This window comes from Marinobacter sp., assembly GCF_035268745.1.
In the GTDB taxonomy this organism is placed as follows: Bacteria; Pseudomonadota; Gammaproteobacteria; order Pseudomonadales; family Oleiphilaceae; genus Marinobacter.
The window spans coordinates 114,538-172,208 of sequence record NZ_DATFKH010000120.1 but is presented as its reverse complement, the minus strand read 5'-3'; the positions used below and the strand labels follow the sequence as shown (position 1 = coordinate 172,208).

At 57.1% G+C, this 57,671-nt stretch carries 51 protein-coding genes and 1 tRNA gene (2 of these 52 only partly in view); 31 read left to right on the top strand and 21 right to left on the bottom strand.

The window, feature by feature from the left end; all coding sequences use genetic code 11:
• Positions 1–709 carry the 5' portion of an SURF1 family protein gene (locus VJ956_RS09985; protein ID WP_324084318.1) on the bottom strand. It extends 26 nt beyond the left edge of the window, so 709 of the gene's 735 nt are visible here — the first part of the coding sequence; the start codon lies at positions 707–709; the stop codon falls past the left edge of the window.
• Positions 710–759: 50 nt separating this feature from the next.
• On the opposite strand from VJ956_RS09985, the gene VJ956_RS09980 reads away from it, so the two are divergent.
• Positions 760–963 carry a twin transmembrane helix small protein gene (locus VJ956_RS09980; RefSeq protein WP_324084316.1) on the top strand — a complete coding sequence of 68 codons (204 nt, stop codon included), beginning with the start codon at positions 760–762 and terminating at the stop codon, positions 961–963.
• Between the two features lie 6 nt (positions 964–969).
• Here the strand turns inward: VJ956_RS09980 and VJ956_RS09975 are convergent, their stop codons facing one another.
• The 3 genes from VJ956_RS09975 to coxB form a co-directional block, all read right to left on the bottom strand.
• Positions 970–1,842 carry a cytochrome c oxidase subunit 3 gene (locus tag VJ956_RS09975; RefSeq protein WP_324084314.1) on the bottom strand — a complete coding sequence of 291 codons (873 nt, stop codon included), beginning with the start codon at positions 1,840–1,842 and terminating at the stop codon, positions 970–972.
• Between the two features lie 65 nt (positions 1,843–1,907).
• Positions 1,908–3,494, bottom strand: a complete 1,587-nt coding sequence (ctaD, locus tag VJ956_RS09970) for a cytochrome c oxidase subunit I (RefSeq protein WP_324084311.1) — start codon at positions 3,492–3,494, stop codon at positions 1,908–1,910.
• 106 nt (positions 3,495–3,600) lie between these two features.
• Positions 3,601–4,722 (bottom strand): cytochrome c oxidase subunit II, encoded by a 1,122-nt coding sequence (coxB, locus tag VJ956_RS09965; protein WP_324084309.1) that lies wholly within the window; start codon positions 4,720–4,722, stop codon positions 3,601–3,603.
• Between the two features lie 271 nt (positions 4,723–4,993).
• On the opposite strand from coxB, the gene VJ956_RS09960 reads away from it, so the two are divergent.
• The 3 genes from VJ956_RS09960 (at position 4,994) to VJ956_RS09950 (ending at position 7,476) form a co-directional block, all read left to right on the top strand.
• Complete coding sequence (locus VJ956_RS09960; RefSeq protein ID WP_324084372.1) at positions 4,994–6,271, top strand: MATE family efflux transporter; 1,278 nt, start codon at positions 4,994–4,996, stop codon at positions 6,269–6,271.
• Between the two features lie 206 nt (positions 6,272–6,477).
• A complete protein-coding gene (locus tag VJ956_RS09955) occupies positions 6,478–7,125 on the top strand; it encodes a hypothetical protein (RefSeq protein WP_324084307.1) in 648 nt (215 codons plus the stop codon).
• A 120-nt stretch (positions 7,126–7,245) separates the two neighbouring features.
• Positions 7,246–7,476: a DUF1653 domain-containing protein gene (locus VJ956_RS09950; RefSeq protein WP_324084305.1), complete on the top strand. Its 231-nt coding sequence runs from the start codon at positions 7,246–7,248 to the stop codon at positions 7,474–7,476.
• Between the two features lie 19 nt (positions 7,477–7,495).
• On the opposite strand, the gene VJ956_RS09945 is transcribed toward VJ956_RS09950, so the two are convergent.
• Positions 7,496–7,735: a YheV family putative zinc ribbon protein gene (locus VJ956_RS09945; protein ID WP_324084301.1), complete on the bottom strand. Its 240-nt coding sequence runs from the start codon at positions 7,733–7,735 to the stop codon at positions 7,496–7,498.
• Positions 7,736–7,793: 58 nt separating this feature from the next.
• Positions 7,794–9,839, bottom strand: coding sequence for an oligopeptidase A (gene prlC / locus VJ956_RS09940; protein WP_324084299.1), 2,046 nt, complete (start codon positions 9,837–9,839; stop codon positions 7,794–7,796).
• A gap of 210 nt (positions 9,840–10,049) precedes the next feature.
• Here prlC and VJ956_RS09935 point away from each other — a divergent pair, with 210 nt between their 5' ends.
• The 6 genes from VJ956_RS09935 to VJ956_RS09910 all read left to right on the top strand — a co-directional run bounded on the left by VJ956_RS09935 (position 10,050) and on the right by VJ956_RS09910 (position 16,291).
• Positions 10,050–10,586, top strand: a complete 537-nt coding sequence (locus tag VJ956_RS09935) for a gamma carbonic anhydrase family protein (RefSeq protein ID WP_324084297.1) — start codon at positions 10,050–10,052, stop codon at positions 10,584–10,586.
• A 67-nt stretch (positions 10,587–10,653) separates the two neighbouring features.
• On the top strand, positions 10,654–10,899 hold the full coding sequence (locus tag VJ956_RS09930) for a hypothetical protein (protein WP_324084296.1): 246 nt from the start codon (positions 10,654–10,656) through the stop codon (positions 10,897–10,899).
• Complete coding sequence (gene mdoH / locus VJ956_RS09925; protein WP_324084294.1) at positions 10,886–13,012, top strand: glucans biosynthesis glucosyltransferase MdoH; 2,127 nt, start codon at positions 10,886–10,888, stop codon at positions 13,010–13,012. Before VJ956_RS09930 ends, mdoH begins: the two co-directional genes overlap by 14 nt.
• Entirely contained in the window at positions 12,991–14,577 is a 1,587-nt protein-coding gene (locus VJ956_RS09920; RefSeq protein ID WP_324084292.1) for a glucan biosynthesis protein, read from the top strand. Before mdoH ends, VJ956_RS09920 begins: the two co-directional genes overlap by 22 nt.
• The gene (locus tag VJ956_RS09915) at positions 14,574–16,121 is read left to right on the top strand and encodes a sulfatase (RefSeq protein ID WP_324084291.1); all 1,548 of its coding nucleotides are present in this window, start codon (positions 14,574–14,576) and stop codon (positions 16,119–16,121) included. The genes VJ956_RS09920 and VJ956_RS09915 overlap by 4 nt, the downstream gene beginning before the upstream one ends.
• A gap of 35 nt (positions 16,122–16,156) precedes the next feature.
• A complete protein-coding gene (locus tag VJ956_RS09910) occupies positions 16,157–16,291 on the top strand; it encodes an Hsp20/alpha crystallin family protein (RefSeq protein ID WP_324084370.1) in 135 nt (44 codons plus the stop codon).
• A 34-nt stretch (positions 16,292–16,325) separates the two neighbouring features.
• On the opposite strand, the gene VJ956_RS09905 is transcribed toward VJ956_RS09910, so the two are convergent.
• The 8 genes from VJ956_RS09905 to VJ956_RS09870 form a co-directional block, all read right to left on the bottom strand.
• Positions 16,326–16,640, bottom strand: coding sequence for a PA4642 family protein (locus VJ956_RS09905; RefSeq protein WP_324084289.1), 315 nt, complete (start codon positions 16,638–16,640; stop codon positions 16,326–16,328).
• A gap of 71 nt (positions 16,641–16,711) precedes the next feature.
• The gene (locus tag VJ956_RS09900) at positions 16,712–17,542 is read right to left on the bottom strand and encodes a flagellar motor protein MotB (RefSeq protein ID WP_324084287.1); all 831 of its coding nucleotides are present in this window, start codon (positions 17,540–17,542) and stop codon (positions 16,712–16,714) included.
• A 6-nt stretch (positions 17,543–17,548) separates the two neighbouring features.
• On the bottom strand, positions 17,549–18,322 hold the full coding sequence (locus VJ956_RS09895) for a MotA/TolQ/ExbB proton channel family protein (RefSeq protein ID WP_324084285.1): 774 nt from the start codon (positions 18,320–18,322) through the stop codon (positions 17,549–17,551).
• Positions 18,323–18,464: 142 nt separating this feature from the next.
• Positions 18,465–19,292, bottom strand: a complete 828-nt coding sequence (aroE, locus tag VJ956_RS09890) for a shikimate dehydrogenase (RefSeq protein WP_324084284.1) — start codon at positions 19,290–19,292, stop codon at positions 18,465–18,467.
• Complete coding sequence (hemF, locus tag VJ956_RS09885; protein WP_324084282.1) at positions 19,285–20,211, bottom strand: oxygen-dependent coproporphyrinogen oxidase; 927 nt, start codon at positions 20,209–20,211, stop codon at positions 19,285–19,287. Before hemF ends, aroE begins: the two co-directional genes overlap by 8 nt.
• Positions 20,212–20,219: 8 nt before the next feature.
• Positions 20,220–20,795, bottom strand: a complete 576-nt coding sequence (locus VJ956_RS09880; protein WP_324084280.1) for an L-threonylcarbamoyladenylate synthase — start codon at positions 20,793–20,795, stop codon at positions 20,220–20,222.
• A 40-nt stretch (positions 20,796–20,835) separates the two neighbouring features.
• Entirely contained in the window at positions 20,836–21,987 is a 1,152-nt protein-coding gene (dprA, locus tag VJ956_RS09875) for a DNA-processing protein DprA (RefSeq protein ID WP_324084278.1), read from the bottom strand.
• Positions 21,988–22,130: 143 nt separating this feature from the next.
• Entirely contained in the window at positions 22,131–23,147 is a 1,017-nt protein-coding gene (locus VJ956_RS09870; RefSeq protein WP_324084276.1) for a LysM peptidoglycan-binding domain-containing protein, read from the bottom strand.
• A 406-nt stretch (positions 23,148–23,553) separates the two neighbouring features.
• Between VJ956_RS09870 and def the strand changes: the two genes are divergently transcribed.
• The 7 genes from def (at position 23,554) to VJ956_RS09835 (ending at position 31,133) form a co-directional block, all read left to right on the top strand.
• Positions 23,554–24,057: a peptide deformylase gene (gene def, locus VJ956_RS09865; RefSeq protein WP_324084274.1), complete on the top strand. Its 504-nt coding sequence runs from the start codon at positions 23,554–23,556 to the stop codon at positions 24,055–24,057.
• A gap of 8 nt (positions 24,058–24,065) precedes the next feature.
• Positions 24,066–25,010, top strand: coding sequence for a methionyl-tRNA formyltransferase (fmt, locus tag VJ956_RS09860; protein ID WP_324084273.1), 945 nt, complete (start codon positions 24,066–24,068; stop codon positions 25,008–25,010).
• The gene (gene rsmB / locus VJ956_RS09855) at positions 25,011–26,318 is read left to right on the top strand and encodes a 16S rRNA (cytosine(967)-C(5))-methyltransferase RsmB (RefSeq protein WP_324084271.1); all 1,308 of its coding nucleotides are present in this window, start codon (positions 25,011–25,013) and stop codon (positions 26,316–26,318) included.
• A 23-nt stretch (positions 26,319–26,341) separates the two neighbouring features.
• On the top strand, positions 26,342–27,715 hold the full coding sequence (gene trkA, locus VJ956_RS09850) for a Trk system potassium transporter TrkA (RefSeq protein WP_324084269.1): 1,374 nt from the start codon (positions 26,342–26,344) through the stop codon (positions 27,713–27,715).
• A gap of 135 nt (positions 27,716–27,850) precedes the next feature.
• Positions 27,851–28,891 (top strand): glycine--tRNA ligase subunit alpha, encoded by a 1,041-nt coding sequence (gene glyQ / locus VJ956_RS09845; RefSeq protein ID WP_414674422.1) that lies wholly within the window; start codon positions 27,851–27,853, stop codon positions 28,889–28,891.
• Between the two features lie 2 nt (positions 28,892–28,893).
• Positions 28,894–30,975 carry a glycine--tRNA ligase subunit beta gene (gene glyS, locus VJ956_RS09840; RefSeq protein WP_324084268.1) on the top strand — a complete coding sequence of 694 codons (2,082 nt, stop codon included), beginning with the start codon at positions 28,894–28,896 and terminating at the stop codon, positions 30,973–30,975.
• Between the two features lie 81 nt (positions 30,976–31,056).
• Positions 31,057–31,133 (top strand) — tRNA-Pro (locus VJ956_RS09835).
• A 67-nt stretch (positions 31,134–31,200) separates the two neighbouring features.
• Here VJ956_RS09835 and VJ956_RS09830 read toward each other — a convergent pair.
• The gene (locus VJ956_RS09830; protein ID WP_324084267.1) at positions 31,201–31,626 is read right to left on the bottom strand and encodes a hypothetical protein; all 426 of its coding nucleotides are present in this window, start codon (positions 31,624–31,626) and stop codon (positions 31,201–31,203) included.
• A 78-nt stretch (positions 31,627–31,704) separates the two neighbouring features.
• On the opposite strand from VJ956_RS09830, the gene VJ956_RS09825 reads away from it, so the two are divergent.
• Complete coding sequence (locus VJ956_RS09825; protein WP_324084265.1) at positions 31,705–31,995, top strand: DUF6482 family protein; 291 nt, start codon at positions 31,705–31,707, stop codon at positions 31,993–31,995.
• A 46-nt stretch (positions 31,996–32,041) separates the two neighbouring features.
• Here VJ956_RS09825 and VJ956_RS09820 read toward each other — a convergent pair whose 3' ends face one another.
• Complete coding sequence (locus tag VJ956_RS09820; RefSeq protein WP_324084263.1) at positions 32,042–33,847, bottom strand: ABC transporter ATP-binding protein/permease; 1,806 nt, start codon at positions 33,845–33,847, stop codon at positions 32,042–32,044.
• A 156-nt stretch (positions 33,848–34,003) separates the two neighbouring features.
• Here VJ956_RS09820 and VJ956_RS09815 point away from each other — a divergent pair, with 156 nt between their 5' ends.
• From VJ956_RS09815 to VJ956_RS09805, 3 genes are all read left to right on the top strand, one after another.
• Positions 34,004–35,734 (top strand): ABC transporter transmembrane domain-containing protein, encoded by a 1,731-nt coding sequence (locus VJ956_RS09815; RefSeq protein ID WP_324084365.1) that lies wholly within the window; start codon positions 34,004–34,006, stop codon positions 35,732–35,734.
• Positions 35,735–35,878: 144 nt separating this feature from the next.
• Positions 35,879–37,153, top strand: a complete 1,275-nt coding sequence (gabT, locus tag VJ956_RS09810; RefSeq protein WP_324084261.1) for a 4-aminobutyrate--2-oxoglutarate transaminase — start codon at positions 35,879–35,881, stop codon at positions 37,151–37,153.
• 173 nt (positions 37,154–37,326) lie between these two features.
• Complete coding sequence (locus tag VJ956_RS09805; RefSeq protein ID WP_324084259.1) at positions 37,327–38,073, top strand: VC0807 family protein; 747 nt, start codon at positions 37,327–37,329, stop codon at positions 38,071–38,073.
• Between the two features lie 196 nt (positions 38,074–38,269).
• On the opposite strand, the gene gyrB is transcribed toward VJ956_RS09805, so the two are convergent.
• The 5 genes from gyrB to dnaA all read right to left on the bottom strand — a co-directional run bounded on the left by gyrB (position 38,270) and on the right by dnaA (position 45,929).
• Complete coding sequence (gene gyrB, locus VJ956_RS09800; protein WP_324084257.1) at positions 38,270–40,684, bottom strand: DNA topoisomerase (ATP-hydrolyzing) subunit B; 2,415 nt, start codon at positions 40,682–40,684, stop codon at positions 38,270–38,272.
• A gap of 53 nt (positions 40,685–40,737) precedes the next feature.
• Positions 40,738–41,865: a DNA replication/repair protein RecF gene (recF, locus tag VJ956_RS09795; RefSeq protein ID WP_324084255.1), complete on the bottom strand. Its 1,128-nt coding sequence runs from the start codon at positions 41,863–41,865 to the stop codon at positions 40,738–40,740.
• A 96-nt stretch (positions 41,866–41,961) separates the two neighbouring features.
• The gene (locus VJ956_RS09790) at positions 41,962–43,233 is read right to left on the bottom strand and encodes an AarF/ABC1/UbiB kinase family protein (RefSeq protein WP_324084252.1); all 1,272 of its coding nucleotides are present in this window, start codon (positions 43,231–43,233) and stop codon (positions 41,962–41,964) included.
• 71 nt (positions 43,234–43,304) lie between these two features.
• Positions 43,305–44,408 carry a DNA polymerase III subunit beta gene (gene dnaN, locus VJ956_RS09785; RefSeq protein ID WP_324084250.1) on the bottom strand — a complete coding sequence of 368 codons (1,104 nt, stop codon included), beginning with the start codon at positions 44,406–44,408 and terminating at the stop codon, positions 43,305–43,307.
• A 66-nt stretch (positions 44,409–44,474) separates the two neighbouring features.
• The gene (gene dnaA / locus VJ956_RS09780) at positions 44,475–45,929 is read right to left on the bottom strand and encodes a chromosomal replication initiator protein DnaA (protein ID WP_324084249.1); all 1,455 of its coding nucleotides are present in this window, start codon (positions 45,927–45,929) and stop codon (positions 44,475–44,477) included.
• 589 nt (positions 45,930–46,518) lie between these two features.
• On the opposite strand from dnaA, the gene rpmH reads away from it, so the two are divergent.
• The 10 genes from rpmH to VJ956_RS09730 all read left to right on the top strand — a co-directional run.
• A complete protein-coding gene (rpmH, locus tag VJ956_RS09775; protein ID WP_324084363.1) occupies positions 46,519–46,653 on the top strand; it encodes a 50S ribosomal protein L34 in 135 nt (44 codons plus the stop codon).
• A gap of 15 nt (positions 46,654–46,668) precedes the next feature.
• Positions 46,669–47,076, top strand: coding sequence for a ribonuclease P protein component (rnpA, locus tag VJ956_RS09770; RefSeq protein WP_324084248.1), 408 nt, complete (start codon positions 46,669–46,671; stop codon positions 47,074–47,076).
• The gene (gene yidD / locus VJ956_RS09765) at positions 47,076–47,375 is read left to right on the top strand and encodes a membrane protein insertion efficiency factor YidD (RefSeq protein ID WP_324084247.1); all 300 of its coding nucleotides are present in this window, start codon (positions 47,076–47,078) and stop codon (positions 47,373–47,375) included. Before rnpA ends, yidD begins: the two co-directional genes overlap by 1 nt.
• Before the next feature lie 4 nt (positions 47,376–47,379).
• The gene (gene yidC / locus VJ956_RS09760) at positions 47,380–49,101 is read left to right on the top strand and encodes a membrane protein insertase YidC (protein WP_324084246.1); all 1,722 of its coding nucleotides are present in this window, start codon (positions 47,380–47,382) and stop codon (positions 49,099–49,101) included.
• Between the two features lie 75 nt (positions 49,102–49,176).
• Positions 49,177–50,544, top strand: coding sequence for a tRNA uridine-5-carboxymethylaminomethyl(34) synthesis GTPase MnmE (gene mnmE / locus VJ956_RS09755; RefSeq protein WP_324084245.1), 1,368 nt, complete (start codon positions 49,177–49,179; stop codon positions 50,542–50,544).
• A gap of 85 nt (positions 50,545–50,629) precedes the next feature.
• The gene (locus VJ956_RS09750; RefSeq protein WP_324084244.1) at positions 50,630–51,439 is read left to right on the top strand and encodes a tetratricopeptide repeat protein; all 810 of its coding nucleotides are present in this window, start codon (positions 50,630–50,632) and stop codon (positions 51,437–51,439) included.
• A 48-nt stretch (positions 51,440–51,487) separates the two neighbouring features.
• On the top strand, positions 51,488–53,836 hold the full coding sequence (locus VJ956_RS09745) for a bifunctional diguanylate cyclase/phosphodiesterase (RefSeq protein WP_324084242.1): 2,349 nt from the start codon (positions 51,488–51,490) through the stop codon (positions 53,834–53,836).
• 234 nt (positions 53,837–54,070) lie between these two features.
• Positions 54,071–54,568 carry a DUF3833 domain-containing protein gene (locus tag VJ956_RS09740; RefSeq protein WP_324084361.1) on the top strand — a complete coding sequence of 166 codons (498 nt, stop codon included), beginning with the start codon at positions 54,071–54,073 and terminating at the stop codon, positions 54,566–54,568.
• A gap of 20 nt (positions 54,569–54,588) precedes the next feature.
• Entirely contained in the window at positions 54,589–55,683 is a 1,095-nt protein-coding gene (locus tag VJ956_RS09735) for an efflux RND transporter periplasmic adaptor subunit (RefSeq protein ID WP_324084241.1), read from the top strand.
• Positions 55,684–55,686: 3 nt separating this feature from the next.
• Positions 55,687–57,671, top strand: partial view of an efflux RND transporter permease subunit gene (locus VJ956_RS09730; protein WP_324084240.1) — the 5' portion only. 1,165 nt of this gene lie beyond the right edge of the window; only the first 1,985 of its 3,150 coding nucleotides appear in the window; it begins with the start codon at positions 55,687–55,689; its stop codon lies off the right edge, out of view.

Genomic DNA, 57,671 nt, shown 5'->3' with positions numbered 1-57,671 from the left:
TTTTTCTGTAGCTTGCCACGGCGGTCAATATAACCAGCGCAAGAGCCAGTGAAAACCATTGCGTTGCATAGCCATAGTGAGTCTGTGGCCCCATATAGTCCGGCGCCCAATCGGCGCGGTAGGCGCCCGGCTGATCGCGCCCGTCCAGACGCAGAACAAAAGCCGGAACCGACAGCCCGAGCGCTTCCACCTGCTCTGCTTTCAGGGCCTGAACCCGTCGCGGCCAGCCGGTCTCTGCTGTCGGTTTTGCCATAAGGACCGGAGGTTCCGGATATTCACTCAGACGCCCCGAAACAACCACAACTTCCCGGGGTGTGGTTATTGCGGGCAGCTCATCCCGGCGTCTCGGCGCCAATACCCAACCCCGGTTTACCACCAGCGGCCTGCCCTGGACCGGCCGGAACAGCGTTAACACTTCATAGCCGGCGGCACCGTCCCGGGTCCGGTTATCCAGCAACCAGGTCCTTTCCCCATACTGACCACTTACGGTCACTGGCTGACCGGCTTCGAGTCCGGTCTTGGTTTGAACTGACCAGTCCAGGCTGTCGCTGTGCTTCTGCCATTGCTCGAGCATGGCCTGCTTTTCTTCCGCCCGGTCCAGTTGCCAGAACCCCAGGACAAGCAGCAGCGGCAGGAAAAGACCGGTGAAAAGCAGCAGCCGCCAGTCACATCGCCACTGCCTTCGTGAGCCAGAGACCGGATCAGCCATGGTCTGGTATGATGGTGAATATATTCATGCGTTGCACTACAGGATCCAATATGCTGAAAATTCTCATCGTGGTACTCATGCTGGCAGTAATGGTGAGTCTTTTCAGCGGATTGTTCTTCCTGATACGGGATGGCGGGAAAACCAACAGGGTTCTTAATTCCCTTGCACTGCGGGTCGCACTGAGCGTGGTGCTGCTGGCGGTCATTCTGTTATCTCTGTGGCAAGGGGGCCTGACGCTTAATCCGACCCCCTGAACATCATCAGATTACATACACAAATACGAACAGACCCAGCCAGACGACGTCTACAAAGTGCCAGTACCAGGCCGAGGCTTCAAAACCGAAGTGATTGTCGGCGGTAAAATGCCCTTTGTTTATCCGGATCAGCATGATGATCAGCATCACCGTGCCCAGTATCACGTGAGCACCATGAAAACCGGTCAGCATAAAGAAGGTGCTGCCATAAATCCCGGATCCCAGGGTCAGGTTCAGGTCCCGATAGGCATGGACGTATTCGTATCCCTGAACGCACACGAATACCAGAGCCAGGGCGATCGTGGCGGTGAGCCAGGTCTTGACCTTCTTGCGGTGGTTTTCCTTCAGGGCGTGATGAGCAACCGTTACCGTGAACGAAGAAGTCACCAGCAGGATGGTGTTGATCAATGGCAGACCCCAGGGACCAATGGTACCCTCCGGTGCCGGGTAGGTCTGGGGATCGGGCGTGTTGATAAGCGGCCACGTGGCCTGAAAGCCTTCCCAGAGCATGTTCGAGCTGCCACGATCACCCTCACCACCGAGCCAGGGCAGGGCAAAGACCCGGGTATAGAACAACGCGCCGAAAAAGGCGGCGAAAAACATCACTTCCGAGAAAATGAACCAGCTCATCCCCCAGCGGAATGAGCGATCCATCTGTGGGCTGTAAAGCCCTTCACGGCTTTCCCTGATGACGCTGCCAAACCATCCGAACAGCATATACACCATAATGGCAGAGCCAATCCAGAAGGTGATCCAGGAACCGGTAGTGTCGAACACCATAATGGAAGCAAGGCCATACATCATCAAACCCAGCCCGACAGTGGCCACGATTGGCCACTTGCTCTGTTCCGGGACGTAGTAAGTCTGGTTTTCCGCCATGACAGTCTCCGATGGCTTATCCGTTAACGGTTGTTGTTATCCCAAAGGGGCTCACGGCCCCCCGATCATTTGACTTCCGGCGGCGTCGAGAAGGTGTGGTAGGGCGCCGGTGACGGCACTGTCCACTCCAGACCTTCGGCGCCATCCCAGGGCTTCGCCGGTGCTTTCTCTCCGCCCCTGACACACTTGACAACAATCACCAGGAACAGGATCTGGGTCGCGCCAAACATGAATGCGCCGATGCTGGACACCATGTTGAAGTCAGCAAACTGCAGGGCATAATCCGGAATACGGCGCGGCATACCGGCCAACCCCAGGAAGTGCATGGGGAAAAAGGCCAGATTCATACCCACGAACGAGAGCCAGAAGTGGGTCTTCGCCAGAGTTTCGTCATACATGTGTCCGGTCCACTTCGGCAGCCAGAAGTAGGCCGAGGCAAAGATACCGAAAATGGCACCCGGAACCAGTACATAGTGGAAGTGGGCAACCACAAAATAGGTATCGTGGTACTGGAAGTCGGCCGGAGCAATCGCCAGCATCAGACCGGAGAAGCCACCGATGGTGAACAGAATCACGAAGGCTACCGCAAACAGCATCGGAGCCTCGAATGTCAGCGAGCCCCGGAACATGGTCGCAACCCAGTTGAACACCTTCACCCCGGTAGGCACGGCAATCAGCATGGTGGCGTACATGAAGAACAGCTGGCCGGCGATGGGAATACCCACGGTGAACATGTGGTGGGCCCAGACCACGAATGACAGCAGGGCGATTGCCCCGACGGCATAAACCATGGAGGCGTAACCGAACAGTGGCTTGCGGGAGAACGCCGGGATGATATGGGACACCGCACCAAAGGCCGGCAGGATCATGATATAGACCTCGGGATGCCCGAAGAACCAGAACACATGCTGGAACAGCAAGGGATCACCGCCGCCGGAGGCGTCGAAGAAACTGGTTCCGAAGTTGATATCCATCAGCATCATGGTCACTACCCCCGCCAGTACCGGCATGACCGCGATCAGCAGGAAAGCCGTGATCAGCCAGGTCCAGACAAACAGGGGCATTTTCATCAGGGTCATGCCCGGCGCCCGCATGTTCAGGATGGTAGCGATTACGTTGATGGCACCCATGATCGACGACACGCCCATGATATGAACGGCGAAGATGAAGAAAGTGGTGCTCGGTGGGCCGTAGGTGGTTGATAGCGGAGCATAGAAGGTCCAGCCGAAGTTGGGCGCGCCACCTTCCATGAACAGGGTGGATACCAGAATCAGGAATGCGCAGGGCAGCAGCCAGAAGCTCCAGTTGTTCATCCTTGGCAGCGCCATATCCGGTGCGCCTACCATCAACGGTATCATCCAGTTGGCGAGGCCGACGAAGGCCGGCATCACCGCGCCAAACACCATGATCAGACCATGCATGGTGGTCATCTGGTTGAAGAATTCCGGCTCAACAATCTGCAGGCCCGGCTGGAACAGCTCGGCCCTGATCACCATTGCCATAGCCCCGCCCAACAGGAACATGGCGAAACTGAATATCAGGTACATGGACCCGATATCCTTGTGGTTGGTCGTCAGCAGCCACCGTGTAATCCCCTTCGCAGGGCCGTGGTGATGATCGTCCTGGGCGTGGGTATCTGTAACCGCACTCATGAAAACCCCCGTTACCGCCGTACCTTTCCGGCTGGTGATGTCGTTAATCTGGCAGTGGTTAAAAACGGGCTGCGGAAGCCGTCCCCCGGCAGCCTGTGTTCAATCATTACTGGTTTTTGTATTCCAAGATCTGTTTTGGCGTCACCATTTCACCGGTGTTGTTACCCCAGGCGTTCCGCTCATAGGTAATCACTGCGGCTAGGTCGACTTCGCTCAACTGATTACCGAAAGCCTGCATGGCGCTTCCGGGTACGCCGTTGACGACCACATCCAGGTGAGCATCCATATCCTCAAGGGCAATCTGGCTATCTTTCAGCGCCGGGAATGCCGGAGGCGCTCCACTACCATCCGGCTGGTGACAGGCGGCGCAGGCCGTGGCGTAGGCTTTTTCGCCCCGCTCCATAAGCTCGGCCATGGTCCAGTCCTTCTGGGTCAGTTCGCGTTCAGCCTGCGCAGCAGCGGTCTGTTCAGTAACCCAGGCATCGTATTCTTCCCGCGGAACGGCCCTGACCACGACCGGCATAAAGCCGTGTTTCACGCCACAAAGCTCGGTGCACTGGCCACGATAGATACCCGGCTCGTCGACCTGGGTCCATACTTCGTTTATAAAGCCCGGTATGGCGTCTTTCTTTACCCCGAACGCCGGTACCCACCAGCTGTGAATGACATCGTTGGCGGTAAGTAGCAGGCGAACCCGGGTATTGGTCGGAATGACCATGGGGTTGTCGACATCCAGCAGGTAATTTTCGCTTTTCGCCGTCCGGTTATAGATTTCATCGTCACTGGTAGAAATATTGGAAAAATATCCGAAGTCTTCCTCTATATAGTCATACTTCCAGCGCCATTGATAACCGGTCACCTTGATATCGATCTCGGACTCGCTGGTGTCATACATGTCGACGAGCGTGGCGGTCGCAGGAATGGCCATGACCACAAGGATAACCAGCGGTATGACCGTCCAGAGGATTTCCACAAGCGTGTTTTCATGGAAATTCGCCGGTTTCCGGCCGGAAGATTTACGATGAGCGAAAATGGACCAGAACATGACTCCGAAAACGATGATACCGATGACGACGCAGATCCAGAGGATGGTCATGTGAAGGTCAAAAATCTGGTTACTGGAGCTGGTGACCCCGGGGCTCATGTTCAGCGTCCAGTCCGCCATGGACACCGCCGGAAACATGAAACCACCCAAAAGAGCCCCTGCCCGTCTTGCTTGCACGCGCATACTGTGTCTCCACAGAGTGTTATTTTTTTCGGATTTTGCGACCCATTGCTCTGCTACTTGAAGTGATGTAACACACCTTTCGTGTCAGATTAAAAGCCTGCCATGATTAAATCAGCGCTAAGTATAGCCACATTCCGATACCATTCGAAAGTCCCGGCCACCATAAATGCACGAGAAAAGGAACTTTTTCCTCCCCGTGAATCCTGTCAGACCAGCCCCCCGCGTAACTTCACGGACCGACCGGCAACTCTGGGCGCTGGCCTGGCCGCTGATGCTGACAAACCTCACTGTGCCGCTGCTCGGCCTGGTGGATACCGCCGTGCTCGGACACCTGCAAAGCCCCGTGTATCTGGGTGCAGTCGCCGTGGGCGCCAATCTCTTCAGCATCCTGTACTGGACCTTCGGTTTCATGCGCATGGGTACCACCGGCCTCGCCGCCCAGGCCTGGGGCAGGCAGGACCGGTTTGCCCAGATTGCCCTGCTGCTGCGGTCAATATTGCTGGCAACCGGTATCGGGCTGTTGTTGATCCTCTTTCACCAGCCACTGATCAGTATCGGGCTGGTATTGATGGACCCCAGCGAAAGTGTCACCGAACTGGCGGCAGGTTACGCCTCTATCCGGATCTGGAGCGCACCCGCCGTGCTCTGCCAGTACACGCTGGTAGGCTGGCTGATTGGCACCCAGAATCCCCGCGGCCCGATGATCATGCTGATTACGGCAAACGGCCTGAACATAATACTCGACGTGCTGTTTGTAACCGTGATGGGCTGGAACAGTGCCGGTGTGGCAGCAGCAACAGTGATGGCGGAATATTCAGCGGCCGGCGTCGGTTTCGCTCTGGTCCTGAAAAAAATGCCTGCAGGTCAGAGGCTCTCCAGGGCGCTGTTTGGTCATGCCAGCGATTACCTGGCCATTCTCCGGGTCAATCGATACATAATGGTACGCACCATCGCGCTGCTGCTGGTGCTGGCGTTTTTCACTGCGCAAGGAGCCCGCCAGGGCGATATGGTGCTGGCTGCGAACGCGGTACTGATCACTTTCCTGCTGGTGATCTCCAATGGCCTGGATGGCTTTGCCAATGCCGCAGAAGCTCTGATCGGGGAGGCTGTCGGGCGGGGCGACCGGGAACAGTTCCGGCGTGTATTCGCGGTCGCCCTGCGCTGGTCGCTGTGGGGTGCGGTGCTGTTCACAGTGGCCTTCGTGCTCGGGGGCAGAATGCTGATCAGCCTGCTCACCGGCATTGAGGAAGTCCGTCGCACAGCCTGGCAGTATCTTCCCTGGCTCTGGGCGCTGCCGCTGACGGCAGTGTGGGGCTTTCTGCTTGACGGCGTGTTCATTGGGGCTACCCGCACCCGGGATATGCAGAACACCATGCTGCTTTCGGCAGCAGGGGTTTTCCTGCCGTTCTGGTGGCTGACGACCAGTTGGGGCAATCATGGCCTCTGGTTCGCACTGATCAGCCTGATGGTGGCACGGGCCCTGTCCATGGGATGGCTCTGTTTTCAGCACACCCGGAATGACCGCTGGTTTTCACGCTTCCCGGATTAAGGCAACCGGCCGGAAAGAACCCGCACCGTCAAAGGACTTCGCTGATCAGGCAGACTGCGGAATCTCGTCTACACTGGAGGAAAAAGCGGGCGTGTGGTTGAGCCAGTCACATATTCCGGTCATCAGCGATTTCGCTCCTGACTTTGTTCCTGACAAAGAGAGGCGCCTTGCGACCCTACTCCGTTAAGACATTGGCATCTCCTCAAATGACACCGAAGGCCGTGCTAGACATTATCAATCAGTCCAGACGCCAGGAAGCCCGCTCTGGAGCTTTTCTCAGGCAGATGCAGGAGAGCTCGGCCGCGTTACCCCCAACCATCATGATCGAGGGGTATCAGCCGGCCGGGTGCCTGTTCCAGTTTGCCCTTGAGTATATTGAAATGGCGCCCCGGCTGATCGAATGCGTTGAAGCCTGCGCCGCCGAAGCCGGCAACTCGAGACTGTTCGCTCCCTTTATAAAGGCCGCCACTGGTTACTTTACCCAGCCGTCGCCACTGCTGGCTCGCTACGATGGCCTCGGAGGATTGCTGATCCGCTCCTACCTGTGCCACCGCCTGATGGAGGAAATGTGTGAAAACAACCGGTCTACCCGCACCAATGATCTGGTGGACGTTGAGGCAACAAGGGCTAATCTGTTGGCACATCAGCTGATTGGCGAACCCTTTGCCAACGAACTGGATCAATCCATTGTCGTTACCGTGCTGCAGATTGCCGGCACCCCGGATTACTACGAACTGAATCTGGATCCGTTCGTAGAACAGACAAGAAACGCGGCGTGGGACTGGATGAAACAATACTGGGACAATCTTCTGGAGCGCAATCACATTCGTCTTGCCTTAGGCGGCGTTAAGTAACACCCCCCGAATGCTATGGCCAATGTGGCGAAACCGGCAGCTGCCGGACCAGCTGTCGCCAGGGTATCCGGATAGCCGGAAGCTTGGGTCGACGACGCCAACTATGTAGAGAGTTTACTTATGCCCGACAACAAAACGGCGATCCGCCCGGGTCGGTATCGCCACTATAAAGGCCGGGACTATCAGTTAATCGATATTGCCCGGCACAGCGAGACCGAGGAAGAGATGGTCATTTACCGCTGCCTCTATGGTGACCGGAGCCTGTGGGTCAGGCCGCTGGCCATGTTTCGTGAAACCGTCGAGGTCGCCGGGGAACAGGTGCCACGATTCGCCTTTGTCTCAGCTGAGTAGACGCTTCCCCGCGCTCTGATCAGGACTTGAAAAACACCACCTGTTTCACGGTGTGGTCGTCCTCATTCCTGCGCTTGTTCACCCGGGTCGGCAACTCTGCATTCTCCGGTTTCGGTGTGTCCGAGACCGCATCCGTAAAACCGCACGCCACGCACTCCCGGACCTGGTCGTCATCGTCGGTGGTGAACATCATGATCTTGTCCATTTCCGCACAGCGCGGACAGACCGCACCGGCGATAAAACGTTTTGGACTGGCCATAGTCTCGATCTCCAGAAATACCGGCACCGCAGACCAAGACCCGCGGTGCCGGTATGGTTCATGCGGCGTCTTCGGTAATACCGGTCTGTTTCAGCAGGGCATCCACCTTCGGCTCACGACCCCGGAAAGCCTTGAACAGCTCCATGGGCTCCCGCGAGCCGCCTTTTTCCAGAATATTATGGAGGAAGGCCCTGCCGGTTTCCTGATCGAAAATGCCATTCTCTTCAAACAGGGAGAATGCATCGGCCGCCAGCACCTCGGCCCACTTGTAACTGTAATAACCGGCGGCATAACCACCGGCGAAAATGTGGGAAAAGCTGTTGGGGAACCGGTTGAACTCTGGCGCTTCAACCACTGCGATTTCACTGCGCACCTTGCGATGCATATCTAGCGGGTTGGTAGGCGCGTCCGGGGTAAACTCCGCATGCAACCGGAAATCAAACAGCGAGAACTCGAGCTGACGGACCATCGCCATGCCGGACTGGAAGTTTTTCGCCGCCAGCAGTTTCTGCAGCAGGTCATCCGGCAGAGGTTCTCCGGTCTCGTGATGAGAGGCAATCAGCGCCAGCGATTCCGGATTCCAGCACCAGTTCTCCAGGAACTGTGAGGGCAGTTCTACCGCGTCCCAGGCGACACCGTTAATTCCGGACACATCCATCACATCAACCTGGGTCAGCATGTGGTGCAGCCCGTGGCCGAATTCGTGGAACATGGTGGTCACTTCATCGTGGGTCAGCAGCGACGGCTTGCCAGCCACCGGGGGCGTGAAGTTGCAGGTCAGGAACGCCACCGGCAGTTGCACCTGTCCGCGCAGGTTGCGCCAGCGCACCCGGCAATCCGCCATCCAGGCGCCGCCGCGCTTGCCCTGGCGGGCGTAGGGATCCAGGTAGAACCAGGCCACCGGCTCGCCACTACGGCTGATGCAGTAGGCGGTGACATCCGGATGCCAGGTTTCCACGTCCGGCTTCGCTTCGATCTGTACGTCGAACAGCTTTTCCGCCACCCGGAACAGACCGGACACGGCTTTATCCGCCGGGAAATAGGGCCGCAGGGTTTCCTGCGAAATGTCGTAACGCTGCTGCCGCAGCTTCTCACTGTAATAGCCGATATCCCAGGCCTGCAGGTCCTCCAGGCCGTGGGTATCCCGGGCAAAGGCCTTCAGCTCGGCATATTCACGTTCGGCAATGGGTTTGGACTTGGTGGCAAGCTGGTTCAGGAAATCCAGAACTTCATCCACACTGCGGGCCATTTTCTTGGTCAGCGACCGCTCGGCATAATTGTTGAATCCCAGCAGGCCTGCCATGGCATGACGGCGTTTCAGAATTTCCGCCATCACCGGGGTATTGTCCCAGGTGCCGCCATCCGGCCCGACATCAGAGGCACGGGTGACAAAGGCTTGGTAAACCTCATGGCGCAGGTCCCGGTTATCGCAATAGGTCAGCACCGGATAGAAGCTGGGGAAGTCCAGGGTTATCACATAGCCGTCCAGCTCTTTCTGCCTTGCAGCCTCCCGCGCACCGTCGAGGGCGCTTTGAGGAAGGCCGGACAGATCAGCCTCATCGGTAATGTGCTTGTACCAGTGCTGGGTCGCGTCCAGTACGTTGTCGCTGAAACGGTTGGACAGCTCTGACAATTCCATCGACAGATTCGCGTACTGCTCTTTCTGGGCCTGCGGCAGATCAACGCCACCCAGGTGGAAATCCCGCAGGGTATTCTCCACGGACTTGCGCTGGGCGTCGCTCAGATCCCTGAAGTCCTCGCGGGCTTTCAGCTTTTTATAAGCCTCACAAAGTTCCGAGTTCTGACTGAGCTCGGTGGTGTACTCCGTCAGCTTTTCGAGGCAGCTTTTATACACCGTGCGCAACTCATCACTGTTCATCACCCCGTTCAGGTGAGAGATCACCGACCAGGCATTTTCCAGTTTATTTTCCAGGCTTTGCATTGGCTGGGCCAGCGTGTCCCAGGTGGGATCGTCCTGCTGCGCGATCTGACCGATCTTCATCCGGTTTTCACTGAGAATCTGGTCGATTGCGACTTCCATGTGTTCAACACGAATATGGTCGAAGCGCGGTAACAGATCATCAGTCAGTAACGGGTTATTCATAAATCCCCTTCTCAAAATTTTAAATCTGGGTTAGCGTCGTCGCATCAGGCTGCGGGAAAAGTACCGGTGGGACAGGCCTTTCCAAAACACGCTCCTTGCGGCACTTCCCTGTGACGCTTGGGCTCCGCCATCCATGGCTCCGCACAGTTTTGAAAAGGCCTGTCCCACCGGTACCCCGGGCCTATGGGTAACATCAGTGAGGTATATGTAATGGCTAATGTACGAACACACAAGGGTTATACGCCACAATTTGGTGAACGGGCATGGATTGATCCAAGTGCAGTGGTGATTGGGGATGTACAGGCGGGTGACGATGTTTCGGTCTGGCCCATGACCGTTATCCGGGGAGACATGCACAGGATCCGTATCGGCGACCGCTGCAGTGTCCAGGATGGCACCGTCCTGCATATCACTCACGCCAGTGACTTTAACCCCGGCGGCTGGCCGCTGATCATCGGTGATGATGTGACAATCGGCCATAAAGCATTGCTGCACGGCTGCACCGTGGGCAACCGGGTGCTGGTGGGCATGGGTTGCATCATCATGGATGGGGCTGTGGTTGAAGATGAAGTCATTATCGCTGCCGGTTGTCTGGTACCCCCGGGGAAAACCCTGGAATCGGGTCACCTCTATGTTGGCTCGCCCTGCAAAAAAGCCCGGGAGTTGACGGAGAATGAAAGGAGTTTCTTCAAATACACCGCCGCCAACTATGCCCGGCTCAAGGATGAGTACCTTAATGAACGGTAATCCGCTGGTCTGACCGGCTGCCCCTGGCCGTACTATTGGTTTTGCAGAAAGACTTCCGGAGACTGCCTTGACAAGTCCAGACCAACCCTTCTACCGGGCATTGATTTACCTGCGCGCTGCCGGCCATGACACCGGGGCCGACACCCGTGAGCGCCTGCAAAGGTTGCTGCGTGCGCAGCTGGATGAAAACCCGGCACTGAGCACCGGTCATTTACTGGAGCAAATACCCCGTTGGTTTGCGCTGCCGTACCCGGACCGGAAGCGCCGGCTGCCACCGGTCACGCGTTCCAGCATCGGCTATGTCAATGAATGATATCGCCCGCTGGCGCCGGGTCGCCTTCCGGCGGCGCCTGCTGCTTGTGGCCCTGGTGGCCATGCAGAGTACTGTCGGGCTTGTTCTGTTCTTGCAGAATCTGCCTGATCAGGCCGGAACCTGGGCAACAACCATGCTGCTGATGGTGTTCGGGGTGCTTTTCGCATGGATCGGTATTGGTTTCTGGACAGCTGTCTTCGGATTTCTCGCGCTTCGCGCCGGCGGCGATCCCTGGAGTCTCGCGGCAGGCAACAGCCGCCATACCGGACCACCGGGTCCCGGCAACATCACCCTCGCCCCCACAGCCGTGGTGATGCCCATCTACCATGAACCGGTGCAGAGAGCGCTGGGGGGTATGCGGGCGGTTTTTCAGGAGCTGGCCCAGCAGAAACAGGCAGAGGCCGTGGATTTTTACGTGCTTTCCGACAGTCGCGACCCGGAAATCTGGCTTGAAGAGCAGGCCACGTGTGACCGAATGCGTGCCGAGCTCGGCGCCCATCAGCGCCTGTTTTACCGGCGTCGTCGTATCAACCAGAATTACAAGAGTGGAAACATCGCCGATTTTCTGCGGCGCTGGGGACAAAGATACCGCTATATGATCGTGCTGGATGCCGACAGCCTGCTCAGCGCACGCTGTATTATCCACTTGATAGAACTGATGGAAAACAGGCCCCAGGCTGGCATCATTCAGACCGCACCCCGCCTGGCCAGGGCAGAAACCCGTTTTGCCCGGCTGCAGCAGTTTGCCAACCGCTGCTATGGCCGGCTTTACGGTGCCGGCCTGGCAGCAATCCAGCTTGGCGACGCGGCCTACTGGGGCCATAACGCCATCATCCGGGTAGCACCGTTCATGCGCCATTGTGGCCTGCGCAAACTTCAGGGCCCGGGACTGTTCAGTGGTCCGGTGCTCAGCCATGATTTTATCGAGGCCGCACTGATCGGCCGGGCAGGCTATGAAGTCTGGCTGGAACCCGCGATTGGCGGGAGTTACGAGGAATCTCCTCCGACCTTCGAGGATGACCTGACCCGGGACCGGCGCTGGTGCCGCGGCAACCTTCAGCATCTCTGGCTGCTGGCGACCCTCGGCAAACTCCGGTTTGCCCACCGGATGGCACTGCTGACCGGGGTCCTGTCCTATCTGGCTTCGCCGTTATGGCTGGTTTTCCTGGGCCTGTCAGGCTATGTCGCCCTGGCCACGCCGGCGTCAGCGCCGGCACTGCCGGGCATCCTGGTCAACGGCAGCCCGGGCTCGGGCGCCGGTATTGTGCTGATCGCCATAACCGCCCTGATGCTGTTCGGCCCGCGCATTCTGGCGTTGACCGACCTGGTTCTGACCGGGCGCGCAGGGCAGTTTGGCGGCGCACGCAGAGTCTTTGCCTCCACCATTACCGAGACATTGGTAACACTGGCGCTGGCGCCCGTACGGATGCTCGCACACAGCCTCTATGTGGTTCGCGCCGTGTTTAATCTGAATCTCAGCTGGCAGGGGCAGAACCGCACCGGCAAGGCCGATCTGCACACCAGCTTTCTGCGCTTCGGGCTGCCGCTGGCACTGGCAGCAGTCACTCTGGGCCTGGCGCAGTGGCAGGCGCCCGAACTGACGCCCTGGTCTCTGCCGGTGGTCCTGCCGGTTTTGCTCGCCCCTTTTTTTGCCAGCTGGCTGAATACCATTCATGCCAGCCAACTCTGGCTGCCAGTACCGGAGGACCAACAGTTAACGCCGGTCGTTGATCGCGCCCGCTCGGCACCTGTCGCCAGTAAAGTATGGGCAGCACTGAGCTGGGTGGAGCACACGGTGTTGTCACCGGCTCAGGCCCGGAACCCGGGCGCCGGGAACATCACCGGAGAAAAACGGAAAACCCTGAACCGGCTGGTGGACAGGTGCGCCAGAGAAGGCAAATCGGCATTGGACCACTTTGAAATGAGCCTGATCTGCAGTCATCCTGCCGCTCTCGAGTCACTGCACCTGAAAGCCTGGAACTCCGGACCCGGTTCTCCGTGGCACCAGGCCCTCATCAGAATGGCGCGGGTGCCGGAACCGCAAGCAAGGTCCGTTCAGCCGGTAACGCCTCGCCAACCTGAGGAAATCCTATGGATAGACGCAGCCTCCTGAAACTGGGGCTGGCCCTGGGCGCAGGATTGCCGTTCACGCTGACTGTCGGCAGCGGGGTCCGGGCCTCAGCGCATTCACCATCTGCCAGCGCCGGCCAGCCCTTCAGTTACGACTGGCTGCGGGAGCATGCGCGGGAACTTTCCGCACGGGACTACCAGCCAGCCAGTAATGATCTGCCGGCCAGACTCACCGCCCTGAACTGGGATCAGTATCAGCAGATCCGTTACCGACCTGACCAGGCCCTGTGGCGGAACCGGGACAGTGCCTTTCAGATCCAGTTCTTTCATCCCGGGCTGTATTTTCTGGAGCCCGTGAAGTTCTTCGAGCTGGTCGATGGTCGCGCCCACAAGATAGGCTATGAATCCGATCATTTCGATTACGGTGACAACGCCGGTTTAGCGGAGTTATCGCCGGATCTGCACTATGCCGGTTTCCGGCTTCACTTCCATCAGGATTTTGATCGGGACCTTGCCGCTTTCCTGGGGGCGAGCTACTTCCGTGCGGTCGGCGAATCCCGTCAGTATGGACTTTCTGCCCGCGGCTTCGCCGTCGACACCGGGCTTCCCGTAGCAGAGGAATTCCCCCGTTTCAGAACCTTCTGGCTGCAGCGTCCCGAACCGGGCGATCTTCACCTGACTGTTTTCGCCTTGCTGGATTCCCCGGGCCTGACCGGCGCTTACCGGTTTGTGATTCATCCCGGCCGTAACCTGGATATGGCGGTATCCGCCTCAATCTTCCCACGCACCCCCCTGCACCGTTTTGGTGTCGCGCCGCTGACCAGCATGTACCAGACCGGTGAAAACGATCGCCGGATGGCCACCGACTGGCGCCCGGAAATTCACGATTCCGACGGCCTTGCCATCTGGCGGGGCAACGGCGAAAGACTCTGGCGCCCGCTGACCAATCCCGCAAACCTTCGGGTCAGTCATTTTGTCGACACCGGACCCAGAGGATTCGGGCTGTTCCAGCGAGACCGCAATTTTGATCATTACCAGGATGACGGGGTATTTTACGACCGTCGCCCCAGCCTCTGGGTAGAGCCCGGAGAGGACTGGGGCGAGGGCGCAGTGCTGCTGGTGGAAATTCCCACCCGGGATGAGACTTTCGACAACATTGTCGCCTTCTGGAATCCGGCCAGGGCCTGGCTGCCCGGCAACGAATATCCGCTCAGCTATCGACTTACCTGGGGCGAGAAGATGCCGGACCAGGCACAGGAACTGGCCAGGGTGCGCGCAACCCGCACTGGCATCGGCGGTGTTGTTGGCCAGCCCCGGACTTACTTTTCCCGGCGCTTTGCGGTCGATTTCAGCGGCGGCACCCTGGCCATGCTGGATGCTGAGGCGGGGGTAGAAGCAGTTGTTTCGGCCAGCCGCGGCCGGACCGAACTGATATCGGCTCGACCTCTGCATGCCCTCGACGGTTTCCGCGCCATGTTTGATCTGGTCCCCGGCGACGACACCGATCCCATTGAGTTGCGGCTCTACCTGAAGCTGGGCAACCAGGCGCTCACCGAGACCTGGCTTTACCAGTACATTCCCCCTGAACCGGAGCACCGGAACTTTTGATACTGGTCTGGCTTGTGCTGCTGAACGGACTCTTGCTGTTTCCGGCAATGGCATTGCCGGGGGAGGGCCCCCTGCTTGCACTGGAAACACTGTTGGTGTGGGCAATGCTCTGCCGGTTGCAGAACCGCTTCCTGCGTTACCGTATCACCCTGGCACTGGCGATTAGCTATGGTCTGCTCGCGTTCCTGGTGCTGGCCGATGCGCTGGTTCGGGAAAGCCTGGGGCGAGGACTGAATCTGTACCTGGAAGTGGGTCTGGTGGATGCAAGCTGGAATCTGCTGAACACCAATCTGGGACCGACCCTCGCGGTAATCGCTCTGGCTCTGTTGTTGGTTTCACTGGTGGGGCTGAGCTGGTTTTTTCGTTTTGTCCTGGAACAGCTCAAGCATCATTCCCCCGCGCTTCCGGCTAAACCGCTCTGGCTGATGGCCGCTATTGCCACCGCCGCGCTGGCCACACCCTGGGTCGGCAGCCCGGCACTGGCGTTTGTCGCCAATCAGGCGTCACTGATCAGCCACACCCATCAGACCAGCCGGGCGTTCAGACAGCAGCTTGACCAGCGAGCGGAAACCGCAAGCCAGCCCAGGCCTCTGGCCCGATTGGGGAACACCGACGTGATTATCGGTTTTATCGAGTCCTATGGCATATCGACCATCACCGACGACCGATACCGGCCGGTGGTCAGCAAAAGCCTGGATATTATGGCCGACGAACTGGCCAGCGCGGGACTGACTGTGGTTACCGGTCGGCTGCAATCACCGATCCAGGGTGGCCAGTCCTGGCTCGGGCACCTGTCAGTACTCAGTGGCCAGTGGATCGAAAACCAGCTTGCCTACGAAACCTTTCTCAGTAGCGGGTATTCCACCCTGATCGATGATTTTCGCAGTACCGGTCACGGTTCAGTGGCGGTGATGCCGGCGATCACCCAACCCTGGCCCCAGGGTCGGCTGTTCCGCTATGACCGGATCTATGATCATGATGATCTCGGCTACCAGGGCCCGCCCTTCAACTGGGTCACCATGCCGGATCAGTATACCTGGCACCGGGTTCAGCAGATCCGCAGCCAACATCAGCGGCCGCTGTTTGCCGAGCTGGCACTGATCAGCAGTCACGCCCCCTGGGTCCCGATACTGCCGGTGCTGGACGATTGGGAAAGTATCGGGGACGGTCGGGTGTTTAACCGCTGGGAGGGCAGCGGAGAGGAGCCTGTATCGCTCTGGCGTGACCCGGACCGGGTCCGCGAGCATTTCGCCAAGGCCATTGCCTATTCCCTGGAAACTGCCGCTGGCTTTGCGTCCCGCTATCTGGGAGACAACACCCTGCTGATTGTTCTGGGTGATCATCAGCCTGCGCCCCTGATCACCGGGGAAGATGCCAGCAGGGACGTCATTGTGCATATCATCAGCGCGGATCCTGCCCTGGCAGAAACCTTCCTGGCCGGAGAGCTTCCCGGGTTCCGGCGCGGCACAAGGCCCGGCCTGCAGACGGCTGGTGCCCGTATGAGCGAGTTTCGGCCCTTTTTACACCGGTATTTTGGAAACTAGTGTCCACTCCTTGAAAACCGGTTGGCCGGACCTGTATCCGCCGCTTCACTCTGCCGGAAAATGTTGATGAAAACAGCATTCAGGCCAACTTCAGGAACGGCGTGCTGACGCTGACACTCACCAGGGCAGAACCCGCTGAACCAAAGTCCATTGAGGTCAACGTTCAGTAACCGGAGCCGTCCCTGCGACCGTTACAGCCGGGTTTTACGACCCGGCTGTTGTCGTTCTGGCCCCCGCCGCCTGCAGGATGTCGGCATAAGCCGTACTGCGCCGATGGCGGGCAATCAGATCAAGAATGGTTTCACCCTGCTCATCCACTGCATTCAGATCACGGCCCGACTCCGAGAAAAATCTGACAAAGCGCTCGAAATCCTCTGCCCGCATTGCCTGGTAGGCTTTCAGCAGCGCGTTATAGTCGGCATCAATTGCTTGATCGTAGGGCTCGATGGCCAGAAAGCTTTTGACCCGTTCGTCGCTCCATTCCTCGCCAATCACTTTCGGTTTGTCTGGTCCACTCATTTCGGGTCTCTCTTGTAAAAACGCGGTGTCTGAATCAGGCCGGACATTATAGAGATCTGCACGCCAGGATGTCAGGGCATGATTTCTACCGGCAGACTGCCGGTCGGCATGGTGTCGTCACATTCCGGGTTGCGAATGGCAATTTCGACCCGCCGGTTTCGCGCGCGGTTCTCAGGGCTGTCATTGGGCACCAGTGGGTTGGTTTCCGCACGCCCCGCAGCGACTACGCGCGCGGCCGGTACATCACGATTCAGTACCAGTTCGTGAACCACCGACACGGCACGGGCGGCGGACAGATCCCAGTTGGAGCGGTAGCGGCCACTGGCAATGGGGCGATCGTCAGTGTAGCCCGCAACCAGAACGTCGCCAGTACAGGACCCCAGCACCTGCACCACCCGTTCAAGAATGGGGATCATTTCCGGTTTGATCTGCGCCTCTCCCGAGCGGAAAGCAGCCTCTTCCGCGAATCGTATAATCACCTGCTCCTGGTCGTAATTAACACTCAGACTTCCGGAAGCCACTTCCGTTTCCAGCTCCCGAATCAGCGCCGAGGCAAGATCAATGACCCCGGCCGGAATCCGGGTGGGGGCATCGCCTTCAGCGCGTTCATCGATCAGTTCGGGTATCTGCGCCGAAGCCGACGGCGGCGCCGGCTCAGTGGCAATCACCGATACCGGCCGGGCACCGGACACATCGGAGGGAATGACCGAGAACGCCGGCGTGCCTCCCAATGCCATGGTCATGGAGTTGGCCATGGCGCGATATTTCTCCACGTCCATTTCCGCAAACGACAGCATCAGAATGAAAAAGGTCAGCAGCAGGGTCGCCAGGTCCGCAAACGTCACAATCCAGGCTGGCGATCCCCGGTTATACTTCTTTGGCCGGACCTGTGGCTTGGGCATCACCAATCAGACCCTCCGCTCCGGAGCAAGGGCAGAGCGCTGTTCAGGGGTAACGAAAGACGACAGAATTTCGGTCATCACCCGGGGATTTTCGCCGCGCATGATGTTGTGCATGGAGGTGGCAATAAGTAACTGGTTGCGGGCTTCGTCTTCTGCCTTGAGTTGCAGCTTGTCTGCCAGCGGCAGGGCCACCAGCTGAGCGAGAAAAGCGCCATAAAGGGTTGTCAGCAACGCAACGGCCATCGCCGGCCCTATGGAGGAGGGGTCATCGAGCGAATTCAGCATCTGCACCAGACCCACCAGCGTACCCAGCATCCCGATCGCGGGTGAGGATTCGCCAATACCGCGAAAAACCCGCTCGGCCACGTCATAACGTTCAGCGGTCTGCTGGATCTCATGGCCGAGTATTTCTTCGATCAGTTCCGGGGGATGACCGTCTACGCAGAGATTGACGGCTTTTTGCATGAATCCGTTCCTGGTCTGATGGTTCTCCAGACCCAGAATGCCCTCTTTGCGAACCACGGCTGCCAGCGAGCTGACCTCACGGATCAGGTCCGACGGCTTTTCCATGCGGTCAGTAAAGGCCGCGCCCATGGCCAACCGGAAAGCGCTCATCACCGACGACAGGCGGAACTTGATCAGGGTGACGGCCGCCGTACCGCCAATCACAATGGCCAGCCCCGGCAGATTCAGGAAGGTGAGCACTGAAGCATTGGCCAGCATCGCCAGAATGACAATCAATATGCCCGCCAGCAGGCCGACAAGGGTCAGAATATCCATCGGTAACCTTACTATTAATCCGTGCGTTAGTAAGCGAACAGGTCTTTGCAAAACACGCTGTTAATACTTCCCTGTACGCTTACTTTTTTGCTTATCAGTAAGTGCGTTTAAACCTGGTGAGCGCAGCCTGTCCTGGCCAGGGCTAGGTGGTTCGCAACTCCTCGATCACCGGGGCGGTGTCCGGACTCAATCCCCGCCATACCCGGAAAGACTCGGCGGCCTGTTCCACCAGCATGCCGAGGCCGTCAAACACGCGTTCAGCTCCCTGCTCCAGTGCCCACTGGTTAAAGGGCGTGGCGTCCAGCGAGTACATCATATCGTAGACCACGGTACCCGGCCCCACCACAGCCGGTGCAAGCGGCGGCAGATCCCCCTGCAGGCTGGCGCTGGTGCCATTTATAATAACGTCAAAAGGCGTGTCAGGTGTTGCAAACCCGCAGGCATCCACTGCGGCCTGACCGGCATCTTCAGCGAACAACAACACCAGGCCCTGAGCCTTGGCAACGGTCCTGTTGGCGATAGTCAGGGAGGCGGGTTTCTGCTGCAGCAAGGGTCCCAATACCCCGCGGACCGCGCCACCCGCTCCAAGAACGAGTATTCGTGCACCGGAGAGACTGACACCATGGTTGTCCACAAGATCCGCAACCAGCCCGGCACCGTCGGTATTGTCAGCCGTTAACTGCCTGTCCTTGTCGAGGTAGAGTGTGTTTGCCGCGCCCGCTTTTCCGGCCCGCCCGGTCCGGCGGTCTGCCAGCTTCCACGCCTCTTCCTTGAATGGCACTGTGACATTCAGACCCAGCCCGCCACGCTCGAAGAAATCCCTTACAACATCTGAAAAGTCGTCTATTGGGGCCTGAATCGCAATGTACTCGAGGTCTTCACCGGTTTGCTTCGCAAACAGGCCATGAATACGGGGGGATTTGCTGTGACTGATCGGATTGCCGACAACGGCGTAAAGGGCTTTATCCATTCTGCGTCTCCAGCCAGTCTCGCCCGGTAAGGAAATGTTCGGTCAGCCTGGCTTCCGCCGATCCGGGCTCGAGAGTGTAGTTGTATTCCCAGCGCACCAGTGGCGGCAGGGACATCAGAATCGATTCCGTTCGCCCCCCGGACTGCAGGCCAAACAGTGTGCCGCGGTCATAAACCAGGTTGAATTCCACATAACGGCCCCGGCGATAGAGCTGGAACTGCCGGTGCGGATCGCTGTAGGGACTGTTCTTGCGAGCCTGCACTATGGGTTCGTAAGCCTCGATATAGCTGTCTCCCACCGAACGCATCAGCGCGAAATCCCGCTCGAAATCACCGGTATTGTGGTCGTCAAAGAACAGGCCGCCAACACCACGGGGCTCGTCCCGGTGTTTCAGGTAGAAATAGTCATCACACCAGTCTTTGAATTGCTTATAAAGCGTATCGCCAAAGGGGTCACAGGCCGCTTTGGCCGTCCGGTGCCAGTGCACACAGTCTTCGTCGAAACCATAATAGGGCGTAAGATCATAGCCGCCACCAAACCAGTAAACGGGTTTGCCGCCTTTCGGGGTGGCAATAAAAAACCGGACATTGGCGTGGGAGGTGGGTACGAAAGGGTTATGCGGATGCATCACCAGTGAAACCCCCATCGCCTGCCAGGGCGCACCTGCCAGGTGGGGTCGGTGAGCTGTCGCCGAAGCCGGCATGGTTTCCCCCATTACGTGGGAAAAATTGACTCCGCCCTTCTCAAACACGCCACCGTTACTGATGACCCGGCTTTTACCGCCACCACCTTCCGGGCGATCCCAGGCATCGGTTTTGAACCGGGCCTCGCCATCGGCGGCCGCAAGCCGCTGGCAGGTGGTTTCCTGGAGACCAAGCAGATAGTGTTTCACCGCTTCGACATCGGGTTGTTGAGTCATGGAGGCTCCTAGCGCAACTGTTGTCCGCTGACAATATCAATGATTTTACTGGGCTGGCGATAGCCGCCGGGCTGGCCGGGCACCAGTCGGTCCAGTCCGGTCGGGAAATACCGGCGGACATGCCAGGAATGGCGGGCCGGTTGCCGCCCCGCTGGATTGGCCGAAGTTGACACCAGCGGCAGGCCAGAGGCATTGCAAAGCGCCCGGACCAGAGGATGGTCACTGACCCGCACGGCAATTGACGAATGGCGCCCGCGAACTTCCGGCGGCATCTGCTTCTGCAGATCCGGTAACAGACAGGTATAGGGCCCGGGCCAGTAACCCAGTGCCTTTTGCTGCTGCTCTGCGGGCAGGTAGTCGAGCAGGAACCGGATCTGGTCGACCGATCCTGCCACCACAATCAGCCCCTTTGCCTCGGGTCGCTGCTTCAGTTCGAGAATGCGATTGACCGCTGCAATATTCCAGGGGTCGCATCCCAGCCCCCAGACGGCCTCGGTTGGATAGGCAATCACACCGCCGGCGTGGATGGTCTTTACGGCCAGTGACAGCTGAAAGTCGGATAGCGGTTGAGAAAGTGCTTTCATGGCGGATAAGACCGATAAGTTCCTTTAACACGAAGAGCTGTCAGGCAATACGCTGGAACCCGCCCGGGGCCGAATCTACCAGGCCCTGAAGCTCCAGCAATAACAGTGACTGCATTAACTGATCCGCCGCCAGACCCGTCGCGGAACACAGATCATCGGTGGATACCGGATCATACCCTAAAGCATCCAGCACGGCGATTTCACGAGGTGCCATTTCCGGCGCCCCGGTTTGCCGAGACGCCGGTTCCGGCACAAAAGCTGACCAGCCAGTCTCCAGTTCGGCGCAGATATCCTCGATGGTTTCCACCAGAACCGCACCCTGACGGATCAGTTCGTGGCAGCCCCGCGCCAGCGGGTTATGGATGGAGCCGGGGATGGCAAACACCTCCCGCCCCTGCTCCAGGGCCAGCCTGGCGGTAATCAGGGAGCCGCTTTTGAGCCCGGCCTCGACCACCAGGATACCGCGACTGAGGCCGCTGATTATACGGTTTCGCCTGGGGAAATGCGCCGGCCGGGCATCGGTTCCGGGAGGATACTCCGACACCAGCAAACCATCGCTGATAACCCGGCTTGCCAGCCTGCGGTGGCGGTAAGGGTAGGGGTCATCAAGGCCATTACCAATAACGGCAATGGTTGCAAACCCGGCGTCCAGTGCTCCGGAATGGGCGGCGCCATCCACTCCCAGCGCCAGCCCGCTGGTCACCAGCAGTCCACACTGGCCCAGGGCCGCGGCAAAAGCTCTGGCGTGTTCAAGCCCGGCGCGGCTGGCATTGCGGCTGCCCACGATGGCCAGCTGCGGCTTCCCGAGCAGTGACCGGTCGCCCTTCAGATAAAGCACCAGCGGCGGGTTGTGAATATGCCGGAGACTGGCCGGGTAATCATCATCGGCCAGGGTCATCAGATCAATATCGTGGTGCCGGCAGTCACGGTGGATCGCCAGTACCCGGGTAACCAGCGGATGGCTGGTCATCCCGTTCTGCCAGGCCTCAATAGCAGTTATGGTGTCTGTGGCCAGGCCGAGGGCGCGCAGCGTAGCGGAACTGCAGTCAACAAGCTTTCCCGGGTCACCAAGGTTCTCTGCCACGGCCTGCTGACGTTGGGCGCCGAATTTCGGCAGACAGGAGAGTAGTAACCAGAAACCGGTTGCCGAGTCGAGCAGCTGCTCATTGCTGACGCCAGACGTAGAAGCCATGATATCCATCCCTGGTATCGATCATAGTATGTGCCCCCGCCGTCCTGGCTGGCCGGGCCCGATGCAAAACAAAAAAAGAGCCGTCTGAGCGGCTCTTTTTTCGACGTGGTTCCGGCCGGTGTGACGGCTCATCAACCCCGGGTTCAGGGATTGGTTACTTTATCCCCGACAGCAAGCGGCCTGGTTGCCCGCAGCATCAGGCCATAACTCATTTTTTCATAGGTCTGGAAGATCATCATCAGGCCAGCCCTTTCTGATGGCAGCTCAATGGTTTCATTGGTAACCGGATCGCGAACCAGGTTGCCGCTTTTCAGGACTGCAAGCACATTGCCCGGCTCAAGGCCTTCGCGCTCACCACGGTTGATCGCAACAACATCGTACTGGCCAATCTGGGTTACCCCGCCCTCGACCGAAATCATCTGGCCTTCAATCTGCGAATCCGGTGAACTGGGCACGAAACTGGTGGTGATACGCCGCTCTTCCCCGACCAGTAGCCGATCGCCGATCCGCACCTCCTGGTTGGATTTTTTCAGCATCATGGTCAGGACGTCACCGTTTTCCCGGGTAATTTCACCCTGACCGATGCTGCGCGCTTCCAGCCCGAGGAACTCCCCGGTTTCCGGATCGCGGAATTCCCGGCTACGGCGGAATACACCCACGGTGTCTGCAGGCTTCTGGCCGCGGGCATAAACCTTGTCACCAGCGCCGGTAACGATGCGACCATCTTCACCTTCCAGTACATAGGGCGCACCGTTGAGTTCTTCCACATCCACAATCCGGGTATCCGACAGGAAACTGTTGATGGCATCCAGCGGAATAGCCGGAATCGGGGTATCAATGGGCTCTGAACGAACTTCCGGAGAGAGCTTGACGACATTTGACGAGGCCACTTTCGTCACCCGCGGCTTGCCGTCAATATAAACCAGCGCCAGACGATCGCCAGGGTATATCAGATGCGGGTTCCGGACCTGCGGGTTGACGTGCCAGATTTCCGGCCAGTACCACGGGTTATCAAGGAACCGGGCCGAAATATCCCACAGGGTGTCACCCCTCACCACAGTGTAACGCTCGGGATGATCAGCCTTCAGTTCCGGCGCGGCCTGGGCCCAGGAAGTTATCAGCAGCATGCCAGCTGCCAGAGCGTACAACAGTTTCCTCATTGTAAAATCCTTGATCGCGTGCATTGAATCCGCAGATTCTGTTCTTGTGTGCAACCGTTACCCTGGCTTTTATAACACTACTATAGAAGAACTCTCGCAAATTGTGATGTTATCTTTTGTTCTTCCAGTAAATTCTATCTTGCTGGCGAAAGTTTTTAACTATCAACTGATCAGTTTGTACTCAATGAGCCAGTTGAGGGATAATATAGCCATAAACCGGTGTCCAGTGTTGAAATCCGTACGCACATCCCGACCATAATAGTCGTGGTACTGATAATTGCGCAGTATGCTGTCGCAATTCGGAGACAGCATTCACACCGTTACAATTTATAACCGTTGCAGTGGTATCGGTTAAGGAGCCTTTGAAGAGCTCCTCAAAGTCAGTCAGACCAGAAGCGTGGAAACCATGATACTAGAAATTCTCGAATATCCGGACCCCCGCTTGCGAACCCTCGCAAAGCCGGTGGACGAGGTCACAGACGAGACCCGGAAGCTGATCGATGACATGTTTGAGACCATGTACGAGGCCCCCGGCATCGGGCTGGCTGCGACTCAGGTCAATGTTCATAAACAGATTATCGTGATGGATCTGTCCGAAGACCGAAGTGAGCCCAGGGTCTTTATAAATCCGGAAATTGAAATTCTGGACGGTGAACTGGAGGAAATGCAGGAAGGCTGCCTGTCAGTGCCGGGATTCTATGAAGACGTGCCCCGAATTGAACACTGCATGATCCGGGCCCGAGACCGTAACGGCGAACCTTATGAAATCGAGGCAAGGGGGCTGCTGGCGGTATGCATCCAGCATGAGATGGATCATCTGAATGGCAAGCTGTTTGTGGATTACCTGAGTTCGCTGAAGCGCACCCGGATTCGCAAGAAGCTGGAAAAGCTTCACAAGAAGAGCGCCTGACTATCCCTTTGCGACTGGTTTTTGCCGGAACTCCGGATTTTGCAGCAACCGCGCTCAAATCGCTTCTGCAGACAGACCACGAAATGGCGGCCGTATACTCCCAGCCGGACCGCCCGTCCGGCCGGGGCCGCAAGCTTGTCCCCGGCCCGGTAAAACAGGTTGCGCTGAGTGCAGGTATTCCGGTTTTCCAGCCCCGGACGCTGAAAACCACCGAAGCGCAGGAAGAACTCAGGGCGTTGAATGCCGATGTGATGATTGTCGCCGCCTACGGACTTATCCTGCCGCCGCAGGTTCTGGCTATTCCCCGTTATGGCTGCCTCAATATCCATGCGTCGCTGCTGCCCTGCTGGCGCGGCGCGGCGCCAGTCCAGCGCGCCATTGCTGCCGGTGACCGGCAAACCGGCATCACCATCATGCAGATGGACGCCGGGCTGGATACCGGGCCCATGCTGTTGAAAACGACCACAGCCATTGAAGAATCCGATACCGGTGGCAGCCTGCATGACCGTCTGGCCGACATGGGCGCGCAAGCGATCGTTGAAGCCCTGGACCGGTTGGAGCAGGGAACGTTGATCGCAGAGCCCCAGAATGACGATAAGGCCTGTTATGCCAGCAAACTGAGTAAAGAAGAAGGTCGCATCGACTGGACCCTGGACGCCAGCTCGATTAACCGCACGATTCGCGCCTTCAACCCCTGGCCCGGAACCTACACGGATGCCGGTGCTCAGCGCATCCGCATCCACCAGGCCGAAGTGATTGAAACCAGCGGTGACCGCCGCTCCCATAACCCCGGCACCGTGGTCGGCCGCAGCCGGGAAGGCATCGATATCGCCTGCGGCCTTGATCTGCTGCGGATTACCCGATTACAACTGGCCGGGAACCGGCCACAATCAGCCGACGATCTGATCAACGGCGGCAGAAACATCCTGCTGCCCGGCGCGGAGCTGGACTGAATGCCAGGCCAGCCCATGCGGGCTCGCGCCGCCCAGGTCATGCTTGCCGTAGAGCAGGGCCAATCCCTGTCACAATGTCTGCCACCGGCACTGAAACGGTTGCCGGAGAATGAACGGCCAGCCCTCCAGGCACTATGTTTTGGCACCTGCCGCTGGTTTTTCCGGCTGGACGGGGAACTACAGCAGCGCCTGAGAAAGCCACTGAAGCCGTTGGACAGGGTGATTCACCAGCTGATGCTGGTGGCGCTTTTCCAGCTACGGCATAGCCAGCAGGCAAGCTATGCCGTACTTAACGAAACCGTCGAAGCCTGCCGCGCCATGAACCGACCCCATCTGACCGGGCTGGTAAACGGCGTGCTTCGGGCAGCCGCGCGGGAAGGGGAACCGCCACCGCAAAACCAGAGTGTCAGCTTCTCCCACCCGCCCTGGATGGTGGAAAAACTCCGCCATAACTGGCCCGACGACTGGCAAGCCATTCTCGACACCAACAATACCCAGGCCCCCATGACACTCCGGGTCAACGCCCGGCGGTTTGACCGTGATCAATACCTGGAACTGCTTGCCGGTGTGGGTATCCAGGCCAGCGCGACCGCTTTTGCGCCTCACGGTATTCAGCTTGCCACGCCGGTACCGGTTGACCGGCTGCCATATTTTGCCGATGGTGCGGTCAGCGTTCAGGATGAAGCCGCCCAGCTTTGCATCACCCTGCTGGATCTGGCTCCGGGCCAGCGCGTACTGGACGCCTGCGCCGCACCAGGTGGCAAAACCTGCGCCATCCTTGAGGCCTGCAAGGGCCTGGCCGGAGTGATTGCCATTGATGAATCCGCCGACCGATTGCCACGGATTGAAGAAAACCTGGCGCGTCTGGATCTGGACGCCACGGTTCAGCAGGCGGATGCCGCCAATACCGACCAATGGTGGGATGGCCAGTTATTTGACCGGATTCTTCTGGACGTGCCCTGCAGTGCCACCGGCGTGATCCGGCGTCACCCCGACATCAAGCTGCTGCGCCGGGAATCCGACATTGTGCCGCTGGCAGGCATCCAGCTCGCTCTGCTGAACGCGCTCTGGCGGACACTGAAACCGGGTGGCAGACTGGTCTATGCCACCTGCTCGGTGTTCCCCCAGGAGAATCACCGTATAATCCGGAGATTCCTGAAACAGACAGCCGAAGCGGCACTGCTGGAAGCCGACGCGCTTTGGGGCCATGATACCGGGGCCGGGCGTCAGCTGCTTCCGGTACCGCACAGTCACGACGGATTTTTTTATGCCGTGCTCGAAAACCGGAGCAATGAACGAGAGCTTTGAGCCATGAAGAAGAAATCTGAACTATGAAAATCCTGATTCTCGGCGCCGGCCAGGTTGGTGGCACTCTGGCTGAAAATCTGGCCAATGAAGCCAACGATATTACCGTTGTCGACAGCAACGGCACCCGGCTGCGGGAACTTCAGGACCGGCTGGATATCCGCACCGTCCAGGGTCGTGCCTCCTATCCCACCATCCTGCGCCAGGCCGGTGCTGAAGATGCCGACATGCTGATCGCGGTTACCAGCAGTGATGAAGTGAACATGGTGGCCTGCCAGATCGCCAGTGTGATGTTCAAGACTCCTACCAAGATCAGCCGCGTGCGCGCCAACGCCTACCTTGCCCGCAAAGAGCTTTTCGGGGAAAACGGCTTCCCGGTTGATGTTCTTATCAGCCCCGAGCACCTGGTCACCAAACACATTACCAGGTTGATCGAATACCCGGGCGCGCTGCAGATTCTGGAATTTTCCAAGGGCCTGGTGCGACTGGTTGCAATCCGGGCAACCAGGGGCGGCCCCCTGGTGGGCCATGAGCTGGCTTACCTGCGCACGCACATGCCGCGCATTGATACCCGGGTGGCAGCGATCTTTCGCAAGGACCGGGCAATCATGCCCCAGGGCGATACGGTCATTGAAGATGGTGACGAAATCTTCTTTATTGCTGCCACTGATCATATCCGCTCAGTGATGAGTGAGCTCCAGCCCCTGGAAAAGCCCTACAAGAAGATTTTCATCTGCGGCGGTGGCAACATTGGCCAGCGCCTGGCCAGCACGCTGGAATCCCGCTATCAGGTCAAACTGCTGGAGCAGGATCACGAGCGCTGCGTAATGTTGTCAGAGAGTCTGCGAAAAACCGTGGTGCTGGAAGGAAATGCCGCCAACAAGGACATTCTGCTGGAGGAAAACATCGAAAACACCGATGTATTCTGCGCCGTCACCAACGATGACGAGGCCAACATCATGGCGTCACTGCTGGCCAAGCGCCTGGGCGCCCGCAAGGTACTGACCCTGATCAACAACCCGGATTATGTAGATCTGATCCAGGGCGGCGATATCGATGTCGCCATTTCACCCCAGCAGACCACCATCGGCAGCCTGCTGACTCACGTTCGCCGGGGTGATGTAGTAAATGTTCACTCACTTCGCAGAGGTGCCGCAGAAGCCATAGAGGCCATTGCTCACGGCGATCACCGATCCTCAAAAGTGGTCGGCAAGCGGCTTGATGAAATCTCCCTGCCGGAGGGCACGACAATCGGCGCCATAGTTCGTCACAACGACGTGCTTATCGCCCACGACCACCTGCGTATTCAGCCGGACGATCACGTGGTGCTGTTCCTGGTCGACAAGACCCGGATACGGGATCTGGAAAAGCTGTTTCAGGTCGGGCTGACCTTTTTCTGATAAGGAGCCTCTGAATAACTCCTGTAAACCTCATTTAGAAATACCTGGCGCGCAGGCGTATAATGCCGTCGTTTTCAAGCGCACCCCGGGCAGATCCCCGGGCGCCACACACCGACTGACCAGCAGGCACACGTTGTGACAGACAAGGCTTCATCCAACAACCCACACTCCGATACCGGGCCGGACATCAGAACCTTTCAGGGTCTGATCCTGGCGTTGCAGAATTTCTGGGCGCAGCACGGTTGCGTCGTGCTTCAGCCTCTGGATATGGAAGTGGGCGCCGGTACTTTTCACCCGGCTACTTTTCTGCGTTCCATCGGCCCGGAAACCTGGAATGCCGCCTATGTTCAGCCCAGCCGCCGGCCGACTGACGGCCGCTATGGCGAAAACCCCAACCGCCTCCAGCATTACTACCAGTTCCAGGTAGTACTGAAGCCATCGCCCGACGACATCCAGGAGCTGTATCTGGATTCACTCAAGGCACTGGGGCTGGACCCGCTGGTTCACGATATCCGTTTTGTGGAAGACAACTGGGAGTCCCCGACTCTGGGCGCCTGGGGTCTGGGCTGGGAAATCTGGCTCAACGGTATGGAAGTCACCCAATTCACCTACTTCCAGCAGGTGGGGGGCCTGGAATGCTTCCCGGTCACCGGTGAGCTTACCTACGGGCTGGAGCGCATCGCCATGTACCTGCAGGGCGTTGACAGCGTCTACGATCTGGTCTGGACCCGGGGGCCGGAGGGTGTGGTCACCTATGGCGACGTCTTTCACCAGCAGGAAGTGGAGATGTCCACTTACAACTTCGAACACGCTGACACCGAATTCCTGTTCCACAGCTTTGCTGTTCATGAACGCGAAAGCGCCCGCCTGATCGATGCCGGTCTGGCACTGCCCGCCTACGAGCAGGTACTCAAAGCTTCGCACACCTTCAACCTGCTGGATGCCAGACACGCCATTTCGGTGACCGAGCGGCAGCGCTTTATTCTTCGCGTCCGCACCCTGGCGCGGGCCGTCGCTCAGGCCTATTTTGACAGCCGCCTGAAACTGGGCTTTCCACTGGCCCCGGAAGCACTGCGCAAGGAAGTGCTGTCCGCCAGTCAGGAGGTTGAAGCCAAGGCCGGCGGAAGTAAAAAAAGCAAAGCGAAGAATGCTCAGCAGGAAAAAGGGAACGCATAACCATGGCAACACAGGATTTTCTGGTCGAACTGGGCACCGAAGAGCTCCCCCCCAAGGCCCTCAAGCCACTTTCTGACGCCTTTACCCAGGGTATTTCCAAAGGTCTTCAGGAGGCGGGCATTGCATTTGGCAAGGTAGAAAGCTTTGCCACCCCTCGCCGCCTTGCGGTGAGAATCCGTTCACTGGGTGACGCCCAGCCGGATAAGCCGGTGGAGAAACGCGGGCCGGCGGTCAAGGCCGCCTTCGACGATGCCGGCAATCCCACCCGGGCTCTGACCGGCTTCGCCACCTCCCTGGGCATAACACCGGATCAGCTGGATACGCTTGAAACCGACAGGGGTGCCTGGGTGGTATATCGCACCATTGAAAAAGGCCGCCCGACCGTGGAGCTGCTGCCGGAACTGGTTGACCAGTCGCTGGCCGCCCTGCCGATTCCCAAGCGCATGCGCTGGGGCGCTCACCGCACTGAATTTGTCCGGCCGGTTCACTGGGCCATCATGCTGTTCGGCAACAAAGTGATTGATACCCCCATTATGGGCCTGACCCCGGGCAACAAAACCCGCGGTCACCGTTTCCATTGCCCGAAATTCCTGATCGTACCCACACCAGGCGACTATGAAGTCGTGCTCCATCAGGAAGGGTATGTAATCGCTGACTTCGCCGAACGCCGGGAAAAGATCCGCAGGGGTGTGACTGCGATCGCGAAAACCCAGGCCGATGGCCTGGCCGTCATCGATGACGACCTTCTGGATGAAGTCACTGCCCTGAACGAATGGCCGGTGCCGCTGATGGGCCGTTTCGAGGAACGTTTTCTGGAGGTGCCGGCAGAAGCCCTGATTTCATCCATGAAAGAGCACCAGAAATATTTCCACGTGGTGTCCGCCGATGGCAGGATGCTTCCGCTGTTCATCACCGTGGCCAACCTGGAAAGCAAAGACCCGAAACAGGTGATTTCCGGCAACGAGAAAGTGATCCGCCCACGTCTGGCTGACGCTGCATTCTTCTACGAGACCGACCGTAAAACCAGCCTGGAAGACCGGATCGACCAGCTCAAACCGATCGTATTTCAGGACAAGCTGGGCAGTATTTACGACAAATCCGTGCGGGTCGCCGCGCTGGCAGAGAAAATTGCCGCTGCCATCAACGGCGATCCGGCACTGGCGAAGCGCGCCGCCATGCTGGCCAAGACCGACCTGGTCACTGAAATGGTGCTGGAGTTCACCGACCTTCAGGGTATCATGGGCCAGTACTATGCCGCCAACGATGGTGAACACCAGGATGTCGCCAGCGCCCTGAACGAACAGTACATGCCCCGGTTTGCCGGTGACGACCTGCCCACCTCTCTGACCGGCTGTGCCGTCGCCATCGCTGACCGGCTGGACTCGCTGGTGGGTCTGTTCGGCATCAACCAGCCGCCTTCCGGCACCCGTGATCCCTTCGCTCTGCGCCGGGCGTCCCTGGGTGTACTGCGGATTGTCATCGGGCGGGAACTGCCACTGGATCTGCAGACCTGCTGCGAATGGGCGGAACAGAACTTCAGCGTGTTAACGGAGCAAAACACCGCCTCAACGGTCGTGGACTATATGCTTGAGCGCTTCCGTGCCCATTACGAAGAGCAGGGCATCAGCGCCGAGGTCTATCTGGCCGTGCACGCCCGTCGCCCCACAAGACCGCTGGATTTTGACCGCCGGGTCAACGCCGTGGAGGCCTTCCGCCAACTGCCGGAAGCGCAGTCGCTGGCAGCGGCTAACAAGCGGGTCTCCAATATCCTGATGAAACAGGGTGGCGAGGGCATCGGCGAATTGATCGAAGACAGCCTGCTGCAGGATCCGGCGGAGAAAGCCCTGGCCCAACAGATCCGCAAGCAGACAGCAGCCGTTTTGCCACTGTTCGAAAAAGGCGACTACGCTGCCGCGCTGAGCTCGCTGGCCAGCCTGCGGGAACCGGTGGACAACTTCTTCGATGAAGTCATGGTAATGGCCGAAGACGACGCCACCCGCAACAACCGGCTGGCGATGCTCAACAGCCTGCGCAACCTGTTCCTGCGAGTGGCAGACATATCGGTATTACCGACACCCGCATAAGTAACCCGGGCGGATTCAGCCACGGAAAAGCTGACGGGGCTGGAAAAACCCCGTTTTGTCCGTATAATACCGTCCGTTGATCGGCGTGTGGCGCAGCTTGGTAGCGCACTTCGTTCGGGACGAAGGGGTCGCAGGTTCGAATCCTGCCACGCCGACCAGTCAGCCCACAGCTCTAAGTCCGGTTGCTGGCAGCAACAGGCTGTTATTCCCGCGCCGAATTGCTTTCTACTTTCCCTCCGGCCAGATCAGCCTCATCACGGCCCGTCGCTTCGGATCGCGGAATACCAGGGTGTTATCAGCCTGCGCGATCAGCAGAATCTCGCCGAGACAGCGGAACAGTTCGATGTTTTCACGGATACACCGGGGAATTGCCTCGCTGCGAAGAAATCCGAGGTAATGCTCCAGATTCTTTTCATCCGCCTGCCCGTTGTCACTGAAGCCGTGTCGGAACAGGCCCCGGACGGCAAGCAAACGCCACTCATCGCAGTAGCTGGTCTGCAGCCTTTCCGGATATGTGTACAACTCTTTGATTTCCTTATCAATGGCAACTTCGATTCGGTCCGGTGGAAACATCAGTCGCAGCGCCAGCAGGTCGTGTGGATTGTCCAGATGTCCAGCGACCAGTTGCTGGACCAAATCAATTCTGCTCATATCTGACCCGTTTTTTGACCTGTTCTCAAAGAGTCTCCGTACCTGTTCTTACGTTTTGGATTACAAGAGAGACTTCCGATGCACATGAACGCCAGCGAACTGAAATCCCACAAACGCGATACCATCTCGTTACTGGAACTTGTCTCGATGGAAGGTCGCTATTACATGGCGAGATTCTATCTCAACAATCAGGGTTATGTGCTGACAGATGCCCATGACAAACCCGTGATGTTTTCCGGGGCCCCGGCCGCCCACGAATATTTTCAGGACTACAAGGTGCAACAGACCGAAATCATTCCGCCTACCGGCACTGATGAAATGATTGGTATGCCGGATTCCAGCAGCGAAACCATGCGGGTGCCGCTCTGAATCAGGTCTGTTTGCTGCCACGGAATTTTCGGTAGTGCGTCAGCAGTCAGCCACTGGCGCCGTCATCCGCATTCCGGTTCTGCTGGTGCCAAAGGCGGGCGTAAAGGCCATCCAGAGCCAGCAGCTGGTTATGGTGACCGCTCTCGACAATGCGGCCATCGTCCATCACCAGAATAGTATCGGAATCACGGATAGTCGACAGCCGATGAGCAATGACCAGGGTTGTACGCTTGCGGCTGACTTCGTTAAGGGCTTCCAGAATCATCGCTTCCGACACTGAGTCAAGTGACGATGTGGCTTCATCCAGAATCAGGATTGGCGGGTTTTTAAGCAGCACCCGCGCTATCGCCACCCGCTGCTTTTCACCGCCGGACAGTTTCAGACCACGTTCGCCAACCCGGGTCTGATAGCCTTCCGGCAGAGTGTGAATAAACCGGTCCAGGTGTGCCAGCTGTGCCGCCTGCCTTACCTCTTCTTCGGTCGCATCGGGCCTGCCGTAGGCCAGATTCTTGTAAAGGGTATCATTGAACAGTACCGTGTCCTGGGGCACCACCCCCAGGGCCGAGCGCAGGCTGTCCTGGGTGACGGTGCGGATATCCTGGCCATCAATGGTAATGCGACCCTGATCAACATCAAAAAAGCGGAACAGCAGGCGGGCGAGGGTGGATTTGCCGGCGCCACTGGCACCCACCACAGCCACCTTTGAGCCAGCCGGTATGGTGAAGCTGATTCCTTTGAGGATTTCCCGGTCGGGGTGGTAGCGGAAATGGATGTCCTCGAATCGCACTTCAGCGCCGGTTACCTCAAGTTCCCTGGCATCACTGGCATCCTCAATAACGGGAGCCTGCTGCAGCAGTCCGAACAGGCGCTCGACATTGACCAGAGCCTGGCGGATCTCGCGATAGACGAACCCCAGGGCATTGAGCGGAATGAACAGCTGCAGAAGGTAGGCATTGATCATGGTGAAGTCACCCAGAGTGATTTCTCCAGCGGCCACTTCGGTGACCGCCATGCCCATGATCACGATCATGGCGATGCCGATAATCAGCGCCTGCCCGGCATTGAGTGCGGCCAGCGACAGGCGGTTCTTCAGGCGGGCGTGTTCCCAGCTTTCCAGATCCTGATCGTAACGATCGGCTTCAAACTCCTCGTTGTTGAAGTATTTGACGGTTTCATAGTTCAGCAGACTGTCCACCGCCCGGGAATTGGACTGGTTGTCCCGGGCATTGGCCTCCCGTACAAACCTGGTGCGCCATTCGGTAACCTTCACCGAGAACATCACATAGACCACCACCGCGCCGATAATGGCAAGCACATAACCCGGATTGAACACCACCGTCAGAATGACTGCCACCATCGCAATTTCAAGCAGGGTCGGCACTATATTGAACAGGGTAAACCGCAGCAGAAAGCTGATGCCGTTAGTGCCCCGCTCGATATCCCGGGCCAGACCACCGGTTTTCCGGTCCAGATGAAACCCCAGTTCGCGCTGATGAAGGTGGCGGAAAACCCGCAACGAAACCCGGCGCATGGCTCTTTCCGCCACCCGCGCAAACACTGCATCCCGTAATTCACTGAACAGGGTGCTGCTGAATCTCAGGGTGCCGTAGGCGGTCACCAATAGCAGGGGAATCCACAACACCAGATCACCACTGCGACCTTCATCCAGATAATCCACAATGTATTTCAGGGCCACCGGGGTCGCTACCGTTGCCAGCTTGGCTGCAACCAGGCAGATAACCGCGACAATGACCCGGCCCCGGAATTCCGCAAGGTAAGGCCATAATCCGGAAATGATGCGCCAGTCCGGCTTGTGCCCGGCGGGATAGTCGTTGTCAGCGTAGGATCGCACAGGCGGCCTGTCCTTCAGTTATTCAGAGCGGTCGGGTTAGAGCTTGGAGGCGTATACTGTCAGGGCGTTATGGTACAGCCTTACGCCTGTCTGTCTCTATTGGCTCACCTGTGAACCGGCAAGGAGTTTCCCATCAAATCCACACACCGGCGCGCGCTGATCCTCGCCCGAACCTTTATCAGCCCTTACAAAAAAGCGGTCGCAGGCGCACTCACCGCCCTTGTGTTCACTGCCGGCGTCACTCTCGGCCTGGGCCAGGGGCTGCGGATTCTGGTGGATCAGGGCCTGGCTACCCAGTCCCCGGTCATGCTGTCCCGCTCAATCGGGATCTTCTTTATTCTGGTGGTGGGCCTGGCCTTTGGTTCCTTTGCCCGTTTCTATCTGGTGAGCTGGATCGGCGAACGGGTCGTGGCAGACATCCGTAAACAGGTGTTCAACCACCTGATCGACCTGCACCCGGGCTTTTACGATCACAACCGCAGCCTGGAAATCCAGTCCCGCTTTACCGCCGATACCACTGTCTTGCAATCAGTGATCGGCTCCACCGTCTCTATTGCGCTGCGCAACAGCCTGATGCTGGCAGGCGGGCTGATTCTGCTGTTCGTTACCAACGCCAAACTCGCCAGCATCATCCTGCTCGGGTTTCCACTGGTGATCGTACCGATTCTGATTTACGGGCGCCGGGTGCGTAGCCTTTCCCGCCTGAGCCAGGACCGGGTCGCAGAGGTGGGTAGCTACGTCGGGGAAAATCTGAACCAGATCAAAACCGTGCAGGCCTTCAACCATCAGCCCCATGACCGTGCCTTTTTCAGCACCGTCGCCGAGAACGCCTTCGATATCGCCCGTAGCCGCATCCGCCAACGGGCCTGGCTGACCACCATCGCCATTACTCTGGTGATGGGCGCCATAGGGGTTGTGCTATGGATTGGTGGTCTGGACGTGATCTCCGGACAAATCAGCCCGGGTGAGCTGGCCGCTTTCGTATTCTACAGTCTTCTGGTGGGTCTTGCCGCCGGGGCAATCAGTGAAGTGATTGGTGAGTTGCAAAGAGCCGCCGGCGCCGCAGCCCGTATCTTTGAGCTGCTACAAGCTGAAAATGAGCTGCCGCCGGTGCCGGATTCCGTGGTGCCACTCAGGCAACCGGTGGCGGGCAGCCTGGATATTCGCAGGTTGAGCTTCAGCTATCCATCCAGGCCGGATCGAAAGGTGCTCGATGGCTTGTCCGTGAGCATTAATGCAGGCGAGACAATCGCACTGGTGGGTCCGTCCGGTGCCGGGAAGTCGACCCTGTTTGATCTGCTGCTTCGGTTCTATGATCCGGATAAAGGCCGGATTCTGCTTGATGGCACCGATACCCGGCGCCTGAGCCTGCATGACCTGCGCCGCTGCTTCGCGCTGGTTCCGCAAAGCCCGGCTCTGTTTCATGGCACCATTGCCGATAACATCCGTTATGCCCGACCCGATGCCAGCGATGAGGACATGGTGGAGGCAGCCCGCATTGCTCACGCCCATGACTTCATCCGGGGACTCCCCGAGGGTTATGAAACCCGCCTGGGGGATGGCGGAATCGGGCTTTCCGGCGGTCAGAAACAACGTCTGGCCATTTCCCGGGCGCTGCTGGCAAATGCACCTATACTGTTACTCGACGAAGCAACCAGCGCGCTGGATGCGGAAAGTGAATACCTCATTCAACAGGCCATGCCTGGTCTGATGTCGGACCGCACAACACTGGTAATCGCGCACAGGCTGGCAACGGTGCGCCACGCCGACCGCATCATAGTACTCGACGACGGTCGGCTTCAGGATATCGGCCGGCACGATGAGCTGGTGAAACGCAACCCGCTTTACCGGAAGCTGGCAAAGCTGCAGTTTCGCGAAACTCAGTGACGGCGGCAACTCCCAGTACGGATAACGACGGCCATAACGGTGGTCAGCCATGACGAAGGTATATCAGCACAAACCACGGCCCGCTGAAACGGGGCCGTAATTTCTGTATAATAGGCTGACTAATTCGAGTTTAGGAGAGGCAAAGTGACGAACAAAGAATTGCAGGCACTCAAAGAACGCTATGTTGCGGCAGGTGCAGCCAGCGCAAACGAGCAGTTCGCAGACCACGCCACCAACGCCGAGCTCTGGGATGCTGATGGTAAGCGGATGATCGACTTTGCCGGCGGCATCGGTGTGTTGAATGTCGGTCATCGCCACCCCAAGGTGGTTGAAGCGGTAAAGGCACAACTGGACAAGTTGATGCACACCTGCCAGACGGTAATGCCTTATGAAGGCTACGTTCGCGTGGCGGAAAAACTGAGCAGCATTGTGCCGGTTCGCGGTCACGCCAAGGTGATGCTGGCAAACAGTGGCGCCGAAGCGCTGGAGAACGCGGTCAAGATTGCGCGCGCTGCCACCAGACGCCCGAATGTCATCTGTTTCGACGGTGGTTACCATGGTCGCACCTTCTTCACCATGGCCATGAACGGCAAAGCCGCGCCCTATCAGACCGGTTTTGGCCCCATGCCCGGTAACGTTTTCCGGGCGCCTTATCCCGTGCCTTATCATGGGGTAGACGAAGACGAAGCTATCCGCGGCCTGCACATGGCGATGAAAGCAGACTCCCCGGGTGATGAAACCGCGGCTATCATCATCGAACCGGTATTGGGCGAGGGCGGTTTCTATCCGGCACCGCCCAGCTTCCTGAAAAAAATCCGCGAAATCTGCGACGAACACGGCATTGTCATGATCTGTGACGAAGTCCAGAGTGGTTTTGGCCGTACCGGAAAAATGTTCGCCATTGAGCACAGTGGCGTAGAGCCCGACATGATGACCATGGCCAAGAGTATGGCCGATGGCATGCCGATTTCGGCCATTGTCGGTACCGACAGGATCATGGATTCATCCGGCCCGAATTCCCTGGGTGGCACCTACACCGGCAGCCCCACCGCTTGCGCAGCGGCGCTGGCTGTTATGGAAATCTTTGAAACCGAAGATATTCTTGGCAAGAGCCAACGACTCGGTGAAAAGCTAAACAAGCGCTTCCAGCAGTGGCAGGAGCAGTTCCCTCAGGTCGACAATGTCCGTAATCTCGGGCCCATGGCCGCAATTGAGCTGGTGACCGATAAAACCAGCAAGGAGCCACGGGCTGATTTTGCCGGCGCGGTGACCAAGTATGCCAAGGAGCATGGCCTGATATTGTTGAGCTGTGGCATGTATGGCAATACCATCCGCTTCCTGATGCCGGTCACCATTGAAGACGGGATTCTGGAAGAAGGTCTGGGCATCATTGAGAGTGCGTTGAAAGAACTGGGCTAGGATTCGCGCGACTTATTGACGCGGTTTCTGGTGATCGTTCAGAAGAAAACCGGCCGGAAATAATCTGGCCGGTTTTTTTATGCCTCCCACCATACCCTGCGGTTTCAGATAGTTTTCGAATCATCGTATACTGCGGGTGTATTGTTTATCTTGCACTCCTACCAGGTCGTTTTATGACTTCTGAAGCGAACGCCAGTATTCCCTCCCATAAACCCAGGCCCTGGATTGATCTGCTGGTCAGTATCATCATCCCGTCGGTAATTCTGATGAAACTCTCCGGCGACGATTACCTGGGCAGCGTTATGGCACTGATAATCGGCCTGGCATTTCCTCTTGGCTGGGGGCTGTTCGAGCTGATCCGCTACCGTAAATACAACTTTATTGCGGTGTTGGGGATTATCAGTGTGGGCCTGACCGGTGGTATCGGCCTGCTGGCGCTGGATGCCAACTGGCTGGCCGTCAAGGAAGCAGCCGTGCCTGCAGTTATCGGTATCGCTGTACTGATTTCGACCCGTACCCGTTACCCGCTGGTCAAAACGCTGCTATATAACCCGACCATTCTGAACGTCGATAAAATCCAGGCAGTATTGCAAGAGAACAACACCGAACACGAGTTCAGTGACCGCCTGCAAAAGGCCAGTTACTTCTTCAGCCTTACTTTCCTGTTTTCCTCAATCATGAATTACGTGCTGGCCAAATGGATTGTTACCAGCCCGTCCGGCACTCAGGCCTTTAATGAGGAACTGGGCCGGATGACACTGGTAAGCTATCCAATGATCGCTATCCCTTCGATGATCATGATGATAGCCATCTTTTACTATCTCTGGCGAACTATACGGCGCCTGACCGGGTATACCCTGGAAGACGTCATGGCTCCTCACCTTGCCGAAAAGCACGAGCAGCAGGAAGAGAAGTCCTAATGTCCCGTCTGGCTACTACTGGCTATTAATGAGCAGATAAGCAGGCGGACACGTCCATTCAGGACCGTATGCAGCAGGGATGCTGCATCCGAGACTACATGGATGTATTCACGGCGTGTCCTGAATGGACGTGTCCGCCTACTTCCTTTCAGCCTAATAATTCGTTGACCTACCGCAAGACCGACACCAGGCCGGTTTATACGTCCAGGTTGGTGACCTGAAGCGCGTTACCCTGGATAAACAGCCGACGCGGTTCCACTTCATCCCCCATCAGGGTGGTGAAAATCTGGTCCGCGGCAATGGCGTCCTCGATTGTCACCTTCATCATCCGGCGGGTTTCCGGATCCATGGTGGTTTCCCACAACTGCTCGGGATTCATTTCACCCAGACCCTTATAACGCTGGATGCCGAGGCCGCGCTGGGCTTCCTTCATCAGCCAGTCCAGTGCCCCTTCGAAGGACAGCACCTTCTGTTTGCGTTCACCCCGCTGTATATAGGCGCCGTCTTCCAGCAGGCCATCGAGGGTTTCTCCCATACGGGCAATCGCAGCGTAGGACGAAGAGTCGAAGAATTCGTGGCTGAAGACGTGCTCATGGGCAATGCCATGGACGTAGATGGTAACTTTGGGCAGGTAGATGTGGCGCTCGGCGTCTTTGGTGACCGAAAAGGTGTATTTGGTACCCGTGCGGGTGTCCAGTTCCAGGCCATCTCCCAGCCGGGCTACCCAGCGGGCAACAGATTCTTCCGTGTTCAGGTCAGCTACACTAAGTGTGACGTTCTGCAGCATCTGCTCCAGCACTTTTGCCGGATAGGCCCGTGACAGCCGGTCGATCATGTTCATCACCGCCTGGTAGTCTTTGACCATGGTTTCCAGTGCGGAATCCTTTAGTGCCGGTGCGTCAGCATTAACAAACAGCTGTGCGCCTTCGAGCGCGGTCTGGGTCAGATAAGCTTCTTTGGCTTTTTCATCTTTAAGGTATTGCTCCTGCTTGCCGCGCTTCACTTTATAAAGCGGGGGCATGGCAATAAATACATGACCACGCTCGATCAGTTCTCGCATCTGACGGAACAGGAAGGTGAGTAGCAGGGTACGGATGTGGGAACCATCCACATCGGCATCGGTCATGATGATAAGCGAGTGATAGCGCAACTTGTCGGCATTGAATTCCTCCCGGCCAATACCGGTACCCAGGGCGGTAATCAGGGTGCCAACTTCGGCGGAAGACAGCATCTTGTCAAAGCGCGCCTTTTCCACATTCAGGATCTTGCCCTTGAGCGGCAGGATGGCCTGGGTCTTCCGGTCACGGCCCTGCTTGGCGCTGCCACCGGCAGAATCACCCTCTACGATGAACAGTTCTGATAGCGCCGGATCTTTTTCCTGGCAGTCCGCCAGTTTGCCCGGCAGGCCTGCGATATCCAGCGCACCTTTGCGGCGGGTCATATCCCGGGCCTTTCGGGCAGCTTCACGGGCGCGAGCGGCCTCAATCATCTTGTTGACGATGAGCTTGGCCTCACCCGGCTGCTCCTGCAGGAAATCGGCAAACGACTGATACAGCTCCTGTTCGACGGCAGTTTTCACCTCGGAAGAAACCAGCTTGTCCTTGGTCTGGGAAGAGAATTTGGGATCCGGCACCTTTACACTGATGATCGCGGTCAGACCTTCACGGGCGTCATCGCCGGATGTCGAGACTTTTGCCTTCTTTCCCAGGCCCTCGTGTTCAATGTAATTGTTCAGTGAACGGGTCAGGGCAGCGCGGAAACCGGCGAGGTGGGTGCCACCATCTTTTTGCGGGATGTTATTGGTGAAACAGTAGATGTTTTCCTGGAAAGCATCATTCCACTGCATGGCCACTTCAACAACCACGCCGTCATCGCGATCCTTGATGAAATGGAAAACCCGGTTGATAGGGGTCTTGGTGGAATTGAGGTGCTCTACGAACGCCCGGAGTCCGCCGTCGTATTCGAAGATTTCTTCCTTGCCGCTGCGCTCATCCTGCAAACGGATACGGACGCCGCTATTGAGAAAGGCCAGTTCACGCAATCGCTTGGCCAGCAGATCCCAGTGAAATTCAATATTGGTGAAGGTGAGTGGCGACGGTCGGAAATGCACCTTGGTGCCACTGGCTTCGGTATCGCCAACCACGGCCAGAGGACCTTTGGGCACGCCTTCTGCGTAACTCTGTTCATATACCTTGCCATCCCGGCGGATGGTCAGGGTAAGGGAGGCGGAAAGTGCGTTAACAACGGAAACCCCGACACCGTGTAATCCTCCGGACACTTTATAGCTGTTGTCATCAAATTTACCGCCGGCGTGCAGCACCGTCATAATTACTTCTGCGGCGGAGACCCCTTCTTCTTCATGCATATCAACGGGAACACCGCGGCCGTTATCCCTGACAGTAACCGATTCATCGGGGTGAATAACGATGCCGATCTCGGAACAATGGCCGGCAAGGGCTTCGTCGATTGAGTTATCCACGACCTCAAAAACCATATGGTGCAGACCCGTGCCGTCGTCGGTATCACCGATATACATGCCGGGTCTTTTTCGTACTGCGTCCAGGCCTTTCAGAACCTTGATGCTGGAGGAATTGTAGTTCGATTCGCTCATTCAGAAACTCCTGAGGGTGATATTCCGGCTGGATGGACTCACTGATCCGGGTTTTATGCTTCCGTCATTTTTCCATGTTCCACGTGGAACACTCTGTAATCGGGCAATGAATGTGGCCATAACTGGTCCGGCTTCGGCGGCTCAATGGAGGTCATGAATACCTGACATTTAAGCTCCTGCAATTTTGCCGCCAGCATAGCGCGGTGGCCGACATCAAGTTCGGCATTGATATCATCGAGCAAAAACGTCACCTGCTTTTGCAACTGCGCCATCACCACACCCTGCGCAATTTTCATCAGAATAACCAGAGTCTTCTGTTGCCCCCGCGAGAAGGTTTCAGCCACCGGCCTGCCGTGAAACCTGAGCCGCAAGTCAGCCCGGTTTGGCCCATACAGGGTATGGCCCATTTTCAGCTCCTGTTCCCGATGAGAATTGAGCACATCCAGCAACGACTGGCTATCATCCCATCCGGGGTAAAATTCGATCCTCAGACCTTCCACCCAGGGCGCTTCTATTTCACCGAGCAGCTGAAAAAAGGCCGCGGAGAAAAGCTGAAAAGTATGCTGCCGTGACCTGGTCATTGTTTCGGTGAGGTTGGTGTACTGGCTATCCCAGACCTTCATCAACGAAGGATCCAGTCTACCATTTCTGAGGATCCGATTCCGCTGTGATATGACTCTTTGGCATTGTTGCCACACCGCCGCAAAAGAAGGTTCCACGTGGAACACTGACCAGTCCAGAAATTGCCTGCGGTTGCCCGGACCACCGGCGACAATATCAAATACCCCCGGGTCGATCACTGATACCGGAAGATGTTTTGCCAGCACCGACATGTTTCTCACAGCCTCTCCGTCCACCCGAAGTACTGTCTCTTTGGCGCTGGTATCGCGGGAAATTCCCAGCCGGTGGCGAATGCCATTATCGGGAGCGGGTTCGGTGACCAGCTCGTGGCCACGATCAATACCGCCGAACACCGTCAGCTTTTTCTGGCCGTGGCTGACCACAGCCTGATGCCGACCCACCCGGAACGAGCGACCGAGACCAAGATAACCAATAGCCTCAAGAACGCTGGATTTGCCGCTGCCGTTTTCACCGAACAGCAGATTGATAGAGGGGGAAAAGTTAACAGGGGCGCCCGTGAGATTGCGAAAATGTTCTGTTTGCAGTTTAACCAGCGCCATAAATCAATGAAGTCTCTGGTCAGCGGGGGAACCAAAAAAGGCAGCGGCCTGTCGGCACGCTGCCCCGATTTATACAAACCCGGCTTATACAGCCGATCAGTGAAGCAGATTCAAACGTTCATCCATAAACACATCCATCTCCGGTGCCAGAATATGCACATAACGATCAAAATACAGGAACTGTTTCAGCAGCAGGGCAAACTCTCTGGGGAAGTGAAGCCCATGGTTCTCGCCCACCTTCACCATATCCATCAGGATGTTGTTTACGTCGTCATCAGCCTGCTCGGCATAATACGGCCCATCTTCCGGCACCATCCGGTCCATCTGGCCGTAGAGTTTACGGAGATCCTCAGCCAGCTCACTGACCACCACTCGCTTATGGGTGACCCCGATCCGGATCATGGCATCGGCCATACCATCAAAGCTGCCGACCATCACTGCTGATATAAAGTCACTGACCGCCTCCCAGGTATCCGGCCGGATGCGACCTACGATTCCAAAATCAATAAAGCCGACCCGACCATCTCTCAACACCATCAGGTTACCGGCGTGCACATCGGCATGGAAAAATTCACACTGGGTCAGACTGGAAAACCAGGTATTCATCGCTGTAATCAGAGTACGCTCCGGGTCCCGGGCATAGCCCCGGATGCTTTCCAGATCCGTGAGAGGAACGCCGTAGAATCTCTCCATGGTCAGAATCCGGCGGGTGCTTGCAACCTCATACACCCTGGGCACCGTGGCATCTTCATTATGGGTGTTGAGCAGGAATTCCCGGAACACCTTGAGATTGTTCGCTTCCTTGATGAAGTCACACTCTTCCATCATGGTTCGCTGGATTTCTTCCACGATGCCGGACATTGAAGTCCAGGAAAGTTTTGGCGCCAGGGTTTCCACAATTCTCGCCGACAGGTACAGGAAGTTAAGATCGGTCAGCAGAATATTTTCCACACCCGGCTTCTGGACCTTGATCACCACATCTTCGCCGGTAACCAGTTTTGCTGCATGAACCTGGGCAATGGAAGCAGAGGCCAGCGCCACCGGATCAATCTCGGAAAACACTTCCTCGATCGGCCGGTCAAGCTCCTGACGGATAATTTTCCGGATCACGCTGTAAGGAAGGCTGGGTGTCCGGTCAAGACAATACTGGAATTCTTCAATGTATTCTTTTGGAAAGAAGGTTGGAGAACTTGCAATGAACTGACCCAGCTTGATGTAGGTCGCCCCCAGTGACTCGAAAGTCTCACGGAGCAGCCGTGGCGCCGGCGGCCGTTCACCGCGCACCCAGTTTACCCCGGTCCGACCCAGCACGGATAGCGTCTGGCCGATCCGGAATGCGCCTTTAAGGCTGTTGATAACCCTTGCCATAATTGCCTTCCTTAATTTCCCGACGGTGCCGACCGTCACAGATTTTGAAACTTCATTGCAGTCGCTGAACTCTACAGCCGCATTGGCATAACCACATACAGGCATCGATTGTCTTTTTCCGATTCAATCAGCGCACTGCTGTTCGGATTGGCCAGGGTGATCTTGACCTGGTCATCATCCAGCGCATTCATGACGTCCACCAGATAGCCCACATTGAAACCGATCTGAAGTGATTCGCCCTGATACTCTACAGCCAAAGCGTCTTCCGCCTGCTCCTGATCCGGATTGTTGGCAAACACCCCCAGTTCGTTGGTTGCCAGATTCAGCCGCACTCCCCGAATATTCTCGTGTGACAGAATGCCTGCGCGCTGCAGGGTGTTTTTCAGGGTTATACGGTCTGCCAGCACAACCTTGTCACCACCTCTGGGGATGACCCGATTATAATCCGGGAAGCGGCCTTCAATCAGCTTGGAGGTAAAGGTGTAGGATCCCACCGTCGCTCGCAGGTGGTTGTCGCCGATTATCAGGGTAACCGGAGTCTCCACATCATCCAGAAGCCGGGCCAGTTCCAGAACACCTTTGCGCGGAACTATAACCTGACGGGCTTCCGTGCAGCCGGTATCCAGGTCGACATGGGCCATCGCCAGCCGATGGCCGTCAGTGGCAACCGTTCGTACATGGTCCTTGTCGACTTCCAGTAACAGACCATTGAGATAATAACGCACATCTTGCTGCGCCATGGCGAAGGCCGTGGCATCGAGCATGCGACCCAGTTCCTTCTGGGGCAATTCCAGAGAAAAACTTTCCTGCTCGTCCTCGACATTGGGAAAATGCTCCGCCGGCAGGGTCGAGAGCGTGAAATGGCTGGCCCCGGAGCGCAGATGCAGGCGGTCGCCATCAAGCGCAAGCTCAATCGATGCTTCTTCACCCAGAGCCCGGCAAATATCGGAGAGTTTTCGTGCCGGAACCGTGATACGTCCTGGCTGGTCCACGTGAACCGGGCTAACCCGTCCCACCAGTTCCACTTCCATATTGGTGCCGGTCAGAGTCAGGGTATTATCCTCGGCCACCAGCAGCACGTTGGACAGCACCGGCATGGTCTGTTTGCGCTCCACCACTCCGGCTATGGACTGCAGGGGGATAAGCAAAGATTCTCGGCTGATCGTCAGTTTCATGGCACTCAACATTCTTTTATCGGATGGTGAACGGGTATCAGCTACTACCTGTAGCAGGTTAAATCATCAGCTGGTCAGTAACTGCATAAAGTTCTGATAATCCTCCCGGATACCCGGGTCGGTTTCCTGGAGTTCAACAATTTTCTTACACGCATGCAGAACCGTGGTGTGGTCTCGCCCTCCAAACGCATCGCCAATTTCCGGCAGACTGTGGTTGGTCAGTTCCTTGGCCAGCGACATTGCCAGCTGCCGCGGACGGGTAACCGTTCGGGTGCGCCGCTTGGAGTGCAGATCTGCCACCTTGATCTTGTAGTATTCCGCCACTGTGCGCTGGATGTTGTCGATACTGACCTGTTTTTCATGCAGCGCCAGCAGGTCTTTCAGACTTTCCCTGATAAACGGCGGGGTAATCTCGGTTCCCGTGAAGTGAGCATTCGCTATCACCAGGCGCAGCGCTCCTTCCAACTCCCGCACATTCGACCGGATTTTCTGGGCAATAAAAAAAGCCGCCTCGCTACTGAGTTTGACATTTACCTGTTCGGCTTTTTTCATCAGGATCGCAACCCGGGTTTCCAGCTCTGGCGGTTCCACCATCACCGTCAGCCCCCAGCCGAAACGCGATTTCAGCCGCTCTTCCATATCCACGATTTCCTTCGGAAACCGGTCACAGGTAACAATCACCTGCTGTCCACCTTCAAGCAACGCATTGAAGGTATGGAAAAACTCCTCCTGAGAGCGTTCCTTGCGGGCAAAAAACTGTATGTCATCAATCAGCAAGGCATCAACAGAACGATAATACCGCTTGAACTCGTTAATGGCGTTCAGTTGCAGAGCCTTGACCATATCTGCCACAAACCGCTCGGACCTCAAATATGCCACTTTGGCACGCGGGTTACGGCGGACTATTTCATTACCGATTGCGTGCATAAGATGGGTCTTACCCAGGCCAACCCCGCCGTAGAGAAACAGCGGGTTGTAGGCTCCGCCAGGATTTTCCGCTACCTGCATGGAGGCTGCCCGCGCAAGCTGGTTGGATTTACCTTCGACGAAGGTGTCGAAGGTAAATCCCTCGTTAAGAAAGCTCTGATGTTTGATATCGCCTTCAACCTGCACCGAGGGTCGGACCCGGTTCATCCCCGGCCCTGCTTTGGGGATTGCTGCAGTTTCGGCAACGACTCTTTCCTCGTCGGTGACAGTACCACTGGCCGTTTCAGACTCGGCGACCCTGCCATTCGCCGCCGTCGCCGAGCGTAAAACCAGTTCAGACCCACTGCTGGGTGCAGAGCCGACCACCATACCGACTCTGGGTGCCTGACCCCCTTCCAGATCCTTGAGCACTTCCTCGATGCGCCGCAGATACTTTTCATTCACCCAGTCCATCACGAACCGGTTGGGGGCAAACAGCATCAGCTTGCCTTCCCGATGATCGGACTGTAATGGCCTGAGCCAGGTGTTGAACTGCTGCGCGGGAAACTCATCCCGGAGCACCTCCAGACACTGATGCCAGAGTTTGTTTGGCACGACAGTCTTGCCTCCGATGCCTAAAATCGTGACCCGGAATTCTAACCTGCAGGCCACTTGAGTGAAAGGGCAAAAGACAAGTAATAAACAGCCTGTGTAAATCTTTTATTTTATTTATCATCTATTTACTGATTTATCTACAAGGTTGTGTACAGAAAAAGTGGTGAAAATAGTTATTCACAGTTCCCTGTCCATAACCCCGCCTGAGGACTGTGCAAAAGCCGGTAACTATGGTGGATAAACCGGGTCTTTCCGACGTCCGGGAATTACCCACAATTCGTCCCTGGCTTGTCCACAGCCCTCAGAGGGCCTTATCAACAGAGTTTGAAGCTCCGCAATACCTTGTCTGACGGTCTTTTTTAACGGATACCCACAGAAAACCCGTTAGCTAATAACAGTAGTAGTAATCTTTAAAGAGATTTAAAAAGACTTGAAACTACAGTTACTGGCCGTTTCCACAGTCAGCCCTCCGATCAGGTTTTAACCATTGAATTCCACCGCCGTATTGCATAGAATGCCGCTCCTGTTTTGGTTGTTAATTTTCCAGCCAATACGCCAAATTTCTAACCCGTATTGTGAGATCGTCATCATGAAGAGAACGTTTCAACCAAGCGTACTGAAGCGTAAGCGCGTTCACGGTTTCCGTGCTCGTATGGCAACACCGAATGGCCGGAAAGTTATTTCACGTCGTCGTGCCAAAGGGCGTGCCCGTCTGTCCGCGTAACGTATCCATTACCTGATGAAGCCTCTGAGCTTTCCTAAATCGTCGCGATTGCTGACCCCACGGGATTACGCCAGAGTCTTTGATAACGTCCAGATCAGGGTTCCACACCGGAATTTCCTGATTCTGGCCACGTTAAACTCAGAGCAGCACTCCCGGATCGGACTGGTATTCTCGAAAAAAAATCTGAAGCTTGCAGTTCAGCGCAACCGGATAAAACGAAGAATTCGCGAAACCTTCAGGCTTCAGCCGGATTTGCCGCCCCTGGACATTATCGTTCTTGGCAGACGCGGTCTGGCCGATATTGATAACGCAAAGCTGAATGAGTTGCTGGATGATCTCTGGTCGCGACTCAGGCGAAAATACCAACACTCCAGGACGACATTCGACCAGCAACGGCCGGAAAGCAACAGAGGAACGGGTTAATGCGCAAATTGTTGCTCCTGCTTCTCCGCTTCTACCAGTATGCCATCAGTCCGATGATGGCCAGTCACTGCCGCTATTATCCCACCTGTTCCCAGTACGCTGTGGAAGCGATCACTCATCATGGTGGGCTGAAAGGTCTTTTGCTTTCGATCAGACGACTCCTGCGATGTCATCCCTGGGCTAAAGCCGGGTATGATCCGGTACCGGGTACCGATGACCGCAAAGGCTCTACCCCGACTGTGACTGCCTGCTGCAAGCCGGCTGGCCAGAACTCAACTACCAACCCGACAAAACGCTGAGTGTATGGATATTCAACGCATTGTAATTTACGCCGGCCTCGCAATTGTCAGCTATCTGATGATACTGGCCTGGAACGAAGACTATAACCAGCCGCAACAGCAACAGACTGCCCAGCAGCAGCAGACCCTGACCAGTTCCGGTGATGCCGACAATCTCACTCTGCCTGAATCTTCGGTCCAGGGCTCAACGGGCCAGAACACCTCTGCTGATGAGGAATTCTCCGTTCCGGAAGAGGGCGGAAGCATTGAGGCCAGCGCCGATCCCGATGTTCAGGTCAACAATCAGCTGATCACGGTCCGCACTGATGTTTACCACCTCACCATCGACCGGGTGGGCGGTAACCTGGTTGAAACATCGCTGCTGCAGTACGACCGTTCACTGGACAGTGAAGAAGCTCTGCGCATCCTTACCAACACCCGCCAGCGTACCTACATCATGGAAAGCGGCCTGATTGGCAAGAACGGGGTCGACAGTCGCGCCAGCGAGCAGGCGGCTGTTTACCGGACCTCAGCCAATGAGTACGTCCTTGAGGAAGGTGAGGACTCACTGACAGTTGATCTCGAACTGACCACTGAAACCGGCGTTGAGGTTACCAAACAGTATAGATTTGCGCGCGACAGCTATGAGATAGACGTCCGATATCTGATCGATAACCAGTCAGATCAGACCTGGCAAGCCAATATGACCGGTAAGATCGTGCGCGATCAGGCACCGGACCCGACCGCACAGAACAGTCTCGGCATCCGGGCTTTCCTGGGCATGGTTATCAGCTCGGCTGAAGACCCCTACGACAAATATGATTTTGATGATTTACGGGAAACTCCCATAAACCAGTCCGTTACCAACGGCTGGCTCGCGTTTCTACAACATTATTTCCTGTCAGCCTGGATCCCGGAACAGGGTCAGACCGCCCAGTTTCAGAGCACCCGCCGGGGCAATCTGTTTGTTATGGGCTTTGTCTATCCGGCAACCGTCGTTTCCCCGGGCGAAACCGCCGAGGTGTCTGCCCGGGCCTATGTCGGGCCAAAAATCATAGAGCGCCTGGAGAATATTGCACCGAATCTGGATCGTACTGTCGATTTCGGCTTTCTGTTCTTTATCGCCCTGCCACTGTTTATTGTTCTGGACTGGTTCTATGGCCTGGTCGGCAACTGGGGCGTCGCCATTATCCTGCTGACAGTCCTGGTCAAGGCGGTATTTTTCAAACTGTCCGCCACAAGTTACCGTTCCATGGCCAGAATGCGGGCGGTAGCTCCGCAACTGACTCGCCTGAAGGAACTTTACGGTGATGATCGTCAGCGCATGTCCCAGGAAATGATGGCGTTGTACAAAAAAGAAAAAATCAACCCGCTCGGCGGCTGCCTGCCGATACTGGTACAGATGCCGGTGTTCATTTCACTTTACTGGGTCCTGTTTGAAAGTGTGCAGTTACGTCACGCACCTTTCATGCTGTGGATCAATGACCTTTCGGTTATGGACCCTTACTTCATTCTGCCACTGTTGATGGGTGCCAGCATGATGCTGCAGATGAGCCTGAACCCGACACCACCGGACCCGATGCAGGCCAAAATCATGAAGTTGATGCCGATTGTATTTACCATTTTCTTCCTCTGGTTCCCCGCAGGTCTGGTTCTTTACTGGCTGACCAACAACATTCTGTCCATTGCCCAGCAGTGGTACATTACCCGCAAAATCGAGGGCGAGATGGCAGCCAGAAAGAGCTGATTCCAGCTGCCAGTTCTGATTTTGCTTTCAGAGGCTCCTTATCAGGGGCCTCTGCTGTTTCAGGAATAGAGATTGATGCCGAACGTCACCGAAACCATCGCTGCGATTGCCACCGCACCGGGCCAGTCCGGTGTTGGTATTGTCAGAATCAGTGGCCCCGGGGCAGGGGGCATTGCCCGGGTGATGCTGGGATTCATACCCAGACCCCGCTATGCCCATTACGGACCTTTTCATGATCAGCACAATCAGCTGATTGATGAAGGTATTGGTCTGTTCTTTCCCGGCCCTCACTCATTTACCGGGGAGGATGTGCTGGAATTGCAGGGGCACGGAGGCACCGTCATTCTGGACCTCCTGCTGAGAGTGGCTTGTGATCTCGGAGCCCGGCTTGCCCGGCCGGGAGAGTTTTCCGAGCGAGCCTTTCTCAATGACAAGCTTGATCTTGCTCAGGCCGAGGCGATTGCGGATCTGATTGATAGCAGTTCCGAGCAGGCTGCCAGGTGCGCGGTACGATCCCTGCAGGGGGTTTTTTCCCGCCGTATCGAGGCGTTGGTTGAGGCTGTTACCCATCTGCGTATTTATGTGGAGGCCGCCATTGATTTCCCGGAGGAAGAAATTGATTTTCTCGCTGATGGCAAGGTCGCAAACGATCTGCGCCAGTTGCTGGAAAATCTCGATAATATTCTGGCCGAAGCACAGCAGGGTTCGATCCTCCGGGAAGGTATGAAAGTGGTTATTGCCGGCCGACCCAATGCCGGCAAATCCAGCCTCCTGAACGCACTGGCCGGGCGTGAAGCGGCCATTGTAACGGCAGTAGAAGGGACTACCCGGGACGTATTGCGGGAACATATCCTTATCGACGGAATGCCATTGCATATTATTGATACCGCCGGCCTGAGAGACAGTCCGGACGAAGTAGAGCAGATCGGTATCGCCCGGGCGTGGGATGAAATCGGTCAGGCCGACCGGATTCTGTTGATGGTTGATGCTACGTCGACAGGGGCGATAGAGCCCCATCAGCTCTGGCCGGATTTCATCGATCGGCTCCCGGACAATGCACCGTTAACGGTCATCCGTAACAAGGTCGACCTCACCAGTGAAGCTATAGGAATAGAGCAGACAGCGGCCACTGCCCCCGTGGTCCGGATCTCCGCGCGGTCTGGCCAGGGTCTGGAGACTCTGAGGGATCATCTCAAGGCCTGCATGGGCTTTGCCAGTACCAATGAAGGTGGCTTTCTGGCACGGCGACGGCACCTGGATGCCCTGGAACGGGCAAAGGCTGCCATGCTTCAGGGCGCAAGCCAGCTTCAGGGATATGGCGCGGGCGAACTTCTGGCGGAGGATCTGCGTGCTGCCCAGGATGCCCTGGGCGAGATCACCGGTGCCATGACGCCGGACGATCTGCTGGGTAAAATATTCAGCAGTTTCTGTATCGGGAAATGATCTATCAACGGAAACAGTTTGAAACGGGCGTTTTCCGTGTAAACTTGTCTTCCTACCGATTCGCGAAAATTCCTGGTGAGTTTTGATGTATCGCCCTTTAATCTGTCTTATGACGCTGTTTTTTGCCGGCTGTGGCATTATTGACAGCGAACAGCTGTTCCGAAAATCCGTGGATCCACTCCAGGCGGAGCGTCAGGCCCTGTTTGATCAGCCTTATATCGACCCGTTAACCAATTACCTCATCGAGCATCAGGGTGATCCGGAGCGGGCATCGATACTGCCGGAAATCCGGCAGCAACGGGATTTGCGCTGCCAGGCGGTTGCCGAAGAATACGCTGAGGAACCGGCCATCCGCGCCTTGCTTGAACGCTATAACCTTGGTTACGGCTACTCCTGTCCTGAACAGGTTGCTGAATTCGCGAAACGGGTCAATCAGCAGCGCGCCAGACAGAAAGCAGTGCCGGAACCGGTAGCACAGCCGCGGCCACCGGAACAGACAACGCCCGGCGAAACCGTCACCCCGACTGAAACCGAAGTCACCAGTGTCGACGAACCGCAGATTGCTGATCAGCTGCTGAGTGACTGCTACCTGTTGACCAGCATCCGGAATTACAGCACCGCCAGAAAAGCCTGCAGAGAACCGGCTGATCAGGGCGACCTGCGATCCCAGGTGAATATGGCCAGGATTGCGTTTGTCCTGGAAGACTACAACGATGCGCTAAGATGGGCCCGGAAGGCCGCGCCCGCCTCTGGTGAAGCCGCTTTGCTGCTGGGTTACATGTATGCTCGTGGTAAAGGTGTCGGCCAGAACATGGATCAGGCTGTACACTGGTTCAATGAATCCGCAAAGCTGGGGAACAAGGACGCTCAAGCAGCTATAGATCAGTACCGTTAAAATGCTTGAGGATAGTCATTAATGCCGGGGACGCCATTCAGCCACCGAATGGACCAGAGAAACGTGTCGTCGCGTCAGTCCGTCATGTGGATGCTGGTGTTTTTGTTGCTCGTGTTTATCGTCGGCATGTTCACGCTGTCAACCCTGAATCTGAATTATTCCAGAGAAGCCCTTTCCGATATCCGCCGCCAACAGATCACGGAAGTGGTTGGAGCGGGCCTGTCGCGAATCAATGCCCGGCAAACCGCGCTGGCAAGTCATACAATCACTCTGGCCAACGTGGGAGAGAGCTTCCATGAAATGCTGGCAAGCGGGTTTTCCGGAATTGGTCAAGCAGCGTTGCGAACCCGGCTGGAAAATTCGATCAGAGCGCATACCAGGGATTTTCAGGGGGCCGGGGGCGCCGGCTTGTGGTTTGAACCCGGCTTCTTGGCAGCACCGGATTCCAGTTACATGCCTTATTTTATTTCCGGTGAAAATGATGACCGCCTGACCAGGCTGAATACCGAAGAGCGTTATGGCCATTATCGCAACGCCCCCTGGTTTGATCGCACTCTCGGGCCCCAGTGGTCCGGCGAGGCGAAAAATGCCGGGAAAGTATACTGGTCTCCGGTTTATTTTGATCTGACCACCGAAAGAGCCGTGTTGAGCGTGGCCAGTCCGATGTTTGATAGCGAGGGAGAATTGCTGGGGGTAGCCACGACAGCCTGGGGTGCCGACCAGATTATCGATATTGTCAGCGGGGTCACTGCGACTGAAAACAGCTTTGCCTTCCTGAATGACCGCAACAACCGTAATCTTTCCAGCCTCAGTCAGGGCGAGGATACCCGCAAGCACCAGGTCCTGATCGACGCCATTCTGGCTCTGGAGTTGTCAACTGATATAACCGGACCGTCCGCGCAAGGCGAGCCTGAAACCCTTAAAACCCGGCGTCTGAATGTCGGTGGCGAGAACATAGAACTCTATTACGCAGCAACCGCCGGAGGCATGATTTACGGCGCCGGTGTTCCGGTAGATGAAATCAATGCGGTGCTTCGTCCCATGGAACGTATCAACTACAGGATTCTGGTGGGTACGGTATCAGCCATGCTGCTGTTGAGCTTTTACCTGCTGTACAGGATCGTCCAGCTGATCCGTGAATTACAGGCATCCTACACCGACGCCCTTACCGGCCTGCCGAACCGGGCCCGTCTGCTACGGGATCTGGAGAGCCTTAATGCCGCCTCACTGCTGATTATCAACCTCGATCGCTTCAACCAGATCAACAGTCTGTTTGGCAATGAGTGCGGAGACCATGTTCTGCTTGAAATCTCCAACCGGTTGATCGCGTTCGGCTCTGGCTCCAGCGGTGAGATCACCCGGGTGTACCGGCTTCCCGGCGATGAGTTTGCCATTCTGGCAACAGCGATGGCGCCGCAGGATGTTCACCAGCTCGCCGGGCAGTTGCGGGCGCTGATTACAGTTGAACGGGTTTACTGGCAGCACCAGCAACTGCCGGTAGATGTCAGTATAGGTATCGCCATGCGCAGCCGCCGCAAACCCGAAGACGCGGCCGACCAGTTGGTCAGCCAGGCAAAAGTAGCCGTGTTGCAGGCTCGTGAACAGGGCCGCCACCACCTGTTGTACGATCCGTCAGTGGGAGTTGAGGAAAACTACGAGAACAATCTTTACTGGGCTGATCGCCTGAAGGAAGTGCTGGACCATGACCGCCTCGTCCCCTGGTTTCAGCCGATTCATGACAATCACAGCGGCCGGATCACCAAATATGAGTGTCTGGTAAGAATGATAGAGCCCGACGGTACTGTGATCAGTGCCGGACGGTTTATCGATATCGCCAACAAATTGCGACTCAACCGGCGAATTACCGAGTTGATGATCACCAAATGCTTTGCCCGTTTCATTGACCGTGACGATGAGTTTTCGATCAATCTGTCCTACGCTGATATCACCGAGCCCGAAACCGTTGGTCAGATTCTGACGGCGCTGGAGTCTTCGGGTATAGGAGAACGGGTTATTTTTGAACTTCTGGAATCTGACAGTATCTCCAGTTACGACCATATCCATGGTTTTATCGAGCAGGTGAAACCGTTCGGCTGTCGGGTAGCCATCGACGATTTTGGTACCGGTTATTCAAATTTCGCCCACCTGTCAAGCCTCAACGTGGACTACATCAAGATCGATGGCAGTCTGATCCGTAACCTTGACGCTGATAATACCGCCTTCCTGGTAACCAGCGGCATTGTTCAGTTTGCCCGCAGCCTGAACATGAAGACGGTGGCCGAGTTTGTCCACAATGAATCGGTACAGGCCAGGGTCCGGGAGTTGGGCATTGATTTTTCCCAGGGTGAGTACTTCAGCATGCCCGTACCCGAGCCTGACGATCAGGCCGGTCGCTAAAGCCCGGTTTGCCGTTGCCGTTTGCTTCAGTTTGCAGCCGGGACAGGCATTCTGCCGGGCCGGACCACAGCCTGATGTGCTGATCGAATCAGCGACAACCGGCGTATTCCCATGGATCTAAGCAATAATACAGTGTGGGAGTCTGAAATCATGCAAACAAGCCGTGGAAGCCTGTTCTCTGATAGCCTGGTAACCCGTCTCAGGTTAGTGTTGGCGACACTGGTGGCTGGCGCTGTGCTTGCCGGTTGCGCCGGCCCCGGGCTCGATGATTACAGCGACATGGAGCCTGAACTGATCCCCCAGACTTTTTTTGACGGTGAACTGTCTGCCCGGGGAGTGGTCAAAAACAGGTCGGGTGAAGTGATAAGAACATTCGATGCTGACATTTCTGCAAGCTGGAACAGTCAGGGTGTCGGAACCCTGGATGAGGTTTTCCGGTTTGACGATGGCGAAGTCCAGACCCGGGTCTGGACTCTGACCCCCAACAATGACGGCACCCTGCACGCGGATGCCGGTGATGTAGTGGAGCCGGGTACCATGCGTTGGCAGGGTAACGCCATCAATATGAATTACGTGCTGCGGGTGGCTTATGGCGATGGTGATAACTCCATTGACGTAAGCATGGATGACTGGATGTACCTGGTCACTCCGGATACTCTGATTAACGAAACTACCATGACCAAATGGGGGTTTGACGTTGGTGAAATTGTCCTGGTGATTCAAAAGCGATGACCTTGAGGCGGAACTGACGAATGGCAAAACAGTGGATGATTGCTCTGGGGCTTCTGTTGCTGGCGTTCGGCGGCATTTTCGCCTGGAATGAGCTGAGCCTGGAAACGGCGGCAGAAAATCAGCGTCAGCGCCCGCCGAGCAAGGTTAATGTGATCAGTCCGACCATGGATGTGGTGACCGATTCGGTCAGTGCCGTTGGCAGCCTGAGAGCCCGGGACCAGATTTCACTGACTACCGAAGTCAGTGGCCGGGTCGTGGAGCTGAACCTGAATGCCGGCAGTCGTGTTGCCGAAGGCGAACTTCTGCTGCGGCTGGATGACCGTCAGGCCCGGGCGGACCGGCAGGTCGCCGAAGTAACGCTTGCCGACGCCCGGCGCCAGCTGGAGCGGGCACAGAGGCTGGAATCCAACAACAGTATTTCCCGGTCGCGGGTGGATGAACTTCGGACTGCGGCGGACGTAGCCCGTGCCCGGATGGCATCCGCCCAGACCCGGATAGATAATCACCGTATCGAGGCTCCTTTTGCCGGTGTTATCGGCCTGAACGATATCAGCATGGGGGCCTATCTGAGCGCAGGTTCGCAAGTTGCCACGCTGGATTCGACCGGTCGAATGGAACTGGGTTTTGCTGTTCCGGAAAAGTTTCTCGGCCAGATCCGTCCGGGTCAGGCGGTTCGGGGCCATACTCCGGCCTACCCCGGTGAACAATTTGCCGGCGAACTGGTGGAACTGGGCACCCGCATCAACGAACTCAGCCGCACCCTGCCGGTGCGGGCGCTGGTGAATAATCCCGACGGCAAGCTCCGTCCCGGCCAGTTCATGGCTGCCAGCCTGACGCTACGCCAGCGCGAGGCACTGATCATTCCGGAACAGGCGGTAATAATCCGTGGCGACGAAACTTACGTGTTCGTGGCAAATGACGGTGTCGCCAGGCGTATGGCGGTAGAGCTCGGCTCCCGTTCGCCCGGTGTCGTCGAGGTGGCATCGGGTCTGACTCCGGAAGATCAGGTCATTGTCACCGGCCAGGATCGCCTCAGCAGTGGCGATCGCATCGAAGTGGTAGAGGATATTACCGCCATTCCCGATAACCGGTTTGCCGACGCCGGGAAATCCTGACCCATGATCCTCTCCGACATTGCCATCAAACGGCCGGTCTTTGCCACGGTCATCAGCCTGCTGATCCTGGTGTTCGGGCTGGCGGCCCTGCAAGGTCTGCCAGTGCGGGAATATCCCGACATTGACCCGCCAGTGGTGTCTATTTCCACCGATTACACCGGGGCAGCTGCAGAAGTGGTTGATACCCAGATCACCCAGGTGATCGAAGGCGCCATCAGTGGTATCGAGGGCATCCGCTCCATAGAATCGAGCACGGAACAGGGTGAATCCAGGACCTCGATTGAATTCAACACCTCCCGCAATATTGATATTGCCGCCAACGATGTCCGTGATGCGGTATCCCGGGTAGCAAATGCCCTGCCTCAGGAAGCAGACTCACCCCGGGTGCGTAAGGCCGATTCGGACGCCCGTCCGATGATGTGGCTGTCGCTGCGCAGCGATGTCTGGGACAGTGCCGAACTCAGTGACTTCGCCGAACGGGTACTGGTTGACCGGCTGTCCGTGCTGGACGGTGTGGCCAGTGTGCGCATCGGCGGCGAACGCCGTTATGCAATCCGTATCTGGCTGGACCGGGAGCGCCTGGCGGCGCGGGACATCACCGTTGCCGAAGTCGAGCAGGCCCTGCGCACCAATAATGTGGAATTGCCCGCGGGTTCGGTGGAATCCTCAACCCGGGATTTTACCGTCCGGGCCCAGGGCCGCATGTCTGGTGTGGATGAATTCCGCAAGCTGGTTATCCGGCGGGATGGTAACGAGCTTTTGCGCCTTGGTGAGGTGGCCAATGTAGCAATGGGCGTGGAATCCGACGTCAGCCGCCTGCGGTTCAACGGCCAGACCGCAGTGGGGCTTGGGGTTATCCGGCAATCAAAATCCAACACCGTGGCGGTGTCGGACCTGGTTCGCGCGGAACTGGACCGGATTCGCGAAACTCTGCCACCGGAAGTGAACATCGCCCAGAGCTATGATGAATCCATTTTTATCCGGGCGTCGATCCGCGAAGTCGGCTTTACCCTGGCTATTGCGGTGTCTCTGGTCATTCTGGTGATTTTCATGTTTCTGCGGTCCTGGCGGGCGACACTGATTCCGGCGGTTACCATCCCGGTGGCTGTGATCGGGGCGTTTATCGGCCTCGGAGCCCTGGGTTTCTCGATCAATGTGCTGACCCTGCTGGCGGTTATACTGGCGATCGGGCTGGTGGTGGATGATGCCATCGTGATGCTGGAGAACATCCAGCGCCGGATAGATAACGGTGAGCCCCCGTTATTGGCAGCCTATCGTGGTGCCAGGCAGGTAGCCTTTGCTGTCATCGCCACCACCCTGACCCTGATTGCGGTATTCGTGCCGATTTCGTTTATGGGCGGCAACGTCGGGCGACTGTTTGCCGAGTTCGGTTTCACCCTGGCTGCGGCCGTGGTGTTCTCCAGTATTGTAGCGCTGACACTGACGCCCATGTTGTGCTCCAAATGGCTCCGGCGCAGCCCGCAAACCGAGGAGGGTCACCGGTTATGGGCATTCAGCGAACGGGTGCTCAATGGCCTGACCCGCGGTTATGAGCGGCTGCTGAAGTTTTCCCTGCGCCAGCCGGGACTCCTGCTGGGACTTGGTCTGGTCGGGCTGTTGATGGCGGTAGTGGTTTTCCCGAAACTGCCTCAGGAACTGGCTCCGACAGAAGACCGGGGTATTATCATCATGCCCACCAGCGCACCCCGTGGGTCGACCGTCGAATACACCGACCACCATGTCCGCAAGGCGGAGGAAAAGCTGATTCCGTATCTGGAACGCGGAGACGCAACGCGGCTGCTGTCGATTGTCGGCTGGCGTAACGAAAGTGACAACGCCTTCATGATCATGGGGCTGGCGCCCTGGGATGAACGCGAGGTGAAGCAGCAGGCCATCACCAGTGAGATCCGGGGCAAGCTGGCAGATGTGCCCGGCATCCGATCGGTGGCGGTAAACCCGCCAGGGCTTGGCCAGCGCGGATTCAGCCA

Coding starts and splice junctions, on each gene's coding strand:
- yidC (WP_324084246.1), top strand. CDS start 47,380: ATGGATATTCAACGCATTGTAATTTACGCCGGCCTCGCAATTGTCAGC.
- recF (WP_324084255.1), bottom strand. CDS start 41,865: ATGGCGCTGGTTAAACTGCAAACAGAACATTTTCGCAATCTCACGGGC.
- rsmB (WP_324084271.1), top strand. CDS start 25,011: ATGCCAGGCCAGCCCATGCGGGCTCGCGCCGCCCAGGTCATGCTTGCC.
- aroE (WP_324084284.1), bottom strand. CDS start 19,292: ATGGATAAAGCCCTTTACGCCGTTGTCGGCAATCCGATCAGTCACAGC.
- VJ956_RS09935 (WP_324084297.1), top strand. CDS start 10,050: ATGGCTAATGTACGAACACACAAGGGTTATACGCCACAATTTGGTGAA.
- VJ956_RS09790 (WP_324084252.1), bottom strand. CDS start 43,233: ATGGCAAGGGTTATCAACAGCCTTAAAGGCGCATTCCGGATCGGCCAG.
- VJ956_RS09975 (WP_324084314.1), bottom strand. CDS start 1,842: ATGGCGGAAAACCAGACTTACTACGTCCCGGAACAGAGCAAGTGGCCA.
- rpmH (WP_324084363.1), top strand. CDS start 46,519: ATGAAGAGAACGTTTCAACCAAGCGTACTGAAGCGTAAGCGCGTTCAC.
- VJ956_RS09870 (WP_324084276.1), bottom strand. CDS start 23,147: ATGAGGAAACTGTTGTACGCTCTGGCAGCTGGCATGCTGCTGATAACT.
- mdoH (WP_324084294.1), top strand. CDS start 10,886: ATGTCAATGAATGATATCGCCCGCTGGCGCCGGGTCGCCTTCCGGCGG.
- VJ956_RS09735 (WP_324084241.1), top strand. CDS start 54,589: ATGGCAAAACAGTGGATGATTGCTCTGGGGCTTCTGTTGCTGGCGTTC.
- VJ956_RS09830 (WP_324084267.1), bottom strand. CDS start 31,626: ATGAGCAGAATTGATTTGGTCCAGCAACTGGTCGCTGGACATCTGGAC.
- VJ956_RS09960 (WP_324084372.1), top strand. CDS start 4,994: ATGCTGACAAACCTCACTGTGCCGCTGCTCGGCCTGGTGGATACCGCC.
- dprA (WP_324084278.1), bottom strand. CDS start 21,987: ATGGCTTCTACGTCTGGCGTCAGCAATGAGCAGCTGCTCGACTCGGCA.
- VJ956_RS09945 (WP_324084301.1), bottom strand. CDS start 7,735: ATGGCCAGTCCAAAACGTTTTATCGCCGGTGCGGTCTGTCCGCGCTGT.
- VJ956_RS09880 (WP_324084280.1), bottom strand. CDS start 20,795: ATGAAAGCACTTTCTCAACCGCTATCCGACTTTCAGCTGTCACTGGCC.
- VJ956_RS09900 (WP_324084287.1), bottom strand. CDS start 17,542: ATGCCCAAGCCACAGGTCCGGCCAAAGAAGTATAACCGGGGATCGCCA.
- VJ956_RS09750 (WP_324084244.1), top strand. CDS start 50,630: ATGTATCGCCCTTTAATCTGTCTTATGACGCTGTTTTTTGCCGGCTGT.
- VJ956_RS09950 (WP_324084305.1), top strand. CDS start 7,246: ATGCCCGACAACAAAACGGCGATCCGCCCGGGTCGGTATCGCCACTAT.
- VJ956_RS09825 (WP_324084265.1), top strand. CDS start 31,705: ATGCACATGAACGCCAGCGAACTGAAATCCCACAAACGCGATACCATC.
- rnpA (WP_324084248.1), top strand. CDS start 46,669: ATGAAGCCTCTGAGCTTTCCTAAATCGTCGCGATTGCTGACCCCACGG.
- gyrB (WP_324084257.1), bottom strand. CDS start 40,684: ATGAGCGAATCGAACTACAATTCCTCCAGCATCAAGGTTCTGAAAGGC.
- VJ956_RS09955 (WP_324084307.1), top strand. CDS start 6,478: ATGACACCGAAGGCCGTGCTAGACATTATCAATCAGTCCAGACGCCAG.
- VJ956_RS09745 (WP_324084242.1), top strand. CDS start 51,488: ATGGACCAGAGAAACGTGTCGTCGCGTCAGTCCGTCATGTGGATGCTG.
- hemF (WP_324084282.1), bottom strand. CDS start 20,211: ATGACTCAACAACCCGATGTCGAAGCGGTGAAACACTATCTGCTTGGT.
- dnaN (WP_324084250.1), bottom strand. CDS start 44,408: ATGAAACTGACGATCAGCCGAGAATCTTTGCTTATCCCCCTGCAGTCC.
- VJ956_RS09920 (WP_324084292.1), top strand. CDS start 12,991: ATGGATAGACGCAGCCTCCTGAAACTGGGGCTGGCCCTGGGCGCAGGA.
- ctaD (WP_324084311.1), bottom strand. CDS start 3,494: ATGAGTGCGGTTACAGATACCCACGCCCAGGACGATCATCACCACGGC.
- VJ956_RS09905 (WP_324084289.1), bottom strand. CDS start 16,640: ATGAGTGGACCAGACAAACCGAAAGTGATTGGCGAGGAATGGAGCGAC.
- yidD (WP_324084247.1), top strand. CDS start 47,076: ATGCGCAAATTGTTGCTCCTGCTTCTCCGCTTCTACCAGTATGCCATC.
- VJ956_RS09980 (WP_324084316.1), top strand. CDS start 760: ATGCTGAAAATTCTCATCGTGGTACTCATGCTGGCAGTAATGGTGAGT.
- VJ956_RS09895 (WP_324084285.1), bottom strand. CDS start 18,322: ATGGATATTCTGACCCTTGTCGGCCTGCTGGCGGGCATATTGATTGTC.
- coxB (WP_324084309.1), bottom strand. CDS start 4,722: ATGCGCGTGCAAGCAAGACGGGCAGGGGCTCTTTTGGGTGGTTTCATG.
- glyS (WP_324084268.1), top strand. CDS start 28,894: ATGGCAACACAGGATTTTCTGGTCGAACTGGGCACCGAAGAGCTCCCC.
- VJ956_RS09805 (WP_324084259.1), top strand. CDS start 37,327: ATGACTTCTGAAGCGAACGCCAGTATTCCCTCCCATAAACCCAGGCCC.
- mnmE (WP_324084245.1), top strand. CDS start 49,177: ATGCCGAACGTCACCGAAACCATCGCTGCGATTGCCACCGCACCGGGC.
- def (WP_324084274.1), top strand. CDS start 23,554: ATGATACTAGAAATTCTCGAATATCCGGACCCCCGCTTGCGAACCCTC.
- prlC (WP_324084299.1), bottom strand. CDS start 9,839: ATGAATAACCCGTTACTGACTGATGATCTGTTACCGCGCTTCGACCAT.
- trkA (WP_324084269.1), top strand. CDS start 26,342: ATGAAAATCCTGATTCTCGGCGCCGGCCAGGTTGGTGGCACTCTGGCT.